We start from the raw sequence: 57,671 nt of genomic DNA on the forward strand, positions 1-57,671 counted from the left end.
CGACCCGCGCGGTTCACTATTTGGACTTTCAACTTCGCAAATCATTTCTCTGGTCTTTTTCATCCTGGGCATCGCTTTAATGATTTATCACTGGCGACGCGGCGATGATAAAAAAATCGCCACCCCGAAAAAAGTTGCGGCACAGATTTCATAGCAAAAGGATTCATGATGAACCACCGGGATAACGTTACTGAAAATAATTCATCAACCTCCAAAACCGATTTCGTCATGGAGCGTAAAGGCAAATTGGAAAATCTTGACCGCAGCTTTGACCTTGAGTTTTGGCAAGCTCAAGACTCGACAGCAAGGTTTTCTGCTGCTTGGGAACTTGTGCTTCATGCGCAAAGGAGAAAAAGCAAAGATGTCGGTGAACCCAGACTTCAAAGACATATTGAAAGTCTTCAACGACAATCAGGTTGAGTATTTAATTATCGACGGATATGCCGTTATTGAATATACAGAACCGCGATACACAAAAGATTTGGATATATGGGTGCGGGCGAGCAAGCAAAATGCCTCAGCGATATTTAATTGGCATTCCGCCTGTGCGCATTGACATCCTGATGTCTGTAAGCGGATTAAATTTTGATGAGGCTTGGGCGAATCGTATAGCAATAGATTTTGACGGCGTCAGCGTCAATTTAATCTCAAAAAAAGATTTGATTATCACCAAACTTGCAACCGGTCGCCCGCAAGACCTCATTGAGGCTCAACTTCTTTCCACGACCCTAAAAGACGACTCTCGGGAAAATTGAGCTATCTTGGAAACTCAAAGTATCACAATTGAGAATAACGCAGCGGGCAAACGCCTTGATGCCTTTCTCGCTTTGCAACTGGAAAACATCAGTCGCACGCGCATTCAACGCGCCATTGAAGACGGCGATGTTTTAATCAATCAACGAACCGTTAAGCCAAGTTATAAGCTGCGCGCGGGCGATCAAATCGAAATTGATTTGCCGGAACCGCCACCGGTTGAACTGCGCGCCGAACCGATTCCGCTCGAAATCATTTACGAAGACACCGACCTCATCGTCGTCGATAAACCCGCGAGGATGGTTGTGCATCCCGGCGCAGGCATTGAATCCGGCACCCTTGCCAATGCCCTTGCCTATCATTTCAACGAACTGTCGGGCGCGGCGGGACGCATTCGCCCAGGCATCGTGCATCGTATTGATAAGGAAACATCCGGGCTTCTGGTGGTCGCCAAAAATGACGCGGCGCATATCAAACTCTCCGAACAGTTCCAAGACCGCAAAGTTTTCAAGATGTACATTGCGCTCGTCTATGGTCGCGTGTCGCAAAGCATTGGCGATATTGAAGCCAACATCGGGCGCAGCCCGCATAATCGTTTGAAAATGGCGGTTCTGCGAGGCGGCGCAGGCCGTTATGCCCACACCATCTTTCAAGTGGTTGACCGCTTCAATGATTTCTCTTTGCTCAAAGTGCAAATCAAAACCGGGCGCACGCATCAGATTCGCGTTCATCTTTCACACATCGGACATCCCGTGGTTGGCGATGCGCTCTATTCGATGGGGCGCGAAAACAGCGTACGCGACCCGCTGATTAAACGCGAAATGCGCCTGTTGAATCGCCATTTTCTGCACGCCGCGCAACTCGAATTCCTGCATCCATCGACCGGTGAGTTGATGAAATTTGAATCGCCTTTGCCTGCGGAACTCACCAACTTTCTCGCTCTGCTGAGTCAGCTTTCTTGAGCGCGTCTGTGCGCCTTGTCGCCCTCGATAAAAAACAGATGAACCGCCAGGACGCCAAACAATATTGATAAAATCCTGGTGTTCTTGGCGTCCTGGCGGTTCACTTAGGTCGCGGTTCATTCTCAGTAATCCAACTTGTGCGATGCCCTTTGATGCGTAACAATAGAGTTTAATCGTTTGCGAGAGACATTATGGCTAAACCGAAACTCACGGGCGCAAGACCCGAATGGCTGAAAGTAAAAATCAACACCAACGACAGTTTTCAAATCATCGGACAGATGATGAACGACCTCAGTTTGCACACCGTCTGTCAGGAAGCTCATTGTCCGAATATTTTTGAATGCTGGAGCGAAGGCACAGCGACCTTCATGATTATGGGCGATGTCTGCACCCGCCATTGCGGATTTTGTGCGGTCACCAAAGGCAAACCGCAACCGCTCGATACGAATGAACCGCGTCACGTCGGCGAAGCGGTGCAACGAATGCGCGTGCGTCATGCTGTGGTTACCAGCGTCAACCGCGATGAATTGCCGGATGGCGGCGCAATGCATTTTGCCGAAACCATTCGCTGGATTCGCCGCTTGAATCCTGGGACGCGCATCGAAGTTTTGATACCGGATTTTTGCGGCAATGAAGACGCTTTGAATTTGATTTTAGAAGCGCGACCCGAAGTGTTAAATCACAACACCGAGACTGTGCCGCGTCTGTATAAACGGGTGCGACCCGATGCCAATTTCGCGCAATCAATGGAAGTTCTTTCGCGCGCCCACCTTCGTAAAAGCCAGTTTCCGTTGCTCACGAAAACCGGACTGATGGTCGGGCTGGGTGAAAGCGTTGATGAACTGCTTGAAACTTTTAGAGAAATCAGCAAGACGGGTTGCGATATTTTAACCGTCGGGCAATACCTCGCGCCGACGCCGAAATACATTCCCATTGAAAAATACTACGCCCCCGAAGAGTTCGATTTTCTGCGCGACGCGGCGTTGAAGATGGGCTTTCGCTATGTCGAGTCGGGACCGCTGGTGAGAAGTTCTTATCACGCCGGTCGCCACACCAGTGGCGCAAATGGCGAAGAAATTTTTAACTCGGCAGACTACAGCCACGACCCGATATTTCAAACTCCGATTGATATTCCGCAACACCCGACGCAACCGCTCGTGCAACTCAAAGGACGCGATGCCAGCTAATCTCAGCCAGTTATCCTGATATTTATGAGGGAGGGGTGAAGGTAACCTTCAACTCTCCTCCAGGATCATTGAGTATTCATCAAGAGAACGGCGGTTTCCTGCAAGAACAAATTTTATCCGCTCAATCCGAGGATAACCTGCCTGGGTTTGCAGCCCCGCCAACCTGATGGCAAAAACTGCCTGCCCCGGACTCTCCTTTGTTCTAAATAAAAAAAATCTTACGTTCAAGGTTGACAAATCTTTCTTAAATGATAATTATTCTCACGTGAGAATTATTCGCAACAAGAATTTCAATCGCCATCAATCAGAGGTCGAGAATTGGAGTTCGGCGTTTGTCGAGCGCTGTCGCGAGCGCGGCATCCGGCTCACGCCGCAGCGGCTTGCAGTTTATCGCGCGCTCGTAGAAGACCTGACCCACCCGACCGCCGAAACGTTGTTTGCGCGGCTCAGGGAGACGGTTCCGGGGATGTCACAGGCGACGGTTTATCGCACCCTGGAATCGCTCGAAAAACAAGGCTTGATTCGCCGCGTGAGCGCGCCGGAAGCCAAAGGGCGATTTGACGCCAATATCGAAAATCATCAACATCTGGTCTGTCGCGTCTGTGGCAGTCTCGCGGATGTCACTTTGCCGTCGCTTACCAAAAGCAAACTCCCGGAAGTTCAGGGGTTCACCATCGAAGAGGTAGATGTTCGCCTCGTCGGACTTTGCAAGGATTGCGCGAAGGCAAAGCCCAAAGCGCGATTGAAATCGCTTCGCAATTAATCTTTAAAAATTTCACAAAAGGAATGGAGAAAAAAATGGCTGACTTAAAAGGATCGAAAACTCATGATAATTTGAAAGCCGCCTTTGCCGGCGAATCAATGGCTAATCGTCGTTATCTGTATTTCGCCAAAGTTGCGGACATCGAAGGCTACCCGGAAGTTGCCGGAAATTTCCGCGATACCGCCGAAGGTGAAACCGGACATGCTCATGGTCATATGGATTATTTGAAATCCGTAGGCGACCCGGCGACCGATTTGCCGTTTGGCGATACAGTTGCCAATTTGCAATCGGCAGTGCACGGCGAAACCCACGAATACACGGATATGTATCCGGGAATGGCGAAGACCGCGCGCGAAGAAGGTTTTGCGGAAATCGCCGACTGGTTTGAAACGCTTGCCAAAGCCGAAAAATCGCACGCCGGTCGGTTCAGCAATTTGCTGCAATCGATCAGCTAATTCAGCGAAAGCCGCTTTACCGGAAAGACGCAAAGGCGCGAAGATTCCCTGATTTTTTGTGTTTCTTTGCGCCTTCGCGCCTTTGTGGCAAATGGTTGAAATCATCATTCTCAAAATTGTGCTACCGGTTGTTGAGAGACGGTCTGTGATTGCTTAACAACGGCATATAAAAATTGCTGAGATAACGAATCGTTAATTAAAAATCAAAATTAGAGTTAAACGCAATGGAAAAGAATATTGCTTACAAACCGAGCGAAGGGCTGAGTTATGACCCGACGGAAGCGAAATATTGGGACGCCAGTTTTCTCAATATGGAAGTCGAGCGCACTTTTGAAATCTGTCACGGCTGCCGTATGTGTTTTAAATATTGCGACAGTTTCCCGACTCTCTTCGCGCTGCTTGATGAAAAATATGACGGGGAGGTGCGCCGCGTCACCGCAAGCGATACCGAAGCGATTATGGATGCCTGTTTTCAATGCAAGCTTTGCGAAGTGCAGTGCCCGTACACGGAACGCGAAGGTCACGAATTCAAACTCAACTTTCCCAAACTGGTTCATCGTTATAAAGCGCAACGCACACGCCGCCAGGGTTTGAAGCTCAGAGAAAAAATACTGGGCGACCCGGATCAAGCGGGAAAACTTGCGCGCATCACCCCGGCGATTGCCAACGCCGCCAATCGCGTGCGCATTCATCGCATCTTTATGGAGAAGGTCATCGGCATTCACCGCGACAAACTGTTGCCGAATTTTGCTTCGAGCACCTTTGAAAAATGGGCGAAAGAGACCGGCAGAATAAAAGAAGTGGGCGGTGAGGCAGTGCTTTTTCAAACCTGTTATGTGCAAAACAACGAACCGCAAATCGGGCGCGATACCATTGCGGTGCTGGAAAAAAATCAGGTGGATATTCGTTGCACAGCCGGTTTGCATTGTTGTGGAATGCCTGCCTGGGAAAGCGGCGATATTGACCTGTTGAAAAAACAGGCGAAAGCCAACTTGAAAATCTTAACCCCGTTTGTTGAAAAAGGCGCAAAAGTCTTAGCCATCAATCCGACCTGTTCGATGATGCTCCGTCGCGAATACCCGACACTTGTGGACATTGAAGATCGTGAGGATGCGGAAAAAGTTGCCGAGGCGACAATGGACCCAAGCGAATACCTCTGGTCGATTCGCAACGAACCGCGCTTTAACACCGAGTTCAAGAGTTCGCCGGGCGCGAAAGTTTCTTATCACGCGCCCTGTCATTTGCGCGCGCAGTTTGTCGGCTTCAAGGGTCGCGATTTGCTCAGGAAAATTCCCGGCGTGGTTCCGTCAACTACGATGGAGTGTTGCGGACACGATGGCACTTACGCGATGAAGGTCGAAGGCTTTGAAACTTCGATTCGCGTCGGCAAAAAAGCTTTTGACGGAATGAAGGATGCAAACGCGGAAATCTGGGCAACCGATTGTCCGCTTGCGGCTTTGCAATTCGAGCAGCACGCGGGCGTGCGCCCCATGCACCCGATGAGCATATTGGCGCGCGCCTATCGTGAAGATGGATTTACGCAAACAGAAAATGAGAAGAAGGAGGAATCGTAAGCAGTGAAAGCAGTAGAACGCAGTGAAATCCTCGATTACGTCACTTATGAAGAGGGGCGCGATCAATTCAGAGAAAAAGTTTTAATGACCAAGCTTCCCAGACGTGTGCATGTCGGCGAACATTTCACGCTGTTATTTGAAAATCATTTGACCGTGCAGTATCAGATTCAAGAGATGGTGCGCACCGAACGCATCGTCAAGGAAGCCGACATTCGTCACGAAATCGATACCTACAATGAATTGCTCGGCACGGACGGCGAACTTGGTTGCACGTTGCTCATTGAAATTGATGACCCGCAGGTTCGCGCCGTGAAATTGCGCGAGTGGTGGCATCTGCCTGAAAAAATTTATGTCACTTTGGAAGACGGTTCGCGCGTCTGGGCGACATTTGATGAACGCCAACGCGGCAAAGAACAGGTGAGTTCCGTGCAGTTTTTAAAATTCAATACCAAGGGGCAGGTGCCAGTCGCGGTCGGCGTTGATTTGCCGGAACTGAGCGCAGAAACCCCATTGACTGATGAACAACGAAAGGCTTTGCAGGAAGATTTAGCGGCGTAAGACATAGCCGCATAACCCAAGTTGCTCGTTCAATGAACGAGCAACTTGGATTACTTAAAAATTAAAAGGGCTGGTGATAATCGCCAGCCCTTTTTGTTGAAAACTTTAAATGCCGAATTACTTCTTGCCGCGAGCAGCAGCTTTTGAAGCTTTGAGCGGGTTCTTGGTCCCGTCGGCGCTGCGTTGCGCGTCGAGATATTTCTGGTGTGCCGCGCAATCGTGTTCGGCGGCTCGCTCTTTCCAGTAAGCATCCACATCCAACCCCTGAGAAATGAATCCGACGAGGGTAAATGCCGCCGCGCATTTCGGGCAAGTCAAACGCACCGCGCGTCCGCCTCTTGATCTCTTTGACATTAGCCTTGCACTCCTTTCGCTAAATCTTCGTCATGAAGACGATTTTTCGTTAAATTGAATATGACAGATTGCCAGAAACTTTGCGGGTCTGTCAATAATTTCAAAAACAGCATTGATATGTCGCCTGAACTATCGGCACATAGATTACTGCGGTGGACGATTGCGACGCGGGAACGGGCGATTCTTTCTGATGTCCGGGCGGGCGGGTTCATCCGGGTCGGGTTGCATTCTGCCGGGTCGCATCGGCATGGCGCTCAGGGTTGCGTTGACGAGTTTGCCACCGGCGGGAACGACGCCGTTGTAAACCATGCCTGCGCCTTTAACCAGCACGGTCACGGTACTGCCAACCGGCAAATCACAAACTTTGCTGCCGCCGTTTGGTCCCGTGCGTTTCGGTTGCTGCCCTGCGGAAGTCGAAAAAACCACCGGCACACCGGCTACGGGTTCGCCGCTTGCGCCTTTAACCAAAACAAAAACACAGGCGGTGCCGCCAGTTTGTGAGCCGGTTGGCTCCGAAGGTTTTTCAGGCTCTTGTGGAGGCGGAGTTGGCGTGACCGCAGGTTTATCTTTTGTTTCCGGTTCCTCTTTGGCAGTTTTTTCAGTTTCCCGTTTGTCTTTTTCAGTCGCAGCTTTATCGGGTTCACTGGCGTCTTTGGCTTTTTCCGCGCTGTTTGTTTCGCCGGTTGGTGCAGGAGGTTCAGTTGTCGATGGGGTCGTCAGATTTTGCGCCTGCAAATTTTCGTTTGCATTGATGGGCGAGGTTTCGCGCCCAAGCCCGCTAAACACCGCGTAAGCGCCTGCGACCAAGGCAAGCAACAAAACCACAGCCGCTGCCATTGCGACCTTCTTTTTACTTTGCAAGCCTGCGGTCTGCGCTGTGTAAGCTCGGGGAACGTTTGCGACGCCAGCAACCATCGTGGCTGCGGCTTCGCCTTTTTCACTATTTGTGGCTTTTGCCTGTGAGCCGAAAGTTTGCGTCATTGGCACCGCCACCGTCATATTCGAGCCGGTGTCTTGATTGGTCAGGGTGATACGCTTTTTGCCAATCTCGCCGGATGGCGATTTCACTTCGACATCGTGGGTGCCGGGCGCAAGGCTCAAGGTTGCGCGCCCGTCCTCGCCCGCGAGCGCCAAAGCTTTTGCGCCGACGAAGACCTGACTGCCTGCCGGAACGCCTTCGAGCGTCAGCATCGCGGTTGCGACTTCATCGCCGGTATCCATTATCAAGGTCTTCAACTCCATCGGCGAAGTCTCTTCGCCCACTTGCGGCATGACCATCGTCGCATTAGCGGCAAGCGCCACCTGTAAATCTGTGCGGTTGCCATCTTCCAAAACCACACTGATGGTATATGGGTTATAGCTGGCTTTGAGCACGCGAACGCTATGCAGACCGGGATTGAGCGCATCAATCAATATTTTGCCCGTGGCATCGGAAGTGCCGCGCAATATTTCATCGACATAAACTTCGGCTTCGGGGGGATTGGTGGTTAAAGCGAGTTGCGCGGTCTGTCGGGTGTCAATTGCAAATTCACTATCACCGGTCGCCTGTCGCAAATCATTTAACATGTCATCGGCGGTGGCATAACGATAATCGGCAGTTTTGGCTGTAGCTTTTTTGACAATGCGTTCAATCGCTTGGGGAACTCCGAGCGCGTCGAGCGGCGGGAGTTCATAACTCTCATGCATTTTGCGCATTTCCGACCAGTAGATGAGCGGGTCGGTGGCTTGCGATTGAAACGGCACTTTGCCAGCGAGCATTTCATAAAGAATAATGCCGAGGCTGTAAATATCGGCGCGGGCATCAGGGTTTAGCGAACCCGAAATGCGTTCCGGCGACATATATACGGGCGTGCCGAAACCTTCGCCCGCCATAGTTAAATTTTCGCCGCCGACCATGCGCGCAATGCCGAAATCCAAAACCTTGACATGCGGCGACCCGGAGTCGCCAATCAACATAATGTTATCGGGTTTCAAATCGCGGTGAATGATGCCGTTTTTATGGGCGTAACTGAGCGCCTCGAGAACCTGTGAAATAATCGTGATGGCTTGATTGAGTGGCAATTGACCCTGGGCTTGAATTTCATCAGTGAGCAGTTTTCCCGAAAGAAATTCCATCACCAGATAGTAAGAGCCGTGGTCTTCGCCGAAAGTAAACAGCCGTGGCAGATTGGGATGGTCGAGTTTAGCCATAGCGATGGCTTCTTGAAAAAAGCGTTGTTTGATGACCGTGCTGCGCGTGTGTTTGCGGTGCAGTTCTTTAACGGCGACAATCCGCCCTGGCGTGCTGGTGTCTTCGGCTTTGAATACCGAACCGAAACCGCCGCCACCTAAATAATCCAAGACCAGATAATTTCCGATACGTCTTCCACTCATAATGCGCACTCCGTTATCAGAGAATTTCTTTAATTGTATGCGGATTTTGTCACGAGAAACCGACACGCGAATTATCACATAACATCCGCACCGCGTAAACACATCCTGCAAACATGGTTTTGGACGAAGGAGGCGTCCAAATAGCTTAGATAAATTTTCGCCTGCGCGGTGTGAGCGGCGAATGAATCATCCATCACGTTTATGATTTCTGCTGATTGACGCCGCGCAGTTTTGGAATCTTCAGTTCCGTATCCGGTCATTTTTCAATATCTCCTCGACCAGTGATTACTTTTGCAGGTTTCGCCTTGTCAAGAAGGCGCAGCGTGTGTAAGTTAATCACGATTACTTTGCTCCCAAATCGGCAGGTTATAAAAGTCCCTAAATCACCTGAAAGAAGTAGAGAACGATTTTGGCTCGAAAAGCAACAGCAACAGCAAAGAAAGCGGTTAAAAATGGTAAAAAGGCTGAGCCTCGTTCAGCGCAGCCTGAACGCCGCCGATTTGAACGGGCACCCATCAATGCACAAGTTGAATATGAACTGACAAACAGCAGCAGCGGCCCTTCCCGTGTCCGTAGAAACATGGCAAACATCAGCACCGGCGGCATGTTCATTACCACAGAAGAGCGCATACGCGCCGGCACCCGTATGGTTGTCCGTTTTGAATTACCCAATAGACATCGGGTGATTGCCGTGTCGCGGGTCAGCTATGCCAAAGAAGGCAGCGGGCTTGGCGTCGAATTCCTCAGTCTGGATGAAGAGGATTTGGAAGAGATTCAAAACTACATCACCAGCATGAAAGAGAACGCGGATAAGTCCGAATAATCTACCGCATCAAACATTTGAAATTCCGCAAGCGATTGCTTCATTCGGAAAAATTTCTTGTGTTATAATCGTGTCGGCATTTTTGCCCCCTCAATAACAACGTCGCTACAATTTAAGCCCTCACCCTTGCTGGATTCCCGCTACCTTCGGGAGTTGTTATTGTCTGTTTATGTTTTAAGGAGAAGTGAGTATGTTTGCTCAGACATCAACTGCAAGCTGTCCGCTATGCAAGCATCCATCGGATGCCAATGCCAAACTCAACGGTTATCCGACCAGACTTTGCGAAAAGTGTCGTTCATTGATTGAAACCATCTTTCCGCAAAATATCGCAAGAAATGGCGCAAGCCTGAACGCCCCGCTTTTGCCGGTTCAGGAACTCGTCGAAACTCCGGTATTAGAACCACCAACGTTTTCAAACCAGGATTTGCTCAAAGCCCCGGAAAGCCCTGTACTCATCGAGCCTTCTTTCAGCGAACCGGCGGAAAAGCCTGCGGTTGATGAACCAACTTTCGTAGAGGTGCAAAATGATTTCGCTATCAGCAGTTCGTTGCCTGATGGGGGATTCTATTTTCAGGATATGAATGCGCCACAGGAATTCACAGAAGCCCATAAACTTCCGCAGCAGGTGGATGCGACGCCTCAATTTCATGAACCGGAACCGGCGGCACAACCCTTGCCGATAAGCGATAGCGCACCTTTACCGGTCTATGAAACTGCGCCTGTCAACGGCAATAACGCTTACCAGAGTGCGCCGTCTACCATGCAGGAGTTCCCTGCCGAACAAAACGGCAAATTTGTCACCGGTTCCATCATTGATGACACGCCACGTTGGAATACGCAGATGGATGATTTTCCTTATCTTGTGCAAAACCCGCAAGGAAACCGTCTATCATCCAAACTGCTGCTGGCTTTAGGTGGCATCGGCTTGCTTGCCGTTTTAGCTGCGGGTTATCTTTTCGTTTATAAACCCTATTTTGCGGCTGCGAAAAATAGCGCGCAAAAACCTGCCGCGAATACTCCGCAGGTGACGCAAACTCCATCACCTGCGAGTGCTGCCGAAAATTCAACGGCGGCAAATGCTGCTGCTTTAACCGACACCAACCCTCAACAGGCGACTGCGTCAAAACCCGAAGAGCCGAAAAAAGCCGAAACCATGCCAACCCCTGAAGTTTCGGGGCAAGGGCAGTTCGCTTTGCAGGCTGGCGTTTTTTCCAGTGAAGCCAACGCCGGAGAGTTTGCTGAACGGTTAAAAAAAGCTGGCGTTCCGGCTTATACGGCGGCGGCAAAAGCCAATAAATTCCGGGTGCTGGTGGGCAAGTTTGTTTCCGCAAGTGATGCGCAAAAATTTATCGCGCAGGCGCAAGCCCGTGCAAATTCCGCAGGGATAAAGTTAGAATTACTGGTCTCCGAAATGAACCCATAACCTCAGGCGGTAAAAGCAGTGTTAAAGGATTTGCAGCAACCCGATAGCCATTACACCAAAATCGTTGACCGCTATGCGCGTTATATCGAATCGCCGGTTTTGCGTTTGAAATTCCTCAATTCCGTAATGAAATCGCAACCGCAAGGCAGTTTGTTGATGCGCTTACCGTGGGTTGGCTCGCTACCGGAACGCGCCCGTTTGATTACCGAACTGGCGAAAGTTTTGCCGCCAACTAAAGGCGTGCCTTTTTCACTTCGCTTAACTGCGTTTCTTTATCGCATACGGTTTCTCGTTTATGGATTGTGCGCGGTTGGCGTGCTTGCCGCAGGCTCAGGGTTGGTCTATTTAGGCTCAAAAGCGGTCACTAGTATAACCAGCGCCATTCAGGCAAAAACCACATCCGGTCAAACGGCAAATGATAATGTCAGTTCAGGTGAAGCGGTGGCAGCAATCGGCTCGGAAGCCCCTCTGCCGCTCGATAGAGTCTGGCTTGCGGAAAAAACCGCGACGGACGAGTTCTATAGCAACGGCGCAAGAATATTAACCGAATATGAAACCGCGGGGGCAAAGCGCGGTTTCTATGGTTTCGATTTGGAAAAACTCAGCAAAAATGCCGATGATTACGAAGTGCTTTCCAAACCTGTGGGCATCGTTTATCACTTAACCGAAAGCGACCTGCTGCCGTTTTCAGACCAATACAACAAATCGTTGATTCGCACCTCGGAAGAGTTGATGGATTATGCGCGACGGCACAAACTGTACAATTACATCATTGACCGCTTTGGCAGAATTTTTCGCATCGTGCGCGATGAAGAGGTCGCCTATCACGCGGGCAATTCCATCTGGAGCGATAGCCGCCACGCCTATGTCAATTTGAATGCCAGCTTCATCGGCATCAGTTTTGAGGGCAAATCGGGCACTGCCAAAGGCGCGGACGGCATTAACGAAGCGCAGATTTATGCGGCGCGGGTATTGACCGCCGTGTTGCGCTCGAAATATCAAATCAATGATGCCAATTGCACGACGCACGGTTTGGTTTCGACAAATCCGTCGTCGCGATTGCTCGGTCATCACACCGATTGGGTTGCCAATTTTCCTTTTGAAGCAGTGGGACTGACGAATAAATATAATGCGGAATTACTGGCGATTTCGCGTTTCGGTTTCGCTTACGATCAATCGTATTTAATCGCTGCCGGTGGCAAACGCTGGCAAGGATTGACGCAGGCGGAAGCGGCATTGTGGGATACCGCGAAGAAAAATGGCTTTGTCATCGAACAACAACGTCGCGCCTTGTGGGAACTGTTTGAACGCGCTTACGTGAAGCAACACGAGTTGGATAAACAGCGTGTGGATACGAATGTCGAGATGCCGGAATCGACAAGCGACCAGTAACAACTAGAGATTTTAGTTTTCAGTTTTCGGCGTTTGATTTTAATCTAACACCTGACCAATAACTGGAAACTATTCTAGTCATGAGAAAATCTGACCTCATCAAAGAAGTAATGTCACGCGCAAAACTCCGGGAGCGTGATGCGACGCGCGGCGTTGAAGCGATTTTGGAGGTCATCGCGCGTGAGGTCAGCAGCGGTAAAATCATTCGTATACGCGGTCTGGGTAGTTTGCAGTTAAAAGACAAACGTCGCGGTTTTACGCCCCCTTCGCCAAACCGGCGCGCATCCAAGCCCATACCTGAAGGCAAAGTTGTTATAATCAAACCGAGCAGGAAAGCCATTGAAAATTTAAACCCGGAGCTGTTCCTGTCGGAACCATCCGAACCCGTTAAGCTCAATACGTTCAAGAGTGAGAATCAGGACGAGCAAAAGCTTACAAATCCCGAAATCAAAATTGGAGGCAAGAAAGCAATGTCAAAAGAAAAAGAGAATGAACATGCCGGCACCGAAGAAGTAACCAGCGAAGGTGGGGCGCTGGGGCTGGATATTGGCACCAGCCGTTTGGTGCTGGCTGGTGGCGCAATTGATAAAATCAAAACGCAAACCCAGCTAAATGCTTTTATCACCGTCCCGCATTCAAAATTTACGGAAAATATTTTAAAGCAAAACAAAATCACTTATTACTTGAACGGCAGCAATTCGATTCAGGTTTACGGCAATGAAGCCGGACGTTTTGCCAACGTCTTTAACATCGAAGTCCGCCGTCCGATGATGTCCGGCACCCTCAATCCGAATGAAGAACAGGCAATGCCGGTTATTCAGGAAATCATCAAACAACTTTTAAAAGGCAAAGGCAAAGGTGAAACCCTGCGCTTTAGCGTGCCCGGCCCGGGGCGCGACGGCAGCGCGGCGGCAGACCTGGTCTATCACGAAGCCATGTTGAAAAAGGTGCTCGATGAAATGGGCTATGTGTCAAAAGGCGTAAACGAAGGCATGGCAGTGGTGTTTGCCGAACTTGAAAAAGAGAACTTCACGGGCATCGGCATCAGTTGCGGCGGCGGCATGTGCAACGTGGCGCTCGCGTTTATGTCGATTCCGGTGATGACTTTCAGCATCGGCAAAGCCGGAGATTACATCGACCGCAGCGCCTCATCTGTAACCGGCGATGTGGCAACGAGAATTCGCATGATTAAAGAAGAGGGTCTGGATTTATCGCGCCCTGCCGAAAACAAATACGAAAACGCCCTGCATATCTATTATGAAGACGTGGTGCTTTCCTTAGTTGAATCGGTGCGCAGCGCGCTTTCGGAAACCAAAAATATGCCGGCGATGGAAAAAGCCATTCCCATCGTGCTTGCGGGCGGCACGGCTGCGCCCAAAGGTTTTCTGGAAAGGTTCCAGAAGGCGGTCGAACAGGATAAATTCCCGCTGCCGATTTCAGAAATTCGCATGGCAAAAGACCCGCTGACAACCACCGCGCGCGGATGTCTGATTGCCGCGCTCTATGACGCTTAATCAGTAGCCGGTGGTCAGTAGCCGGTAGCCAGAACAGATTAACGACGCTCTCGCACTCTATTGCTGAAAAAAATTAAATCAGCGTTTAAAGAGAGCAAACCATATAACCGAATACCAGCTACCGGCTACCGACCACCGACCACCGGCTACCGGCTACTGCTTGCCTGCCAATTTGACACTGCCCGCTTCAATGATAGAATAAACTTGCCTCGGTAAATCGAACCACTGCCAATGATCTGGAGAGAGTTATGAAAATCTGTACCGCCTGCAATGAACTTTTTAATGAAGAATTCAATTTCTGCGAACTCTGTGGCGCGCAACTCGGTATCGCGCCGGCGTCCCCAGTGGTCGAAACCGCTATGGTTACGCCGCGCCGGAAAGTGGATTGGTCAATGCTCGGCATTGGACTGGTGGCGCTGGCGATTCTCATCACCGTCGCTTCGATTTTCTTTGCTCCGAAATCTCGCATCGCGCCGTCCAACAGCACGACACCTTCGGTTGCCGTAGTGCCTCCGGCTCCGCTTGTCGAAGAATCGACCGCTCAGCCTGCGGTTGCCGAAACACCCGCAGTAAGCGAAGAAGCAACCACTGAAGCGGAAGCCGAGGCTGCCAGGAAGAAAGAAGAAAAGGAAAAGGCAGAAAAAGAGAAAGCCGAAAAAGATAAGGAAAAGGGCGATAAATCCGACGCCAGTACGAACGATGGCGCTAATCCCAAAGCGCCTTCCGGCGACAATGAAGCCAACCCCAAAGCAGCAAAAGCCGCCGTTCAACCGGTGAATCCCAAACCGGCTCCAAAGGCTGAATCCGCAGCCGCCGAACCCAAAGAAAAACCTGAAGAAGAAAAGCCGCGCACCACCACTGCCCAACCGGAACCCAAAGAAGCGAAAAAACCTGTAGCTGAAAATAAAGACCCGCAGAAGGATGCGGATGCCAAGAAGAAAGAAGAGAAAAAGAAAAAGGGCGGATTCTTTGGCGTATTCAAGAAAATTTTCGGCAAAGGCAATTAATCTGCCGACAAGGCAGACTTGATGATTGACCTTGCGATTATAATGGCGTTGGACGGTAGCCGGAATTATGGACTTCAGATTATGGCTCAGGCGTAGAGAAAAGAAGATCGAGCAACCCTATGTTGCCGCTTTCGCCGAAGCTGTGGTGAAAGAAATGACCGCAGCGGATTTGAATGAGTGCTGGAAACTTGATCAGGAATGTTTCTATGACAGCGAGGCTTACGATAGAGAAACCCTGCGCTATCTGCTCTCTCATAACAAATCTTCGTGTTATAAAGTCACCCTTGCCGCCAATCACATGGTCGCCTTCATCATCGGCATGATTGAACCTGACAATACCGGTCATATTGTGGCGCTGGGCGTCAGTCCCGTTCATCGCCGTCGCGGTTATGCTGAACAACTGATGGATGCGGTTGAAAACAGTTTCACACATCAAGGCATCAATGCGGTTCGTCTGGAAGTGCGCACCTCAAATCAGGCGGCGCAACGACTGTATTTGAAACTCGGTTATAAAATCCTTCGTCATATGCCGAAATATTATTCCAGCGGCGATGATGGGTATTTAATGATTAAAAATTTCTAAAGCGATTTTTGCTGACTGAACTCCCCTCTGCTTTTATTAAACTTCGCCAGATTGATTCATGGAATTTTCAGAAATCAACGCTTCATCAACTCCCCTGGTCAGTGTGGTTATTCCGACCTATAACAGCGCCGCGTTTTTGAGCGAAGCCATCACCAGCGTGCTCAATCAAACCTATCGCCCGGTTGAAATCATCGTCATTGATGACGGGTCTACGGATAACACCGAAACCGTCGCGGCAACTTTCAAAGAAGCGATTCGCTATAGCAAAAAAGCCAACGGGGGTCCGTCGGCAGCGCGCAACGTCGGCATACGTCATTCAAGCGGCGAGTTTATCGCCTTTTTAGACGCAGATGATCTTTGGCTTCCCGATAAACTGGAACTGCAAATCGCGCATTTTAACGAGCATCCCGAATATGGGGTGGTGTTCACAGGCTCTCAGCGATTTAATGAATCAGGGGTTTTAGACAGCAATATCCGAGCGGGGCGTGACATACCAACCGGCATGATTTTTGACAAAATTCTGTTGGAACATTTCATCGCCATGCCGTCGGTGATGGTGCGTCGCCGCTGTCTGGACGAGGTCGGATTGTTTGATGAAGGATTAATCGGCAACGAAGATTTCAATTTCTATTTGCGGCTGGCGAAAAAATATCCCTTCGGGTTTGTCAATAAAATCCTCGTACACATTCGCTGTCACGATAAAAACCTTTCCGACAATCTGGAACAGATGTGCAACGATGAGATTAAAAATCTCGAAAAAATCGCCGCCCTGTTTCCCGACGAACCAATTCCCAAACGCAGGCTCGCGGGCAACATCTATGCGCGATTCGGGCGCTATTATTTCAGTCAACAGCGATTCGCAGAAGCCCGCCGGTGTTTCAGGCAAGCCTTTCGTCATTGGCCCTGGCAAGCGGGCAGCCTGCCGTTTTTCCTGATTGCCGCCTTGCCCGACCGCCTGCGCCACCGCGTGCTCTCGCTCAACAAATCGTTAAAAAAATCTGTCAGGTGAGGTCACGGGTTATTGAGAAACCCGATGAACCAATCAATGCTCGACCGCTACACCGACTGGTTTGCAATTTACTGAGTTGAACAGGCGGTCAAAGACTGCTCTCTCAACAGAGGCTGAGTAAGCTCTTTTGCAAACCGCTATAGCTGATGAGTTCCTTATTTCAATCAGGCAGAAAGGCGATGATTCTGAGTGGTCCGCCGCTGCCGCCTTTGATCTTTATTGGCAGGGCAATGATCTGAGCGCCAAGTGCAGGCACTTTGTCGAGGTTTGCCACATTTTCAAAAGCAGGGATATTGTGCCCCATCAACGTGACATGACTTGCGAAGGTTTGCGACTGCCCGTAATCAATACTCGCCGTATCTATGCCGATGGCGCTGATTTTTCGATTAGTGACCAGCCAGGTCGCGGCTTCCGGGTGCAACCCCGGAAAATGGAGTTGCGCTACGCCTTCGGCGCCTCTTGTGGCGGTTCCCAGATATTTCACGCGATCAGGCCAATACTGCCCATATCCGGTTTGCAACAGCACGATGCTGCCATCCGGGATTTTTCCGTTGCGGGCTTCCCAGGCAGTAAAATCTTCAACGCTGATTTGATAATCGCGATTGGCATTGGTTGGTTGCGAAACATCAATCTTGATGGCTGCGCCAATCAACTGGGTCAAGGGAAGTTGATCGACAGTTTTACGCCCCTCGGCAAAATGGATGGGCGCGTCAATGTGGGTGCCTCCATGTTCAGCGGCACAGAACTGATAGGCTGAGTAGTAATAGCCCTTTTCGGTTACGCCGGCTGCGACCGTATCCAGTTTGAACGGTTCGGCTGTCGGCCAGTAGATAGTTTCGGCAGATAAATCATAGGACAAATCAAGCCACTGACCTGTGGGAAAGGAATTGCGTTTGGCGCAACCGGTTATCAAACAACACAGCCCGACACACAGCAAGATTTTGGTTCGTTTCATTTCCGCTCCTCTCCTTTGCTGGTTAATCAGAGGTGAGCTTAACGGTCGCCGCTCGACCGAGCAAGCCAGATGGGTCTACGTCCGGTTTAAAATTATTCACCGCCGGATTGGCAGTCACGTCCAAACGAATTGTCGGCATACCTTACAATTTGCAATCGCTTGCAGCGGCACTGACGTTGTCATTATCTCTGCCTGTTGAGCGGGATTCATCAGTTGGCCAGTTGATCAAGCAAAAATTGCCCGACCAGATTTAGGCGGGCAAGTATTGCTTATCTGCTTAACTCTAATCACGGGTTTCGCCACCTAAATTTAAGGACAACTCATCAAAACCCTGTTATCAGGCTTAACGCAGGTATTTGTTGAAAAAATCAAGGGTGCGCGTCCACGCCAGTTTCGCCGACTCCGCGTCATAACGCGGCGTCGTGTCGTTATGGAAGCCGTGCTGTTTGCCTTCGTACATATAAACCGTGTACATCTTGTTATTGGCTTTGAGCGCCGTTTCATAAGCCGCGATGCCGGCGTTGACGCCCTGGTCATTGCCCGCGTAATGCAGCAGGAGCGGCGCAGAAATCTTGGGCACATCATCTGCGCCGGCTTGGCGACCATAGAACGCCGCCCCGGCATTCAAGTCAGCGCCGAGCCGCACTGCCAGTTGATTAACCATCCCGCCACCAAAACAGAAGCCGACCGCGCCGAGTTTACCCGTGGAATCGGGACGCCCTTTGAGCCATTTGGCAGCCGCTACGAAATCTTCGGTCATCTTCTTTCCATCCACAGTGCGAAAGGCAGCAGCGCCTTTCTCATCGCTGCCCGGATAGCCGCCAACCGACGTCAAGCCATCGGGCGCAAATGCGATGAAATTGGCGAGCGCCAGACGCCGCGCAACATCTTCGATATAAGGATTGAGTCCGCGGTTTTCATGAATAACCAGGACAACCGGCAATTTCCCATTTTTTACAGGACGCGCCAGATAGCCTCTAATCGCGCCGTTTCCGGCGGGCGAGGGTACATTTTCGTATGCCGTTTTGATGCGCTTGTCATCCAGTGGCACCTGCTGTGCCCAGGCGTAGTTCGGCTTCAGGCTCTCAAAAATCGCCATCGCGGTCAACCCGCCGGTCGCGAACTTGCCAAGCCGGTCAAGAAAGGCACGACGGTCAATGTCGCCGTGCTGGTATTCGTGAAACAGGTCTAATAATTCTTGTGAATAATCGGTTGCTTGCTTTCGTTTCATTTTTCTCTCCTTGGCGCGCATTTTATAATCGGAGAGAAATTCTATCCAGTAAAATGCTGTGAAAGCCTTCATCGAATGATGAGCAGGAATTACTTATGCAATGCTTCACCAACAAGTCACCCGAAGCCATAGAGATGAATTTTTAATCCCCCTACCATTCGCTGCGGTTGTCAGGTAAACTCGTCCGGTAATCGGCTCTGGTGATGGTAGTCAGGATTTCGCATTCCATACCGGAACGAAATATAAATGAGTTCTCAGATGAACAGGCAAGAATATCCGCCACTTCCCTTTTCTGTTCGTTGGGTTTGAAAGCTTATGGCATCACACTCGTCTCACAATGTCACGCAACTCCTGGTCGCCTGGAACGACGGAGACGAATCGGCGCTCGAACAATTAGTACCCAAAGTCCATGCTGAATTGCACAAACTCGCCAGACGATATATGGGACAAGAGCGCGCCGGTCATGTCTTGCAACCGACGGCGCTCGTCAATGAAGCTTACAAACGCCTGATCGACTGGAAAAATGTTGAGTGGCAAAACCGCGCCCATTTTTTCAGTGTTGCCGCCCAATTGATGCGTCGTATCCTGGTTGATTTTGCGCGCCAACGCCCGCGTTTTGCAGGGCGCACAGCGGCTCACGTTTCGCTCGATGAAGCCCTCACCGTAAGCGCCAACCGCAGCGCAGACCTGGTGGCGCTCGATGATGCGCTCAACGGTTTAGCCGAAATCGACGAGCGCAAAAGCCGCATTGTTGAAATGCGCTTTTTTGGCGGACTCAGCAACGAAGAGATTGCCGAAGTTCTCGACATCTCAACCATCACCGTCATCCGCGAATGGAACAAAGCCAAGGCTTGGCTGTATCGCGAATTGAGTAAATAGGAACCGGGAGTCAGGATTCAGGAGTCAGGACTTAGGATAACGATGAAGTAGGAACGCTGAACGATGAACACGGTGAAATTCTTTTTGTTCATACTTCATCGTTCCTACTTCATACTTTCTTCTTCCTGAATCCTAATTCCTAACCTCTCATCTTATGGACGCTGAACGCTGGGCAAAAATCGATCAACTGCTTGAGCAGGCGATGGAATGCGCGCCGGAAACCCGCGCAGACTTTCTTGCCGCTGCCTGCGCAGGTGATGAGGAATTGCAGCGCGAAGTTGAGTCGCTGCTTGACGCACACTCCCATTCCGCATCTTTCCTGAGCACCCCGGCGCTCAGTGTGGCGGCGCAATATTTGATTGATGAAAAACCGGAATCGCTGATTGGGCAACAACTCGGCGCGTATCACATCATTTCGGTGCTGGGCTTTGGCGGCATGGGCGAAGTTTATTTAGCTCGCGATGAACGCTTGAAACGCAAACTGGCGCTCAAATTATTGCCGCAACAATTCACCCGCGAACCGGAGCGCGTGCGCCGCTTTGAACGCGAAGCCCGCGCCGCCTCGGCTTTGAATCATCCCAACATCATCACCATTTATGAGATTGGCGAGATGGCTGGAACCTACTTCATCGCCGCCGAATATGTTGAAGGTCAGACGCTTCGCCAACTGATTGAACGTGGCGCGCTCAGAGTCAAAGACACTCTGGAGATTTGCTCACAGATTGCTGACGCGCTGGTTGCCGCGCACGAAGCCGGGCTGGTTCATCGCGACATCAAACCGGAAAATGTCATCGCGCGCCCGGATGGTTATGTCAAAGTTTTGGATTTCGGATTGGTGAAATTAACCGAGCGCGTTTCACTCGAACAAAAGCCCAATCCGAGTGACCCGCACAAAACCAATCCCGGCACCGTGCTTGGCACCGTGGCTTATATGTCGCCCGAACAGGCTGCCGGTCTTGATGTTGACCATCGCAGCGACCTCTTCAGCCTTGGCGTATTGATGTATGAATTGCTCGCTGGCGTGGTGCCTTTCAAAGGCGTTACGACTGCGTCCATTCTCGATGCCATTATCCATCATCAACCGCCCGCGCTTGCCAGTGTAAAAAAAGACATCAACAGCGAACTCGAACGCATCGTCAACCGCGCGCTCGAAAAAGACCGCGACCTGCGCTTTCAAACTGCCAATGATTTTTGCGCTGAGTTGAAACGTTTGCAGCGTGAACTTGATTCGGCGGCAATCAAGTCTACGGATGTCGCTACGAAATCAACAACCGTTCAATCATCAGGCGTGGTGTTGACCAGACCGATGCTTGCGTTGGCAGGGGTAATCTTTATTTTGGTGGCGCTGCTTTTCGTCTGGGTGTTTACCGGAGCGAAACCGAATGAACCTTCGCCGTGGCTGGCGGCGCGTTCGACGCAGGTAACCGACTTTCCCCATGAAGAATTTTTTCCGAGCCTTTCACCCGACGGCAACACCATCGTTTATGGGCGGCGCACGGCAAATGGTTGGGACATCTTCAGGCAACGGGTGGGCGGCTTCAATGTGCAGAACCTGACTGAAAATTTTTCAGGCGATGACACGCAACCGGCATTTTCGCCAAATGGCGAATACATCGCTTTTCGCTCGGAACGCGATGGTGGCGGCGTCTTTGTGATGGGGGCGTCGGGCGAATCGGTCAGACGATTATCCGATAGAGGTCCGGCTTTTCATCCCGCCTGGTCGCCTGACAGTCAGGAAGTAATTTTCACCGAGGAGCGATTCCGCGACCCGCGCGAACGCCAGGTTTCACCTCATCGTTTGTGGGCAGTTAATCTGAAATCCCTTGAAAAACGCCTGATTTCGACAAACGATGTCGTGCAACCCCAATGGTCGCCCAATGGTCACCGGTTGGCTTACTGGGCATCGGACGAAAGCAGCCAACGCGACATCTGGACGATGACGCCGAAAGGTGAAAGCGCCGTGCGGGTTACCAACGATGCGGCGACCGACTGGAATCCCATCTGGTCGCCCGATGGCAAACAGTTGTATTTCGTCAGCGACCGTTCGGGCGGCATGCAATTATGGCGGGTCGCGATTGATGAAGCGACAGGACGTGCGCTAGCTGAGCCGGAACTGGTGCCGACCCCTTCAGCCTTCAGCCAGCACATCAGCCTTTCACGCGACGGCAAACGCCTGGCTTTCGTCAATGTCAGTCTCAAACGCAATCTCTACCGCGTCGAAATCGACGCTCAGCGCGAAAAGATTAGCGGTCAACCCAGGGCATTGACTTTGGGGTCGCGACAAGGAATGGATTTGGATATTTCGCCGGATGGGACGCGCCTCGTCTACACCACCGTAGTCGATAATCACGAAGACCTGGTGTTACTAAACAGTGATGGCAACGGTGAACCGCAACTCCTGACCGATGATGAATACAAAGATCGCGGGCCGCGATGGTCGCCCGATGGCAAGCGACTGGCTTTTTATTCAACCCGCAGCGGCAACTTTGAAATCTGGCTCATCAACGCCGACGGCACCGGTCTTCGCCGCTTGACCGAATCAAATAATGAGAAAGCTTTCAACCCCCTGTGGTCGCCTGATGGTCGGCAGGTCAGTTTCACCAACCCCAAAGGCGAGACTCGCATCATCGAAGCGGACAAGACCTGGAGCGAACAGACGCCGCAACTCCTCAATCCGAAACGCGACCCGCCGTTGCAATTCTGGCCGGTTGTCTGGTCATCGGACGGCAGCAAATTGCTCGGCGGCAGTAACCTCGAAGGGCAATCTCTGGTTCCGGCTGTCTATTCCTTTGCAACCGGCGAGGTGGAAAAGCTCAGTGATGTGGGCGGCGTTTCCATGGCATGGTTACAGGATAACCGCCGGGCGCTGTTCATTATCGATGGTACAGTCTTCATCACCGACACCGTGACGAAAAAGCACCGTCCGTTATTTTCAAGCCCACCCGACAGGATCATCGGTTTCCGGCTCTCACGCGACAACCGTTGGCTTTACTATATTCTGGAATCGGTCGAAGCCGACATCTGGTTGCTGCTGCATCAATGATTCAACGTTTCACTACCCGTTCCGGCACATCCGAGACATTTTCTTTCAACTGCCGCAAGGGTTCAAAGATATATTCAATCAACGAGCGATTGCCGATGACGATTTCCGCTTTGCCGCTCATGCCTGCCGCAAGCGGTCGCGATTGACCCTGTACGAACACTTCACTCTCGGTGATTTCAACGTGCGCTTTGAATGACGCGCCGCCCTGGGCTTCAACGCTGGTTGGGCTAAGCCACGCCACACGCCCATACCGCACGCCGAAGCGTTGATAAGGAAACGCATCATATTTCAACTTCACGCCCTGACCGGTTTGCAATTTGCCGACTCCAGCTTCCGGGATTTTCAATTCCGCCTGCAAAGTTTCTCTGGCGTCAACCAGTTCAGCCACGATTTCGCCTTCGTGCAAAACCGCGCCGCCACCCTTTACGTGCAGTCGCACAATGGTTCCGGCACACGGGGCAGTCAAGCGGATTTCATTGCCGTCGCTTCCTGCAAGTCCCGCCCGCAAAGCCGCGACGCGAATTTCGCCGGTGGTTGTCGCTTCTTTATAGCTGCGCTCTACCTCTTTAAATTCAGCGCGACGAGCCGCGCTTTCGAGTTTCAACTTTTCAATTGCCGCGCGCGTCTCTTGCTGTTCAGCAATGAGCTTTTCAAGTTCGGCTTGAAGACTGGTGACTTCAAGTTGCCGCCCAGTCCATTGGGCGCGACTGGCGATGCCCTGTTTGTAAAGTTTCTCGAAACTTTCTGCCATCTGTTTCAACAATTCCAACTGCTGGCGTTTGAGGGCAATCAGTCCTTCGAGGTGTTCGATGCGACCAGTGAGTTTGCGTATCTCCTGTTCATCGGCAAGCTGCCCGGCAGTGAATCTGGACTTCGCGTTGGTGAAACTTTCGCCCGCTCCCGCAAGCTGAGTTTGCATGGTCATGAGTTCTGCCGCGCGGTCGCCTGCGGATTCCGATTTAAGCGTCGCAATCACCTCGCCTTGATTGACGGTTTGCCCTTCGCTCACGAACACCTGATTGACGATGCCCTGCCGCGTGGCTTTGATGGGGTCGGTTCCTCGCATCGGCACCAGCACGAAATCCGCGGTTACGGTTTCGGGCAGTTTGATAACTACCGAGGCGACAGCCGCAATCAAAACAATGGCGATGATTGCGTAACTCAGTCCCCGCGCTACCCAGTGCGGCGGCGCAAACGCGAGAAATGCTTGAGCCATGCGAGGTTGGTTATTTGCCGTAGCTAAATTTGCAGCCATAATAAATCCCCTTTCTCAATGAACCGGGCTGTGAAGTTTCTCCTCTGAAGAAATTTGCTGTCCAGGGAGTAGCCTGCCGCATTGCCAGCGTTTATTTAGCGACGGGGGTTGAACTAAAAAGGTTTCCCATCAAGGCACCTTCGTGCCTTGCCAGTTCTCCGGCTCTGGTCGCCTCGGCTTGTTCATCGGTCAACGGCAAATCGGTCAGTGATTCTTTCGCTTGGGTTTCACAATGGTTTTGTAAATTCATTATCGGTATCTCCTGGTGATTAAAAGTTGGTTGTAATTAAACGTTTACTGAAATTCACGGATTGAGCGTTTGCGTGGTAACTTGAAAGACCAGAAACCTATGAAGGCTGCTGATTACTTACCTGAACTTTGATATGCAACTCTCTGATTTCGAGTGGCCCGCCTTTCACGTCCATTGCCTGTGTGGGGTTGACGGTCATATCTTCAATCAAAGCTTGTTGATGATTGGCGTCACGATGGTCTTGATGGGTCATCAGACTGGTCTCCATTTCTGCATGGATTAAGGCGCGGCTTTAATCCGAGTATGAATGCAGCGCCAAGCCAATTTGCTTGAGATTATTTTGGCAAGTCGGGCCACCTTTGACATCGTCTCTGGTTTCCAGGTCGGTCAAAATATTTTCCTGTTCATTTGTGCGGTTTTCGGCAACCGGCAAACGGTTTAGATTTGTAATCGTTTGATTTTTCATGTTTCTCCTGTGGTTAATGAATTTTGTTTGTGGCGCAGGCTGCTTTGGTGAGTCGCTCTATCAGCAGCCCGCGCGGGTGAACCGGCTAGCGAATTTTTTGCACGGCAGGCAGGAGTTGTCCAATGAGCACTCCGCCCTTGACCTGCGCCGGAGTTTCGCCGTCAACCGTCAGGTCAACCAGAGTTTCAGCCTTTGAATGGTCTTCGCCCTCGAATTGTTCACGGCTTTCGGTTGTTTCAATCTGCTGTTTCATTTCACTCTCCTTTTACAATGGTTTGATTTTGCGCCAGACTTCGCGCTCTAAAATTGTCAGCGCAATGTTTAACTTCGCGGCGAGACGCCATCGACTCTTGCCCAGGCAAGCACGGTAACCCCGTGACCGCCTTTGATGTCGTCTGATTTCTCATCAGTCAGTTTCAAATCGTCGAGCGCAGTTGCGTCTTCGATTTCGATTAAATTTTGTGGTTGGTTGTTGGTTTTTATCATCGGTTCCTCCTATTGATAAGCTTGTTAAATAGAGTTGTAGCGTTGAATCGTCAGGCTGAGGCTTACTCAATCCATTTTTCATGACCGCTACTGGTTACAGAGCCATCAACGCCTTCAACTCTCAAATAGATGGGTCCGCCTTTCACGACTTCGGCGTCGGCTTGAGTGACGGTCAAATCTTCAACCAGAGTTTGTTGATTGTGCGCTTCACCTTTATTTTGCTGATTCATCTCGTTCGTCTCCTTGTTCATCAAAATTTTCTTTATCTCTTGAGCGCCTTAATCGCGCTCAACTGTTCAGGCGCAGCGCGCAGCCAAAAACTATCACCGTAAAATATTTTTTTTCGATGATAGTTTTTAAGCCTGCCTTTCGCCTGTACTCATGAAGGTATAGGGAAGTTGTATGACGCTATTCAGCATCGCAAATCGCAATTTCGGCTGGGATGAAATCCGTATCGCCGCAACGGTCTGGAATGAATGGCAATCATTTTTTGAACAGACGCGGCAAGCGCTTGCCTGTTTATGTCAAGCAGAAAAGCGTCATCAATTGCCACAGGCTTTTGATTTACGCGAAGCCGCTCAGGCATTCCGCTATGCGCATAATTTGATTAGCGCCGAAGAGACCAACATCTGGCTGCGCCGGTGGCACATGACCGTTGAAGACTGGATGAACTGTTTGCGTAGCGAGTGTTTGCGAAAGCGTTTTGCCGGACAACTTGATGAACTCGTCGCCGCGCATCCTGTCAGCGATGAAGCGGTAGCCGGGGTCATCAAACATTACGCGATTTGCACAGACAATTTGCGACACTGGGCTTTCAAACTGGCAGGGCGGGCAGCGGTGGCGGCAAGCGCCAATCAATTTTTTACCATCGAATCGCCGGACAATTTGATTGCCTACATCGAAACGGAATTTGCGCGACAGCAAAAACAAGCGGTCACTCCGAAATTGATTGAAAGCAAAATCGCCAATCACCGCCTGGACTGGGTGCGCTTCGATTGTCGTTATCTGTGGTTTGCCGAAGAACGGGTGGCGCGTGAAGCCGCCTGGTGCGTGAGCGAAGATGGCATGACCTTGGATGAGGTCGCACACGATGCCCACAATCAAATCAAACCATGGACGGTTTACGCGGATGAAATCGACCTGAAAGTTCGCCCTTACTTTCTTGCGGCGCGACAGGGCGATTTGCTGGGCCCGCTGAACATCTGGCAAGGCTTCCCGCTCTTTTCTCTTTTAAATAAGCAACTGCCCGCAGCCGATGACTCACAAGTCCACGCCCGCGCCGAACAGGCAATTATTGCCAACTTCACAGAACAGGCAATGCGTGAACGTGTGCAGTGGCTAGCCTGATGAACCGCAGAATCATTGCGGAAAGCAGCAGGAGATAACCGATTCATGAAATCCTGATGATTGGTTTTGGAGATCAACATGACCGACAAACAAACTGCGCTCGAAGAATTACCGATGATGAAGTCGCTGCCGCCGGAATTGAAAAAGCTGGTGATGGATTGTTTCGTGCCGGCGCATTTCACCTTTGGCGGCGACATCGTCACCGAAGGTGAAGCAACCGATGCCGTCTATGTTCTGGCAGAAGGACGGGCGCGAATGGTTAAGCGCGCCGCCAACGGCGAAGAGATTCCTTTGAACGTGTTGAAACCCGGCGAAACTTTTGGGGCAACCGGATTGCTCGACCCCGCCAGTATCGGCAAACGCACCACCACGGTGCGCGCCAGCAGCGATGTGCAGGCATACAAACTCGACCCGGCATTGTTTCAGGCGTTACTCGCCAATCATCCCGAAATCAAAAACTACATCGAACTGGAACAACGTCCGCGCCAGTTGGCGAATTTCATCAAGCTTTATACGGTGTTTGCGAAATTGCCTGCCGATGCCTTGAAACTCCTGGCGCTTGAAGCCGAAACCTGCACGCTGGCAGCAAACGAAATCATCGTTCGCCAGGGTGATGCGAGCGGGCCAATGTTCATCGTCGAAGAAGGTCGCTTGCGCGTCTGGGAACAAACCGACGCCCAACCGCGCAATATGGCGTTTCTGCGCAAAGGCGATCTCTTCGGCGAACTCTCCATTGCCCGAAATCAACCGCGCCGCGCCAGCGTCGAAGCCTTGACGCCCTGTCGTTTGCTCAAGATTAACGAAACCACCTTTGGCAAACTTTACGCCAGGTTTCCCGAATTCAGAAATCAGATTGAAGACCGCATCGCCCGTTACGCTTACAAGAAAACCGCGCGCTTGCCGCTCGATTTCGCCGACGAAATTCTGCCTGCCAATGCCGTCCCAACCGAACAAGTCAGCCCCCGTCAATTGGACGAGCGGCGAACGGCTGCGCAACTTGGACCCTTTGCCACCGAAGACGGTCATTTCGTCAAAGCTCGCAAACCCATCGCGCGTTTCCAGCATATCCGACAGATTGATGAAATGGATTGCGGCGCGGCAAGTCTGGCGATGATCTGCCGCCATTTTGGTCGAAAAGTTTCGCTGACGCGCATTCGTCAGGTGGTTCACACCTCGACCGATGGCACCAGTTTGCGCGGGCTTTGTCAGGGAGCCGAAGCCCTGGGTTTAGCGGCGCGTTCCGTCAAAGCCTCGAAAAACCATGTCGGGCAGATGCCGCTTCCGGCAATCATTCATTGGGAAAATTACCATTGGGTGGCGCTCTTTGACGTCAACGATAAACACGCCTGGATTGCCGACCCGGCAACCGACATCCGGCGCATCCCCCGTCAGGAACTCGATGAAAAATGGAATGGCTACGCGGCGCTCTTTGATTACACCGAAGCTTTTGAACAAGCGCCGGAAACCCGGACGAGTTTCGGTTGGTTGCTGCCGTTTTTAAAACCTTTCGCCAACCTCTTCGCCAAAGCCTTTGGCTTGGCAATCATCGTCAGCGCCTTGCAAATGCTCTTGCCGGTGTTTACGCAGGTCATTGTCGATAGCGTTCTGGTCGAGCGCGACGCATCGTTGCTGGCGATGATGATTGGCGCGATGCTCGTGGTGCTCGCCTTCATGATTATCGCGATGCTCGTGCAACGCTACCTGCTCAGTTTCGTAGCGGTGCGCGTCGATTCCCTGTCGCTGGATTTCATCACCCGGCGACTGCTCGCCCTGCCCATCAGCTTTTTCGCGGCGCGCAAGACCGGCGATATTCAGCGGCGCATTCTCGGCGTCCGACAGGTGCGCGAATTTCTCGTGCAGAACGGCGTCAATGGACTCACTGCCATCGCCCAGATTGGCGGCGCGGTGACCTTAATGTTTCTCTATAGCCCGGTGCTTGCCGTTGTCTTTCTCGCGGTTGCGCCGCTATACGCAGGCTTGATGAAATTTTCGAGCAAACGCTTGAAGCCGATGTTCGATGAACTGGAAGCGGCTTATGGCAAATACGCTTCGCACCAGATTGACGCCATTAAAGGCATCGAAACCGTGAAGGCTCTGGGCGCGGAAAGCGCCCTGCGCGAAAAGATGCTTGATCAGTTTCACGCTTTGGCAAATCAACAATTCAAATCGAATTTTCTGCTCATGAGTTACGAAGGCGCGGTGCAGACGGTCGGCTTTCTATCACTTGCCTTGTTTCTATTTGTCGGCGCGCATCAGGTGATGAACGGCGAGATGACCATTGGCGCGATGGTGGCGTTCAATTCACTGGTCGCGATGGCGAATGTGCCAATTTTGACCATGCTTTCGATGTGGGACAACTGGCAACTGGCGACGGTGCTGCTCAACCGCCTGAATGACATCTTCGAGTCAGAACCGGAGCAAGGTTACGACCACTCGCATCTGAAACCTGTGAGCACGCTCGAAGGGCGTGTGCAGTTGCAAAACGTCAGTTTTCAATATGGCGGCGCGGATTCGCCGAAAATTCTGGAAGATATTTCCATAGATATTCCGGCGGGTAAAACCGTTGCCATTGTCGGACGCAGCGGTTCAGGCAAAACCACTCTGGTCAAAGTTCTCGCCGGAATGCTCGAACCGAGCGCAGGCGCAATCTATTTTGATCGGGTCGAGCAAAAGAAACTGCATTATCGCGACCTGCGCCGCCACATCGGTTTTGTGTTGCAGGAAAATTATTTATTCGATGACACCATCGCCAGAAACATCGCGTTCGGTGAAGAAGAAGCAGACCCTGAGCGCATCACTTGGGCGGCGAAAGTCGCAAACGCCCACGAGTTCATCGAACGATTGCCGCTTGCCTATGATACGCGCATCGGTGAAACCGGCATCGCGCTTTCGGGCGGTCAACGTCAGCGCATCGCCATCGCGCGAGCCGTGTACAATAAACCGCCGATTCTGATTTTCGATGAAGCGACGAGCGCCCTCGATACGGAATCAGAAAAAGCTGTCAAAGAGAACATGGCGCAATTATTAAAGGGACGAACCTCATTCATCATCGCCCATCGGTTGAGTACGATTCGCGATGCCGACCTGATTCTGGTTATCGAAAAAGGCAGACTCGTTGAGCAGGGAACCCACGAAGCCTTAATCGAGCGCCAGGGGCTTTATTATTACCTCAGCAGCCAGCAACTCGACCTGTAAAAATTATTGACCGGTTTTTGAAAACCGGCAGTGAGGTATCAGTGGGGTTCAGCGAATCGAAAAAAATCTTTATGGTGTCGGATGCGCCGTCGCTTTGAAATCGAAAGGTGAAAGCCGTTAGAGCAAGCGGTGAGTGGATATTTGGCAAGTGGTGAGGCAGTCAATTTTTTCTAGCGATTACATCCCGAATCTCAATCAATAATTTGGAAGCGTTAAAAGGTTTTTGAATGAAATTCACACTCTCTTCAAGCACGCCGTGACGCGCAATCACATCATCGGTGTAGCCTGAAATATAGATGACTTTGAGAGCCGGCATAAATTGGGTCATTTGCAGGAACAGTTCTTTACCATTCATTTCAGGGATAATCACATCGGTTAATAAGAGGTCTAATTTCCCTTGAAGCGATTTAGCCATTTCAATGGCTGTTTGCGGGCTTGAGGTAGCGTAGACCTCATATCCGTGGTCTTTCAGCAGCATCTCGATCAATTCACGAACGGCGTTTTCATCTTCGACGACAAGAATAGTTCCCTTCCCGGATAAACTGGCAATCTCCGATTTCTTTTTCACAGGTTCTGCTTGCCCTTCCAAAAATCGCTCTCCCCGGAAATCCTGGGTGTAGCGACCATCCTCCACAGGTTCCGTTTGAGTCCAAGCCGGAAGATAAATATTAAAAACCGTTCCTACGCCGGGTTCGCTGTAAACCCGAATATCGCCATTATGTTGTTTCACAATTCCAAATACGGTTGATAGCCCAAGCCCTGTGCCTTTGCCGGATTCTTTCGTGGTATAGAAAGGCTCGAAAATTCGCTGTTGAGTCGCTTCATCCATGCCATGACCGGTATCACTGATGCTCAACAATACATAATCGCCGGGTTGCATGCCGACAGCCAGCGCCTGTTCGTTAAGCGCGACATTGGTGGTTTCGATCATCAGATTGCCGCCATCCGGCATGGCATCTCGCGCATTGACGGCGAGGTTCATCAACACCTGTTCGAGTTGCGTTTTGTCTGCCTTCACAGGGTATAAATGGGGCGACAATCGCGTTTGAAAAGCGATATCTTCTCCGATTAAGCGATTCAACATTTTTGCGAAATCGCTAATCACCTCATTGAGATTGAGGGTCTCCAACTGCATGATCTGTTTACGGCTGAACGCGAGAATTTGTCTGACCAGTTTGGCAGCGCGGTCTGCGGCGGTGAGAACGTGCCGCAGGTTCAAAAGTTGGTAACTATCCTTGGGTAATTCTTTGGCGAGCAATTCGGAATACCCGATAATCGGCACCAGCGCATTATTCAAATCATGGGCGATGCCTCCGGCAAGGCGACCGATGGATTCCAGTTTTTGCGCCTGATAGAGTTCGCTCTGTACTTGTTTCAAATTCACTTCAGTCTGTTTGCGTTGAGTAATGTCACGCGATGAACCGATGATTTCAATTTCTCCGTCATCGTTGCGGGTGATCGTACCGGTTACTTCGACCCAGACAATCGAACCATTCTTATGAATTTGTTGAACCTCATAGAGTTCAGAAGCATCATCTTTTCCGAATTGCAAAAACTGCTTGACCCTTGCCGATAAACTCGACTTCACATCCTCCCACGAAGCGGCTGCCAGGTAGTGATTAATCGGTTGAGCAATGATTTCGTTCACCGTATAGCCGATTAAGCGCTCTACGGATGGGCTGACATACTTGTATTTCATGTTTATCGGGTCGAGCACCCAGACCACATCCGCCATGTTTTCGGCAAGCAGACGATAGAGTTTTTCTCTTCTCTCCAAATCTTTCTCCACCCGCTTGCGCTCGGTAATGTCCTGTTTGATGGCGATGAAATGTTCGATTTCATGTTTGCCGTTTTGCACCGGCGTGATGGTCATCTCTTCATAGTAAAGCGCCCCGTCTTTGCGACGATTAACAATTTCGCCGCGCCAAGTCTTGCCATCGAGAATGCTGCGCCAGAGATTTTCATAGAATTCTTTTGGATGTTCGCCGGATTTCAAGACGCTGGGTTTATTGCCAATCACCTCTTCGGAGGCATAACCCGTGAGATTAGCAAACGCCGCATTGACCCACTCGACAACGCCATCGCGATTGGTAATAACTATCGCATTGGCTGCCGCCTCAAGCGCCGCGCTTTGTAGTTTGAGTTGATCGGAAGTCTTTTTTTGCTCGGTGATATCTGAAGCCATAACCAGAACCGCTTTTCGTTGATTGAATTCGAGTAGATGAGAGGTAACTTCAATGGTGATGACTGAACCATCCTTCAAACAATGTCGCCATTCTCCTGAGTGCCGCAATTCCCCGCGCGGTTTAGCTAAATAATTGAGAAATGCCGGAATATCTTCGCTCGGGCGAATATCTTTAATCGTCATTGCGAGAAATTCCTCCCGCGTGTAACCGTATTTTTCGATGGCAGCTTGATTGACCTCAAGAAAGGCGAGGGTTTCCAAATCATAGACCCACATACACAAGGGATTATTGAAAAATATTTGTTGAAACGAGGCTTCGGCTTGCTTTTTTTGTTCTTCCGCCAATTTGGATTGGGTTTTGTCAAACGATATTCCGATAATCTGTTGCACCCGTCCATCAGGGGTTCGCTGAAAAACACTTTCTTTAATCTGCAACCAGTGCCAGGTGCCGTCGGCATGGCGCAAGCGGAGTTCCTGCTCGAGCACTTGAGCGTCTGCGACATCGTCCCACCGTGAAATCATTTCATTGATGCGGACAATATCATCGGGATGCATTAACTTCTCTATGAAATGGTCGCCCAGGTCCCAAATTTCTTCCGGGCAATAGCCGAGGTCTGCATAAACCTGCCGGTTGACATAAATATTTCGTCGCTCGATGAGGTCTAATACATAAATCACCACGGGGGCGGTAGTGAGAATTTTCTCAAAGCATGCGGAAATGCGATTCATTGCCACTAAGAGTTCACTATCGGTCATATCTATCCTTTAGCGGGTAGGTCGATATTGGATTGATGACGCATAAACCTATTCAATAGGATGTTAAACTGGTCTTCAGGTCATAGGTTGAAGGCTTGTTTCCCGCATAACGAAACCTTTTCTTAACTGAAACCGAACAAAGCCGGACTGAGGATTATTCCCCAAAGGAAAAGTCAAAAGGGGGAAGAACCACAATGAGCAAGCCTGATGCCATAGCAAATTGCTATAGAAGAAGCAAATCCTGCCCATTCAGGCTTAAAATTACTGGATTTTTCCGGGATTTTAAAAATTCTCGGATGGCATATTTTTTGCCGGACAGTTAAACCGGCGAACCTCATTTCCGGGCAATCATCACAGGCAAAAAGGAAAGTTCTATGGCATCAGATAATTTGACGACGCTTTATGCTCCGGCAGAAAGAGCCTCTGCTGACACCATTCAAAAACAGAAAGATTATTTCATCAATCTGCCATTTTTAAGACGCTTTCTCGATACCATCCCAGAAGTCGTCGTCGTGCTCAATAAAGAACGCCAAATCGTTTACGCCAACAAAAACGTCGCCTGTTTGATGGATGAAGACCACAAAGACGCTTTGTTTGGCAAACGACCGGGTGAAGCCTTGAACTGCATACACGCTTTTGAATCCCAAGGCGGTTGCGGAACCACGGAATTTTGTCGCAATTGTGGCGCGGTCAATGCCATTTTAAAGAGTAAAAATCAAGAATATGTTACCGAAGAATGTCGGATTATTAATACCAGCGGTGAACCGCTAGACCTGCGTGTGGTGGCTTCGCCGCTCAAATTGGCAAACCAGGATTTTACGATTTTCTACGCCGAAGACATCAGCCATGAGAAAAGGCGGCAGGCGCTTGAACGAATCTTTTTCCATGACCTGATCAATACTGCCGGAGGCATTCTGGGACTAACCGATTTATTAAAAGACTCGCCTACTGAGGAAACCGAAGAACTGTGTTCAATGATTCAGATGGTAGCCAGAGATTTGGTTGAAGAGATTAAAACGCAAAGGGATTTGAAAGCTGCCGAAGACAATAATCTCACGGTTAATCTGACGACCTTTAGCACCCAGGAATTGTTACAGGATTTATTGAACACCTACAGTAACCATGTGGTTGCCCAAGATCGCGCCTTACGCATTGATGCCTACGCCGAAGAGATGCTCATGACTTCGGATAAGGTACTACTGCGGCGGGTGATTGGCAACCTGGTGAAAAATGCCTTAGAGGCTACCGAAAGCGGTGACTGTGTGACCATAGGGGTAGAGTGTAAAGGCGAAGAGTTGGAATTTTGGGTACATAATCCGAGCTTCATTCCGCGCAATGTGCAGTTGCAACTCTTTCAACGTTCATTTTCGACGAAAGGTGTGGGCAGGGGTCTGGGCACCTACAGCGTCAAGCTTTTAAGTGAACGTTACCTGCATGGCAATGTCGCTTTTGAAACCTCGGTTGAATCAGGAACCAGGTTTAAAGCCCGCTTCCCGGTTTCGCTGAGGGAATGAAATATTGCGTCCGGTTAAGATTGAGGACTTACACAAAGGATGTACAGCAGGCGATCTGGTCTGCTGTTGCAGGATCGACCTTAACGACTTTGAAGATAGTATTGACAGGATTTTGACCGAGTAAGATACTGGAATTCCCTTCTTCTACTGAACAGGTTAAACCCAAAAAGCCAATCCCCTCCTATGCCTGACCTCAGCTTGAAATTTTTCCATAGGTTTATTTCATTTACCGGAATGCCAATGGGAAAGGGATGTTGAAACAGTGTCGGTTTATCAAAAGATATTCAAATATGCGCCGATTGGCATTGCCTTTGTGGGTGCGGATTTCAAATTACTCAAAGTCAATCCCATGCTTTGCCAAATTCTCGGTTATGATGAAGCGGAACTTTTAGGTAAAACCTTTGTCGATATTACCCACCGCGAAGACATCGACAAGGATGTCAATTTAATTACCCAATTATTTCGCGGCGAGATTTCCAGTTATCGCATTGAAAAACGCTATATCACCAAAGACCAACGCATCATCTGGGGCAATCTGACCGCAACGCTTTTTCATAATCAAGACGGGACCATACAAGCGCTCAAATTAGTCGAAGACATCACGGAACGTAAACATACCGAAGAAGCTTTGAAAATCAGTGAGCAGCGCTTCCGTTTATTCATGGAGATGGCTGCCGATGGCATTATGATATTTGATCAAGCAGGCAATATTTTGATGGCGAACACCAAAGCCCGTGAGTTGCTCGGATACAATGAAGAAGAAGTTCTTCAATTAAATCTTCAAGCCATCGTGGCTCCCGAAGATTTGCAAAGGCAACCCATCCGTTATGCGCAGATGCAACGGGGCGAAACCATTCAGGATGAACGCCTGCTTATCAGAAAAGACGGCAGTCAGTTGACCGTTGATGTCAGCGCCAAATTCCTTCCCGATATGGGTTTTCAGGTCATCTTTCGCGACGTCAGTCAGCGAAAAGCCCACGAAGCCGACATGAAAGAATTAATCGAGAATTTGGAAAAGGCACTGGCAAACGTCAGAACCCTGGAGGATTTATTGCCCATTTGTTCAGTCTGTAAAAAAATCCGCAACGATGATGGCTACTGGCAACAAATAGAATCTTATATTACCGAACAAACGGGCACACATTTTAGCCATGCGATTTGTCGGGATTGCGCCAAAGAGTTGTATCCTGATTATTATGACCGGATGTTTGCACATGAAAAAATGACCGTCAGTGGTTAATGCCCCGGTTGTTGATTAGCTGATCGCTGGAATGCGCAAACAGCGACCCAGCCATAAAATTTATATCAATCGTCGGGTAGGGACGTTTGAAAGGAGTAGTTATGTTATTCAAAATATCCCTTCTTGAATCTAAAAACCTGCTTTACGTCGGGTTGACCGGCAACCTCACCGTCGCCGATTTAATGAACCTGCGCAAAATGGTGTTGAATTTTCCGGGCTATGTTCGCTCATTGAATACCTTATTGGATTTGCGGTTTATCGAGGGCTTGAGGTTAACCGCTTTCGAGATTCGCTATCTGGCGGATACGGCTATATCGAATCCGGGGACGCAATGCGCCATCGTCACCGATAACCAGTTAGCCTTCGCCAATGGGCGAATGTATAGCGCCTTTAGCGAATCGAAAAAGCGAGAGGTCAGAGTTTTCCGGTTGCTGGAAAGTGCCTGCCAATGGCTCCACCTATGTGAAAAAGATTTAGACCTGATCCATCCATTAACCGATCATTCGGCAGATGGAGAACGGCTCACTCAAAGCATTGAAACCGGCGGTGTCCATCGCTCCAATACGGTGCGGAGTTGTTCGATATTGACGGGTTTGGAAATATAGTCATCCATTCCGGCTGCTTTGCATTTTTCCCGGTCGCCTTCCAGGGCGCTTGCGGTCATCGCAATAATCGGAATATGCGCAAACCCGTCTTCGCGGCGGCGGATTTCTGCGGTTGCTTCGTAACCATCCATCTCCGGCATCTGGCAATCCATTAAAATCACATCGAAATTTTCTTCAACCGTTTCCAGAGTTTTGATGGCTGCCAAGCCATTGCCGACAACCACCGCGCTATATCCCAGACGTTTCAATTGTTGCAGGGTCACTTTCTGATTCACCAGATTATCTTCGGCTAAAAGAATGCGGGTATTTCTTGGCAATTGACCTTCTGCCAAGCTGTGACGGGTGATCAGCGCCGACGGCGTATTTTCCCGGACTGCCGGAACCAGCAGGGTGTTGGTCACGGTCATCAGGCAATCAAACAGTTGAGATTGGCGAATGGGTTTAGTGAGGTAAGCGGCGATTCCCGTGTGTCTCGCCCGTTGGGCATTGCCGCGCTCTCCCTGATTGGTCAGTAAGATGATTTGGGTTTTGGCGATGGTCTTATCCGCTTTGATTTGACGGGCGAGTTCAAAGGCGCGCTCTTCATGTAAATGAAAATTGATAATCATGATGTCGATAGGATGCCCTTCTCTCACGCGGGTTTTCAGTATCTTCATGCCCGTATCCTCATCAATGGCGGTTTCGATGATGGTTTTCCATCCTGCCATTTGCTCAAGGAGAATATGTTGACTGGTCTCTGAATCGTCAATTATCAAGATAGAGATGCCTTCCAGGTGTGATGATGGCACAACGAGTTCAAAGCCTTTTTCCGCCTGCTTATCCAGTGGCGCAGTGAACCAAAATGTTGACCCCGGTCGGGATTGATTTTCGACGCCGATTTCGCCACCCATCAATTCAACCAGTTGTTTCGATATTGCCAAGCCCAATCCCGTTCCCCCATAACGTCGTGTGGCTGAGCCATCGGCTTGCACAAAGGGTTGAAACAGTCTTTTGAGAGCAGTCTCGGAAATTCCGATTCCGGTATCGCTCACTAAAAATCGCAACACCACCTGCGCGGGGGTTTCGCTTTCCAGCCTGACCCGAATCGTCACTTCGCCTTTTTCGGTGAATTTAATCGCATTACCGATGAGATTGGTTAAGACCTGGCGCAGTCTTCCGGCATCTCCGTGCAGGCTGGTCGGAACCTCATTGTAAATCAGGGCAGCCAGTTCGAGACCTTTTTCCTGCGCGCGCCCGGCAAGTAAAGCGATAGTTGATTCCACCAGATGGCGTAAATCAAAATCAAATTTCTCGATTAATAGTTTGCCCGCTTCAATTTTTGAAAAATCGAGAATGTCATTAATAATCGTCAATAACGAGTCGGCGCTGGCTTGAATGGTTTCCGTAAAATCGCGTTGTTCGGCATTCAACGGGGTATCCAACAAGAGGTTCGTCATGCCGATTACGCCGTTCATGGGCGTGCGGATTTCGTGACTCATATTGGCTAAGAATTCTGATTTCAAGCGCGCCGACTCCATCGCCAGATCGCGCGCCTGATGTAACTCCGCCTCCAATTGTTTGCGCTCGGTGATGTCCTGGGCGGTGCCGATAATCAGTTTCGGTTTACCTGAAGCATTGCGTTTAAAGACGACTTCGCGCGCCCATACCCAACGCCACTCCCCCCAGCCGTTTTTGCTGCGCACTTCGTATTCCACGACTTCCCCATCGGCTTTTTCCAGAAAGTCTCGCCAATGCCGGATAAAGCCCGGCAAATCTTCCGGGTGAATCACTGTGGCAAACAGGTTCTTACTCATCGCTTCAATTTGCGCGAAGGTGAACCCCATGAAGTCGAAAAATTGTCGATTGGAATAGGTATAAACCAGGCGTTCAAGATCAAAAAGGTAGATGATGCTGGTCGAATGTTCCGTAATACTTTCAATGAAGCGTTTACTTTCGCGCAGTTCCTTTTCGATTTTTTTGAGCGCCGAAATATCGCGTGATGCGCCAACGATTCCGGTTACTTTTCCGTCTTCATCAAAGATTGGCGCTTTGGTGGTCATCACCCAGGCTTCGGTTTGATCAAAAAAAGTTTCCTTTTCAACTTTATCAATAATCGGAATGCCGGTTCTGACAATTTCCTGTTCGTCTTCGTAAGCTTCACAGGCATGTTCATTGGAAAAGAAATCGAAGTCGGTTTTGCCGATAGCTTCTTCAGGCGAAGTGATGCCTCGCAGGTGAACATGTTTACTCACCCGCGTAAAGCGACTCCGCGTGTCTTTGAAATAAATGGCATCCGGTAAATTATCCAGCAAGGATTGCAACATCCGGCTCTCTTGTTGAGCAAGGGCTTCGGCTTTGAGGCGTTCGGTCAAATCAATCGCCTTGCCGCCGACAAACAGCTTGCCGTTTCGATCTCTAAAGGGAAATTTGAAACTAAGCCAGCGATGCGGAGCGCCATCCGCCGTAGGCACATCCTCGATGACCTCAAGCATTTTACCTGTGGACAATACCTGAAGATCATTTTGCCGCAATTGCTCGGCGATTTTTGCAGGCCACAGTTGGTAATCGGTTTTTCCGTAGACATTCTCAGGGCGCAAATTAAAAAGGCGTTCAAAGGGCTTATTAATAAACACCATTCGACCTTCGCTATCCTTCATAAAGGCGACCGCCGGGCTGTTATTCATAAACGCTTTAAAGCGGTCTTCACCTTCCCATAAAAATTCCAAAGCCTGTTTTCGCCTGATTACCTCACGGCGAAAAAAATAGATGGCGAATATCAGCAGAACAAAAGCAATCACCGAGCCAACCAGTAGCGTCTTCAAGGTGTATTTACCGGCAGTTTGATAATCGATAATCCGCCGGGTCAGCAGGCTCGCTTCTTCGTCTTTTATTCCTGAAATCAAATCGTGAAGATCAGCAAGTGAAATATCGGCGCTCTCAGTTAGCGCCGGCTCGCTGCCGGTTTCACCTGGTGGAAAAGATTTTCTCTCGACTTCCTGTTGAAGCAGGTTAAAGATGCGCGACACCAGAGATTCAATCTCATCCAGATGCTCCTGCTGGATTGCGTTATTCCTCATCAGAGCCGATAGCGTTTGCAGTTTTTGTTTTGTGGAATCAATCGCCTGATGAAAATGCTCAAGGTCAGGCTTCCGGTTGCTTAACAGATAATTTCGTTGACCAGAGATTAGCATGGCGACTTCATTATCGAACGCATCAATGTCGTCGATGACCCGATAAGAATGGCTCATCCATTTTTCAGCTTCTCCTAAAGCCACAATCGCTCGATAAGCAATCCCTCCGATACTCATTAAGACCATCAATGTAACCGAACACAAGAGGGTAACTTTATGGGTTTGAATCCACCTCAAGGGAATCATCCTTCGTTGGTCTGTTGGCGGAGGGAAATGATAGCAAGGCTAACCGAACGGAAGTTTAAACAACCGTAGTATGAGGGTCATCCCGGTGAAATGCCAGAGTTTATTTTAAGCTGAATTCGCCAGCTTTTCAGGCTTACGAAGGACGGGCAGTACCGGATGCAGAGACCCGCTGCCCCAGGCTGCGCGCCTCGTCTTCATACGGCAGGCGATGCGCGAAAGCGGGCGCTACGGCGTTGCAGATAAAGGTCTGTGAAAAGGGTTCGTTAAATCGCCGTTCGATACTGAATCCTGCGGTCTCCAGAAGCGAGGTTATACAGGAGGGCGTCAATCCCCAGAACCAGTTCCCATAGCCTTGATGCGGTTCAAAGCCATCGCTTATGCCGACTTGTCGACCGACGCCAAGGCTTCGCAAATCCCAACCTTTTCTGTCCTGCGGTTTGAGCATCGGATAGAAGATGGCGGCGTTTGCCAGCCCCTTGATTTCGGGAATCGCAGAGGTTCTCAAAATCAAAGTCTTTTCACACATGCGGCGCAACGCCACCAGCAAATCGAAAGGGCTGGGATGATGGTAGAGCACCCCCGCACAGAAAACCACATCGACGACGCCAACGCGCGCGATAGTTTCCGGGTGACAGGCATCGCCGAGAATGAACTCAACCGCAGAATTCTGCGCCTGTTTTTTGGCTTCAAATTCCGGCGTCGGACCAAACACGTCAACTGCTTTCACTTCGGTTGCGCCACACGCTTCAGCCAGAAATGCGTAGTCACCATTGACGCCCCACATACAGCCGATGTCTGCGAAGCGATGACCCGGAGCATATTTGCGAATGTGGTCGGGCAAGTGTCCATAATCACCAACCGCATCGCCGCGCCACACCCGCCATCTGCGCCAAAGATGATTGCCGCGAGGGGTCTTTAAAAATTTCACTTTCCAGGAATAGAACATCAGTTCAAACACCTCCCAGGTTAATTTGTTCATTCTTGCTCAGGCTATATCCTTCACGCATTCGTACACCCACGAGGTTTATGGCTTGGCGACTGCTTCCGGGCTGAGTATGCGATAAACCACAAAGCCCGACTCGCTTTGTTGCAACTCACAGGTGCGCTCGAGATGTTCGACGAATAGAGGATGGCGCTTTATTAGTTCCTGCTTTTGGCTTCTGACCATCCCTAACCAACCTGCGCCCTCGGCTCTGAGTTCTTCAAAGAGTCGAATCGCTTCCGCGTCTTCGGGTATCACGCCCCATGATTTATCCGGGCGTGCCGGTGGAAATACCCAGCCGCGTCTGCCGCTATAATAAATCGCCACAGGGTCGCCGGGGTCATCGGCTATGGTGACGACCAGCGATTCCGGCGCAGTTATCCGGCGAAGCGCGAGTCCGAGTTGATAGCCATCTTCGGCGTAAGGCTTGTACATAAAACTTAGCCCTTGCTGACCGCGAAAAAAGATCAGCGCCAGAAGCAAGGTAATAATCAAAGGCTTTGCCAGCGGATGAATGAGGCGTTTTGCAAAAATCGCTATCCATAAAATCGCCTGTCCGGCGAGTGCCGCCGCTGCCGGATTGATGATGTGAAAGTTCCAGGGGTTATTGACCAGTTCCTTTGCGCCAATCAGGTAAAACACCACGCCTGCCAGCATCCACCAGTGAAACAGCCAGGCGGCTTTCATTGAATCAGTCGTTGATGCTGGGTTTTTCAAAGACGCTAAAGCATCCGTCCTCTGGTTTGCGCGTAAGAGTAGACCGAGCGCCACAAGAATAATGACCGGCAATGTCCATAGCCAATCGGTGAAGCGACGGATGAGGAGCGCAAGAAAAAACTTTTGCTCCCACCATCGGCTAATCCCATCATCCCATACCCAGTTCCCTGCTCCGGCAAAATGATAAGGCGGATAAGTAAGCGCCAGATGTCTCGCCCACAGGTAGTAAGCAATTACCGGAATCAGCGTGAGCACGCCGAATATCGCGATTGCAGTCAGTTTGGTTTTCGTGAACAACCGCCGCTTTCCGGTGATTGAAATTACCGCGTATGCCATTGGCAACCCGATAATCAAGCCGGAAATTTTCGTGCAAAAACCCCACGCGCCGATTACCCCCGCAAGCAACAGGTACAGGGTACGATTGGTTTTTAAATAGACAACCAGAAGCCAAAAACTGGTGGTCACCAATGCAACCATTGCCGCATCGGGAAGCAAAGACCGTTCGATAAAAATGCTTCCGGGAAGCAAAGCCATTATTGCGGCGCTACAGGTGGCGCGCTCTTCATCCCACACCAGACGGACGAGTTGGTAGAGGGCAAAGATGCCAAGCACACCAAACATCACTGCAACCGAACGCCCCAGCCAATCGTGCGCTCCCAGTATTTTGTAAAGCAGCGCCGCAAGGTAACTCACAGTTTGCAACTCGCGTCCCTGATAACTTGCTCCTGCCCCGCTCCAATTCACCTCCGGGTAAAAAATATTCCAGTTGTTGCGATAATAATTGTCGGCAATCATTGCCGTGCTCGATTGTCGCCAACTGAAGGCATCAACAAAAGGTTGACGCAGCAGATACAGTCGCAAGATAAGAGCGACCATCAACACAGCGATAATTTGCGGCGTAATCAGCGAGGCGGCATTTGTCGCAATCAAGCGCTGCTTGCGATGAAGGTCAGGCATAATGCTGATGCTGGCTTTTTTCATGGCGTTTTCAATCGGCTAATGGTGGCATAAACCAGCGGTGCGGCTTTTTCGATAACTTCAATCTTGTACAAGCCCGACAACGCCGCAATATCTTTTTCAGCCAAAATAATTTCTCTCGGCTGCTGAATAAATTGCGCCAGTTCATCTGCGCTATAAGCGACCTCCACTGGTCTGTCGCTATAAAATAACGGCGTCGGTTTAAAAAGGTTGGAGGTAACGATTACGGGCAACTGGTGATTAGCGTTTGCGCTGCCGGCAAGACGCGCAAGCTTGGCTACAGGCGTTTCGCTGCCTTGGTAAAGTGGCTTCAGGGTGTTCGCTCCAACGGTTATCAGAAAAGCGCACATCATCAAGGCAACGGGTCGATAAATCATCTTCTTGTTTGCAAACGCCAATAGCACAACTGCCATTCCTGTGATGCCAAATATCAAAACGATTTTTAAAGGAGCCAGCAAGGCGACGACAAACACTGCCATTAACAGACAACTAAAGGCGACGGACTGGTAAGCTTTCAAGGCTTGCACAAACAACGATGCGTTGAGAATCGCCAGCGCCGGATAGAGCGGCACGATGTACCATCTCAACTTGGTTTGCACCATCAAACAGATGCCAAAATTCAACATTGCAATGAGCAATAAAATTCGCGCGCCTATGCGCCCCTGCATCATTTCTTTGATCGTCAGGGCAATCGCAAACGGGGTGACATAGACCCAGGGGAAAAAATATTTCTGCAACCGGTCAATGTAGTAGTAGCGGTCGCCGGTATGCTGATCGAGCGCGCCGACTGAGCGATCTACGATGCTGTGACTAATATATTGCTCAATGAAAGCCTGCCCGTGTTGCGCGACCATGCTGATGTGCCAGGGAACGATGATGATAAACGCCATAAAAAGTCCGCGCCAGAATTGTGGTAACCGGATTGCCGTCTTAAAACGCCTGTCCAAAAACAACGCCAGGATGATGGCGAGGGGCGCAATGACTCCGGCAGCCGACTTGGTCATTAAAGCCAGCGCGCAGGAAATCCAAATCACATACCACCCGCGCGCATCACCTGATTGAACGCGCAGATAACCATAGACCGCCAGATAGATAAAAAAGGTGAGCATGATATCGGTCGTGCCAAAACGCGAAGAGGCGACAAATTGATAACTGGTCAGTAAGATGACAACTGCCGCGAATCCAACCCAGCGGTCATCAATCTGTTTGGCAATCAGGTAAGTCACGACAAGCAACGCGATACCGGAAAACGCCGAAGCCGCCCTTGCCCAAAATTCACTGACTCCGAAAACCTCATAAAAAATCGCCGTCGTCCACATGAACACGGGAGGCTTTCTGAGATAGGGCGCAAATCCCCAATGCAGCGTCCACCAGTGTCCGCCTTCAACTGCCTCTTTGGAAATTTGCGCATAGATGGCTTCGTCCCAATCATCGAGGCTGCCGCTGCCAAGTCGCCATAGCAGAACAAGCGCCCCGGCAAACCCGATAGCCGTCACTGTCCAGTACGATGTGATGCGCATAACGAATGTCTTCGTCCCGGCAGGTTGTGCGGTGGTGATGGTTTCGGTTGCTTCCATGAGTTCACCTATCACGCTTGCTGTTGAGAAATTTGAACTTTCTGTGCGAGTTCGGCAACGAACGCCTGGCGCACCTGTTCAACCATTCGTCTGGCACGTTCGCAGCATTTTACGGCATTCACCCGCGCCGCCTCAGTCAGGCAATAATCAAAGGCTTGTTGCAAGGCTTCAGCCGTAATCGTTTCGGGAGTAAAAACCACTTGCCAACCGATGGTTTCCGCCTGACGTTTGATTTTTGCGCCGCCCGCCACGGGGTCTACGACGAGCGCCGGAACGCCATTTTTCAACGCCAGCACCAGTCCATGCAGCCGCGTGGTTAAAACCACATCCATGCGCGCAATCAACGATTCCACTTCAACAGGGGTGCGAAGCCCTGTGCGGTTGGCATCTAATCGCGTGTCAATTGGCACGGCTGACATTTCCCGCGAAGCGATGAGTTGATGAATCGCATCATTAACCAGTTGATGTTTGCCCGCATCCTTGTACTCTGCCTGTGAGTCAACCAGAACCACGCCAACAACCGGAACCGGATTTTTAGAAGATAGGAAAGTGATGTCGGGGCGCGAAACTTTTGAACTATCGCGCTCGAATAACCGGTCGAAAGGATTCCACAGGTCGAGCGATTCAAGCATCGAGAGGTCAACGCCAATCAATCGGCAACCGGCAAAACGGCGCAATAATTTTTTAATCGTCGGGCTGTCGCCAAATGGCCCGCAAACAAAAACCAGTTGCGTATAATCTCGCGGATCAACCAACCGCCAATCGACACCACCAGTGAAAGGCGCAGCGTGGGCAACCTCGTAAAGGCAGCCTGCTTCGTCGAGCCAATCGCAAACCAAATCGCGCGCCATCAGGTCGCCTGCGGTCGCCCCCGCTCCTTGAAAACTAAACCACCCGGCGACTAAAGTTTTTTCTCCCGGTTCAGTTGCGAATCTACGCTGAGTCTTTTTCAACTCAACCGCTGACTCACTCAATTTGGTAATCGCACAAGTGACCCATTCGCCTTCTTCATAAGCGTCAAGGTCGGCTCTGTCGCCGAGCAACTCTGCAATGTCGTATTCGGCGGTTCGATCCCAGATCACAAAACGACCTTGCTTAATCGAAAAATTCCATTGTTGCGAGCCGCGATAATCGAATTGCTCCGCCTGGTTTATTTTATGTTTCAACAAGACGCAGCCGTTTTCTTTGACCACGGCGAACATATTCTGAATTGCCAATATCGGGTCGTAGCTCGAATCAAGCGCGTTTCTTGCAAAGGCAATATCAAAACTTTTCGCGTCAAACTGCGCGAGTATGGTTTCGGCTTCACCCGCAACGGTCTCAACCGGCGGCGCGATGCCTGCGTCTTTGAGGATTTGTCGGTAGACCTGCGCCAGAGGGTCAACTGCGGTAATATGCAAAATTTTTCCCGGATAGATTTTGCCTAACGTGGTGAGCGGGCCAGCGCCGACATCGAGAATCGCTATCGACTCGTGGTCGGTTTCCCGCAAATAATCAATGATGACCGCTTCCTGCAATACGGCTTGCGGGTCGGTTCTAAATTTAAAATCACTCTGCCATTGCAATCCGCCGGTGTTTACATACTGCCGCCAAAAATCTACTTCCCTCAGTTGGTTGTTTTTCCATTGAGTTTTCGCGTGAGGGCTGGCTTCACGCCTACTTTCATCCGCTTGAGTTTCGCAGGCAATCGTCGATGGTTGACGCAGTGCAGGTTCAATATAAACCGGGCTGCGACCCAACCGCTTAACGCGCCGCAGTGATGACCATAACGCCCAAAGACCAGCCAGATTGCCCGCAATCTCCAACAAAACCAGCGATAGCGGATAGGAACTGTGACCGAGAATACGGTCTTTGGCTCTTGATAAATAGGTCTGCGGCAAGCGAATCAACAAGCGCACCAGGGCGCGTTTATCGCGGTCTTTCAACAGGGTGATTAAGTGATAAGCCACATGACCTTTGCTGTAATTATAAATCTGGCGGCGCAATCCTTTTCTATCGCGACGATGGTTGTGCCACACATAAGCCACAGGTTCATAGACCAAGGTGTAGTCGGCTTTCAATGCTCTGTAAAAAAGGTAAGTATCTTCGCTGCATCCCGTGGGCGTTCCCGCGCCAAGCGCTTCATGCAGTAATCCGACTTCGGGGTTGCAAAAGAGCGTCGAACGAAAAGCGGCATTGGCGGTTGCGCCGAGTTCCCAGGTCGGCACCGCAGTTCTGAATTGCTTGAACCAGTTTTTATTGACAACACGGCGTTCAAACCCGCGACTCAGTCCGCCATAGGCTTCAAATAAAATTTGCGAAGCGGTTTCCAGTTCCGCCGGAAAAATGTTTCCGGTGACGATGCCAACCTTTGGGTCAGCAAACGGCGCAAGTAATTTTTCAAGCCAGCCGGGTGGCATGGCGACATCATCATCCGTACAGACAATAATCTCGCCGTTGCTTTGATTGATGCCTTGATTGCGCGCATACGACAAGCCTTTGCGCGGTTCGCTGACTAAGCGCGCGCCGGCAAATTCTGCAACCACCGGAGCGGTCAATCCTGACGACGGGTGGTTATCGACGACGATGATTTCAACCGGGCGAGAAGTGGTTTGCGCCGTAAGACAGGTTAAACATTTGCGCAAGGCTTCGGGTCTATCAAAGGTTGCGACGACTACAGAAACCGAGACCTCATCGGGCAAAGGCATGGTTGAGTGTTCTGTCGAGTCGGCAAACCGGTAATGCCCTGCGAGTAGGGGTTTGAGAAGCGCGGAGCCGAATTTTTCCACGATGGCATCGCGCAAACGTGTGGCGCTGACGGGTTGATGGTTATTGCTGATTTCAACTGTGCCCAAAGGAATATCGCCCTGCATCACCAATAATTTTGTGCGCGCATAACCGGATACCTCCAACAACTCAGGGATGGGTTGATCCAGATGAATGGTGCGAATGGCGATTGGGGTTTCTCGCATCGTACTCCTCAACCATCGCTTCACAAGCGATGACACACAATTATGCGGGACGAAACGATTGAGCAATTTTCCTGGCGTTGCGTTTGGATTTGCGGTAGCGCAACAGCCCTGAAAATGAGCCTCGCAGTTCAGCCAGAATGAGCGCCCGAGGGAATCGTTCAGGGTCTTTAAATGAAATCAGCAGGCGGCGAAGGTTCCACCACCACAACCACCAGATAGCAAATTTTAAAAACGCCAGACGTTCTTCGGGATAAGCCAGGGCGCTACGCAGCAGAAAAGCATAGAGACCGATTCCGTTATTGGTTATTTGGGTTCGCAATTGCGCATAGTCGCGCCGGTGGCGATGGTAAACAATGGCGCTCGGTTCATAAACCAGCGTGTGACCGGCTTTCAAAATGCGAAAGAACATTTCAAGGTCGCCGCCGCCATTGGTAACGGTGCCGACATCGAGCGCCGGGTCAAAGTTGCCGATTTGCTTAAACACATTGCGGCGATATGCCATATTTGCGCCGGTGCCAAACATCCCTGCGCCCGCGTAAAGGCTGGCGACGCGCGTATTACTTTGCGGGTCTATGCCATACCACTGGCGTTTGAAGCCGCGCCCGAAGCCGCCATATTTTTCAAATAAAACCTGCGCTTCGGTTTCGAGTTCAAAAGGCGCGACCAGTCCGGTCACCGCCATCACTTCACGATTTTCCGAGAAGATGCGGGCAAGGGCATTGATCCATTTTGCATCGACGACGACATCATCATCGGTGTAAGCGATGATGTCGCCGCGCGCTTCTTCGATGGCGCGATTGCGCGCCCAGTTGAGTCCCGGTCGCAATTCACAAACGTAGCGCACATCGGGATAAGTTGAACGAACCAATTGTTCAGTCGCATCACTGCTTGGCGCATTGTCCACGACCAGAACCTCGAGAACCGGATAATCAAGCGCCCTGATGGAATCCAGGCAGCGGGCAAGGTCAACCGCGCGGTCTCGCGTACAGATAGCGACCGTGACCGAAATAATTGATTTATTTTGTATCGCGATTTGTGAATCAACTAAGTTGTGAACCGCTGACCAAGCCGCCGCCATAGATGAACGGTCGCCGCCGATGAGTCGATGGGCGATGACCGCGCTGTACCGCGCTAAAATCGCTTCGTTCATCAGCGCATCCGCGTTTTGCAGATGCTGCGCCGGTAAGGTCGCATAACCAAGCGGCTCACCATCTGAGCGCACCAGCGCCTGCGCGGTTTCATAATCCGCCAGCGGTTCCAGGTCGGTGAGCCGGTTTTTTAAATCAATGGCGATGACTTTAATCGGGCTAAACGGTGAATGCATTTCAGGATTGAATTAGACTTTGTCTTCGAGACTGCTTGAGCAGATTGAGGATTTGACTATTAGGGAAGTCAGCCGCCGTTGCGGCGCAGTTATTCTATACCATAACCGGCGGAATCGTCTCCATCGGAATGAAGATAATGCGATTCGGATAATTTCACTTGAGGTACTACAGGTCTAAACCATTTTACCGTGTGAGCGGTTGTCATTTTCTTGGCTACAAAGTCTGTATGCAGCCAATGCTATTGCTCCTGAAAGAATCAGTAGGAGGATGCCAAGCCAATCCCAGAATGTCATCTCCGGTGATACATCAGACACGAGCGAATACGCTTCTGTCACTTGTTGGCTGCTCACATAAAAACTTGCGCAAGAGCCAAGTGTCAGCAGGCAAGTTATCGCAACAAGTACCTTAACGGGTCTGTCCATAATCTCAATTGGCTTTCAAATTTTGTACATTCTCGATCAATAAACTTAGACACTGGGCGAGCAATATTGTTCCGTCTAACGACCGAATTGACCGGACACGCGATGAACGAAGCAATGCGCTGCCTGCGCCCCGCTCGAACACATTGTTATGGAGCCACTGGAAAGGGGCAATTCTATTTAACACTAATATCAAGTTTGTATCGCTCCGAGCGCCCAGCACAAAAGCATTGAATCCATAGCAGGTAGTCGCCCGTTTCCTTTGCGATCTCAGTTACCCCCTTCATCTTAGTCTGAGTTTCTAGCTTTATAAGTGTGCTTTCGCTTGGAGCAATTAGGCGTAGGTGGATCTGTTTACCATTCAGTTTGATGCCTAATACTTGCCCTTCCTTCACGGGTATTAAATACCTATGCGGGTTCATCAGATCAATCTTTCTTTCAAACCGAGCAGATGTTTTACCCTTCTCGAAATCAACGTGTGTGGTCATTACGCCATCCTGAGCAAAGATTGTTGATGCTGTCAGGAAGAAGCAGGTGAGCATACAAAGAGTTTTTGATGACATATCTATATTCCCTACCCGCCCATACGAATCAATTTTAATCCTTAATATCTCGAAGCGGCATAACGACCGAATTGACCGGACGCGCCGAACACTCAAAGAAACCATACGAAACTGTCTTCGCGCACTCCGGTCGAATCGGTTATTAGACGGCATTAAAGATACCGCAACTCGTGCAAGCGGTATCTTTCACCCGCCAATTCTACTACACATTCCTCAACTCCTATGATCGCTGTATCTGACTTCTGTTGCTGCTCTGCCACCCATTTTCTTAGCCTCGGTAGAATTTCCTCAATGAATTGTTTCTCGGCTTCTTCAGAGTATTTTTCGCGTTTGACTGAGAATAACCGTAATGAAGTTACTCTGTCACGATTGAAAGTTACTGATGCGATGACTGTCCCTGTGACATTGGGCTGATTGAAGCATCGGCTATCGAAGGTGTATTTTTTGGATGGCCAGCCAAAAGTTGCGCTACTGACGCCGTCAGAATCAAACATATCTTTAATGCTCCGCCTGGAACAGGGATAGCGTTCGGTCTTGGGCAGATTAGATTGAGTTATCTTCATTCCTTTCTCATCCTGTGAAGAGATACTCGCAGCCGCCGAACGCTGGAAATCAGCGGGCGCGGCGAGAACTCGGATTATATAGGAACCCATGTTTCACGCTCTGAAGAAACCACGAGTAAAAGTCACGCTATAAATGTTGAAAGCACGTTCCAATCATCGAGTGTGGCACAAACCCATCCGTCCTGCTGGCTGCTGGCCAACACTCCTTGAGGGGATTTTCTTTTCTTCTTCACCCTCTTTGGAGGGCGACATCAGCGGGCGCACAGGTACTAAAGATAAAGTAATCTCTGAAACGGGATCAACAACACCAATTGATTGTGCGCTGTCACCAATGATCTTGTCACAGACCTGTGAGACCAAACTCCGCTGCGGGCATCAAGCACCAATGCGCTACCGGTCTTCACGACCCGCTATGTCCTTGTGATTATACTCCCGGAGAGCGAAGCACACACTAGGTTTCATTCCGATATTTGCCTGCAAAGCAGGCAGAGGAACTCCGCTGCATTGATTGGTTAGACGCCGTTGCCTCGCGGCCTCATTTCTCGACCTGTCGGATCGGTATGCAGAACACTTTCATGCAGTCCATCAATAGCTTCCCCGATTCTTCCATCCTCATCGAGTTGAAATAGACCAAAGTGAATATCTTGTAGCTCTGGCTCTATGATTTGAGGGTCACTCAGCAGGTAACAAATACGAAATAACAGGTCAGATTGCATTCCGCGCACGACATCCGTCAAATCTTGCGGGTCTGCTCCATTTTGTAGGAGTCGTTCAAGGGCTGGGCCGCTCCCAGAATAGGGGGCGCCTGGATTCCGTTTTGATTCTTCAATTGTACTTTGTATCCACGTGTGATCGCTCTCATCTAAGATTTGACGCCATGCCTGCCGAAGAAAGAGAAAACGCCCAAGTTGATTGATGCCTTCCTGAATTTGCGAGGCGGCCCACAGTTCTGGGTCAGGGGCACCGAGCTTTTGGAAGAGTTCTGTTAATTCTTGTTGAGTGTACATAAGCCTCCAGGGAATAATTTCATAGGCGTCTAACAACTGAGTTAACCCGGCATTGAAAGCAGTGCTGAGTGAGGCGTAGCCAAACGAAAGCAACTGCTTTGCAAGGATCGGGTTCAACGTGATGTTAGGCGGCGTCACTGACTGAGTACCACATCTCAATATTATTCTGAACATAAAAGATCGCCAAAAATCTCTCGCAGCAGAGAAGCCGAAAGGAAAGGAATATAGTCCCCCGATGGATCCTTCGGAGTAAGGTGCGGGTAGATGACTGCGAAATCTGCAAAGTAGGCTGCTCGCTCCAGCAATTCGCGGGGTGAAACATCCGCGATCTCCTCAATAGGATGGATCATCGCACTGAGTTCATCGCGAGGTATCGCTTGGACTTCCTCAATCCATTTCTCGATGGCATTGGGATCACAATTATAGTCGATATTGAATGCCGCACCTTCAACATGCCAGTCCGCTTTGTTGAGTTCCTCATCAGTCGCAAGCCCATCGACATATCGCTCTGCAACTTCAATTCCCCTTCGGCTCTCCTCCTGTGGAAGTAACCTCCAGATCGCTCGGCAGCAGGCGAGATAATAACGGTGCAATTTGCGCTCTAGTTGTGCTTCACTGCCCCGCCAGTTCACTCGAAGTGTCTTCAGCATTATTGGAACGTCGTTTGTCATATTAACGCTTTAGCCGCATAACGCCAGGCGTCAGCGGGCGCGCGACGTAGCCTTCGGATCACGGTGAACACCGATACGCGCGCTCCGCTGGACGTCCGAGTTCGGCTTGCCATCGAGGCACCGCGTTAGTCAGCATCTTCGACAAGCCGAAAATGCGCATTGAAGTAGGCTGTCTTCACGGACAGCGCGTAGTTCGTGTAGAGAGGCTCTCTTAAAACGTCTGCTGGTACCAGACCTCCCTGCAACTCACCATATCGAAGCGGTAGGAAGCTGACTGCGATGGGTTTCGGATCGGTGGTGCCCTCGCTGATTCTAACCCTCTCACCAGCAGCGAGCCGACCTGTGCCGCAATCACTCGCGGGCGCGGCAAAGATATAGTGAACCAAGACGTCGCACTCGTGGAGGGACTCCCATATCTGCTTGCCGCGCGGAAACACGATGCCGGATGGCAACAGTGATCGCTCATAATCCCGCGCCCACTCGAGCTCGTCACCTGTACTGAAAAGCCGTTTTCCCTGCTTGATCTCCTCGAAGAGATCTTCAATTGTCTTATTCCATCCGGGTGGTGCTGGCTTGCTCATAGCGTTTTGTTGATGCCGAACATGAATTCGGCGAATTAATGTCATATAACTGCCTTCATCTACGTTGATAAAATTCCAACTACAAAAATTTTCGCGACCGAAATGCTTTTGTATGTCCGCGAGCACATCGCTTACCGGTGATGCGCCGCGATGTTTGATTAAACAAAGCATCATTGAGTTGAAGCTGATTGACCAACCAACTGTGGGACTTTCGTTGTGCCGAACGCCACATTATGTTCGCCATCAATCACCAGTTGTTCACCGTCAAAGCGGAATTTCATGGTTGAATAAAATGGCGTCTCATAGAGCGCCAGTTTAACCGTAAAGAGATTATCACCTGTCCAACCCCCGCTTGCGGCAATCAATGGATTTTCTGGCACGCTTAAAACCCGTTCGAGGCCGTTGGCAAAACTGCCGCGACTTTTTGCCCAGGAACCAATGCCGATTGGCAGGCGCGTTTCTCCTGCGCGTGTGCGCACCTGTAGCGTTGGCGAAGCGGAACTGAAATCAAGCGCCAACGCTTGAATGCCGCGTTCGTTTTCACCAAATTCATACCATCTTCCCGATACTTTCGCGGCAATCGGCGCAGTCGGTTGTCCAACTGCAAGCCGCATGCTTAAACCCGCGAGCCTCGTTTGCAATTGCCTGTGGGCTGTAACATTTTCCGGCAAACGCTCGGCTTTCATCGCCGGCAACAATTTATCCCAGACCAGATTCATGACCTGTTGCATATCGCGCACCCCGCTGGTAATTGCAATCACCGCATCCAGTTCAGGAATGACAAAACAATATTGCCCGAACGCGCCGTCGCCTCTGTAGGTGTTGTGCCGCGAACGCCAGAACTGATAGCCGTAACCCTGATCCCAATCGCTTTTCGGCGAAGAACCGTTGGCGGTCTGCCTGGCGGTTGCTTCTTCAACCCATGCGGCAGGAATGAGTTGTCGCCCGTTCCACTTGCCTTTCTGCAAATACAACTGCCCGAAGCTGGCAATATCTTCGGTGCGAATGCGCAACCCATAAGCGCCCACGATGATGCCCTGTGGGTCTGCTACCCATTGGGGATTTTCAATTCCCAATGGCTCAAATAATCTCGGCATCAGGTAATCGCGCACGGTCATCCCTGTGACCTTCTGCACGATAGCCGAAAGCATGTAGGTTGCGGGCGAGTTGTACAAAAAATGCGTTCCCGGTTTGAACGGCACAGGATGCGCAAAAAATTTTTTCGCCCACGTCCCCGTCCCTTGAAAAAGTTGTGGTTCGCTTTGATGCCCGGTTGCCATGCGTAGCAAATCGCGCACCCGCATGGCGCGCAGATTATTTGCAGGCTCCGCCGGAGCATCTTCCGGGAAGAATTTCAGCACCTCGTCATCAACGCTCAGTTTGCCTTCGGCAATCGCCAACCCGATTGCCGTCGAGGTGAAACTTTTGCTCAGTGAATAAAGCATATGCGGAGTCTTCGCATCATAAGGATGCCACCACGCTTCAGCGACTACATAACCATGACGCACCATCATAAAACTGTGCAGGGCATCAATCTCTTTGTCGGCAGCTTCGATGAAGGCAAGAATCGCGGATGAGGCGATGCCTTGTCGTTCAGGCGTGCTGCGCGGCAGTCGCTTTGCCGAAGTCTCTGTCTTTTTTGCCAAGTTGCGCGCTTGCTGACGAGCAAGCGCCGGCGTGAGAGCGAGTACAAGAAGCAAATAAATGAGCAGGAATTTTCGCATGCTATGCCTTTCCGTAAATGGTGAAGTGTCTGTCGGAATCGTTTGCCGGTTGATGTATAAAAGCGTAATTAAAGCGCCGTGAAATTATTCACGGCGGTCTATTCCAGCACACCCACATTCTCTCAAATCGCTTTTGTCGATGGATGACGAACCTTGAAATACCTTCAGGCTTTGTATTTCATCGGCTCAGGGTGAATCCAGGGGGCGCGGTACTTTCGCGCCAGGCGTTTATTCGCCTCTTCATCGCCGATGACGCGCTGTTTCTGCGCGTCCCAATTCAACGTCCGCCCAAGATCAAAGGAGATATTGGCGAGAATACAACTCGCCGTTGAAATATGCCCTTCTTCGATGCTCGCCACCGGCTTGCTGCGCTTTTCGATAGCCCGTAAAAAATCCTTCATATGTCCGCGAATCGCCGGAGCGACGTGCTGTTCCAAATCCTTTTCGGTTTTGTCCTCAGGGTATTGTTCCAATTCATAAGCCACATCGCGGTGAATCGGCTGACCTTGTCCGATGGGAATAAAATCATAACCGTAAACGCTTGCCTTGAGCGTCCCTTTGTCACCATAAAGGGTCGCGCCCCAGGGGTATTTCGGATCGTTCGGGTGTCCCCAACTGCGATGTTGCCAGATGACTCGCAGGTCATCGAATTCAAAGGTAGCGGTTTGGGTGTCGGGAATATTGGCTTTGCTGCTTTTATCAACCAGTATGCCGCCGCTCGAAGAAATCCGTTTCGGCCAGCCGAGTCCCATCATCCAGCGCACCGTATCCAGCATGTGTATGCACATATCGCCGAGAATGCCGTTGCAGTATTCGTTAAACACGCGCCAGCCACGCGGATGAACCAACCGATTGTAAGGTCGCATCGGCGCAGGTCCTGTCCACATTTCATAATCGAGATAATCGGGCGGCGCGGAATCGGGCGGATTTTCGGTCGAACGCATATGGTAATAGCAATAAATTTCCACCAAGCCGATTTTGCCCAGTTTGCCTTCGCGCAGAATGCGGTCGCGGGCTTCGATTAAATGCGGCGTGCTGCGGCGCTGGGTGCCGACCTGCACGACGCGTTTATATTTATTCGCCGCCGCCACCATCGCCTGCCCTTCGATGACATCAACGCTGATGGGCTTTTGCAGGTAGACATCGGCGCCCGCTTCGACCGCGGCAATCATCGGCAGCGCGTGCCAGTGGTCGGGCGTGGCTAGGAGCACAATGTCCAAATCTTTTTCGCGAAGCAGGGCGCGATAATCGCTATAAGTTCGCGGCGTTTTCTTTGATGCCTGTCGTTCGGCAATCATTGAGGCAGCCTCGCCAAGCATGCGTTTATCGACATCACAAATGGATACGACTTCGACCGGCGCGACTTGAATCAAGCGAAAGAGGTCTAATTTGCCATACCAACCGCTGCCGATCAGTCCGACGCGCAGTTTGCGGTCTTGAAATTCTTCGCCGTAGAGTTGGCGGGCTAATAAAAATCCGGCGGCGCTGGTTTGTAAAAATTGTCTGCGATTCATCACGGTTGCTCCACTCGAAAGATTTCTTAATCCATTTGATTGCTGCGCCATCATACGGCTACGCCAATCAACTCGCAACGTCAAAAGCGCGACCATCGCGTATCAGAAAAAATTCCCTTAAACATTAAGCAACCCCGTATGCGCGACTACATCTAAGGCGCGCGATGAAATGCAAAACCGTTCGGCTCGCGATGAGGTAATCCCGCCTGTGGCTTGCGACATTAAGCTCTCGGCGAAGGAAGAAACACACATCAACATCATCGTAAGCCAGTCAATATGACAAAAGAGGCTTTTGCCTTGTTTAACCACCTGACAACTCGGTTGTCTAAGGAGACGTGTATGATGAAATACAAAATTTGCACCGTCTGTTTGATGTTGCTCACCATTCCCTTACTCGCTTTTTCTGCCGCTGCGCAGACCCAGAAAGATAAAACCCTCTCCCCCTATTTCTTTGTGCAGGGCGACCCTGCCGTCGATCACTTGCCGCTTAAAGAGACCCGCGTTGATATAAACGTTTCCGGCATCATCGCCGATGTGACGGTCAGACAAACCTATCGCAATGAAGGGACGCGACCGATCAATGCCCGATATGTTTTCCCTGCCTCCACACGCGCAGCGGTTTACGCGATGCGCATGCAAATCGGCAATCAGGTCATCGTCGCCAGAATCAAAGAACGCGAAAAAGCCAGAAAAGAATTTGACGAAGCCAAACAGGCAGGTAAGAGCGCATCGCTACTTGAGCAAGATAGACCCAATGTATTTTCCATGAATCTTGCCAACCTCAACCCCAATGAACAGGTTGACATTGAACTGCGCTACACGGAACTTCTGGCGCCGACCGATGGTGTCTATGAAGTGGTTTTCCCTACGGTTGTGGGCCCGCGTTATTCTTCGCAACCGGAATCGACGGCAACCGCTCAAGACCAATGGATTAAAAATCCCTATCTGCGTCAAGGCAATAAACCGACAAGCACACTCCATATTTCAGCCAAAATTTCCGCCGGGGTTCCGATTCATGATTTAGCCTGCACCTCACACAAAATTGCTGCCGAGTGGCAAAGTCCGAGTGTCGCGCAGTTGATCTTAAATGAAGCGGATGCCTTGCAAGGGAATCGTGATTTTATCCTGCGCTATCGTCTGGCGGGCGAGCAAATCACTTCGGGCTTGCTGCTCTATCAGGGCAAGGATGAAAACTTTTTCTTGTATATGGCTGAACCACCCGCGCGCATTAACAACGCCGACATTCCGACTCGCGAATATATTTTTGTGGTTGACGTTTCCGGTTCAATGGAAGGTTTCCCGTTGAATACCGCCAAGCAACTGTTGCGTGATTTAATCGGACAACTCCGACCCACGGATATGTTCAACATCGTGTTGTTTGCAGGCGATGCGACGGTGCTTTCTGCGAAATCGCTTCCCGCAGACCAACAAAATCTCGCGAATGCTCTGCGCTTGCTTGACGAACAACGCGGCAGCGGTGGCACTGAACTCCTTCCGGCAATGCAAAACGCCATGAACATCCCGCAACCGGAAGGCGTGTCACGCAGCATCGTGCTCGTCACCGATGGCTATATTTCCGGCGAAAAAGGGGTATTTGATTACATCCGCGCAAATTTGAATCAAGCCAACGTGTTTTCCTTTGGCATCGGCACATCGGTGAATCGTTACCTCATCGAAGGCGTTGCCAAAGCCGGAATGGGTGAAGCGTTCGTGGTCACGCAGCCGGACGAAGCGCCGGCGATTGCCGCGAAATTCCGCGAGTATATTCAAAATCCCGTGCTCACAGACATTCAGGTGCGCGCGCAGGGTTTCGACATTTATGATGTTCAACCAACTTCATTCCCTGACCTGTTTGCCAATCGTCCGGTAATCCTGTTTGGCAAATGGCGGGGTTCAATTAGCGGCACGTTTGAACTCACAGGGAAAAACGGACAGGGAGATTACACATCTCGCCTCTACATCACAGGCATGTTACCCGATGGAGCCAACAGCGCCTTGCGTTATCTGTGGGCGCGTTCGCGCATTGCCGAACTTTCCGATTACGGCTCAGGCGACATCGACACAGACCGCGTTGCCAGCATCACGGCTCTGGGCTTGAAATACAATCTGCTTACGCAATACACCTCATTCATTGCGGTTCGCGAAATCGTCACCAATCCCGATGGTTCTGCAAAAGATGTTGAGCAACCGTTGCCGCTGCCGCTTGGCGTCACCGATTTGGCAATCGGCGATGGCATCGAAACCGGCGATGAACCGGAACTCATCTGGTTGATAGCGACCATTTCACTCATCACCCTGATTATGATTTATCGCGGACGGCGGCGTTTGGTATGAACAAGAAATTGCATTGGACACGCATTGCGCAATGGGCAGTCGTTCTGCTTGTTGCTTTCACCCTCAAACTGTTTTACTCAAAGGCGAGCGCCAACGAGTTGCAATGGATACTCGCGCCGACGACTTCGCTGGTTGAACTCACCAGCGGCACCCGGTTTGAGTTTGAATCCTACACCGGCTATGTCAGCCAGGATCGCCGTTTCGTCATTGCTCCAGCCTGCGCAGGGGTGAATTTCTTAATCGCCGCTTTCCTGATGCTCTCGACGAGAAAG

The 57,671-nt window shown here is 50.6% G+C and carries 50 protein-coding genes (2 of these 50 cut by a window edge); 25 read left to right on the forward strand and 25 right to left on the reverse strand.

The window, feature by feature from the left end; translation table 11 throughout:
* The 9 genes from lgt to AB1757_07230 form a co-directional block, all read left to right on the forward strand.
* Positions 1-154 carry the final stretch of a prolipoprotein diacylglyceryl transferase gene (gene lgt / locus AB1757_07190; protein ID MEW6126807.1) on the forward strand. It extends 668 nt beyond the left edge of the window, so only the last 154 of its 822 coding nucleotides appear in the window; the start codon falls outside the window, past its left edge; the stop codon is at positions 152-154.
* Positions 155-165: 11 nt separating this feature from the next.
* Positions 166-420 carry a hypothetical protein gene (locus AB1757_07195; protein ID MEW6126808.1) on the forward strand — a complete coding sequence of 85 codons (255 nt, stop codon included), beginning with the start codon at positions 166-168 and terminating at the stop codon, positions 418-420.
* A gap of 92 nt (positions 421-512) precedes the next feature.
* A complete protein-coding gene (locus tag AB1757_07200) occupies positions 513-755 on the forward strand; it encodes a DUF6036 family nucleotidyltransferase (GenBank protein ID MEW6126809.1) in 243 nt (80 codons plus the stop codon).
* A 6-nt stretch (positions 756-761) separates the two neighbouring features.
* Positions 762-1,715 carry an RluA family pseudouridine synthase gene (locus AB1757_07205; protein ID MEW6126810.1) on the forward strand — a complete coding sequence of 318 codons (954 nt, stop codon included), beginning with the start codon at positions 762-764 and terminating at the stop codon, positions 1,713-1,715.
* Between the two features lie 191 nt (positions 1,716-1,906).
* Entirely contained in the window at positions 1,907-2,902 is a 996-nt protein-coding gene (gene lipA / locus AB1757_07210; GenBank protein ID MEW6126811.1) for a lipoyl synthase, read from the forward strand.
* A 265-nt stretch (positions 2,903-3,167) separates the two neighbouring features.
* Complete coding sequence (locus tag AB1757_07215) at positions 3,168-3,665, forward strand: Fur family transcriptional regulator (protein MEW6126812.1); 498 nt, start codon at positions 3,168-3,170, stop codon at positions 3,663-3,665.
* Between the two features lie 35 nt (positions 3,666-3,700).
* Entirely contained in the window at positions 3,701-4,120 is a 420-nt protein-coding gene (locus AB1757_07220) for a rubrerythrin family protein (GenBank protein ID MEW6126813.1), read from the forward strand.
* 224 nt (positions 4,121-4,344) lie between these two features.
* Positions 4,345-5,694, forward strand: a complete 1,350-nt coding sequence (locus tag AB1757_07225; GenBank protein MEW6126814.1) for a heterodisulfide reductase-related iron-sulfur binding cluster — start codon at positions 4,345-4,347, stop codon at positions 5,692-5,694.
* A 3-nt stretch (positions 5,695-5,697) separates the two neighbouring features.
* Positions 5,698-6,252: a DUF3501 family protein gene (locus AB1757_07230; protein MEW6126815.1), complete on the forward strand. Its 555-nt coding sequence runs from the start codon at positions 5,698-5,700 to the stop codon at positions 6,250-6,252.
* A 117-nt stretch (positions 6,253-6,369) separates the two neighbouring features.
* Here the strand turns inward: AB1757_07230 and AB1757_07235 are convergent, their stop codons facing one another.
* Both AB1757_07235 and AB1757_07240 read right to left on the reverse strand, forming a co-directional pair.
* The gene (locus AB1757_07235) at positions 6,370-6,606 is read right to left on the reverse strand and encodes a hypothetical protein (protein MEW6126816.1); all 237 of its coding nucleotides are present in this window, start codon (positions 6,604-6,606) and stop codon (positions 6,370-6,372) included.
* 144 nt (positions 6,607-6,750) lie between these two features.
* Positions 6,751-8,979, reverse strand: coding sequence for a serine/threonine-protein kinase (locus AB1757_07240; GenBank protein MEW6126817.1), 2,229 nt, complete (start codon positions 8,977-8,979; stop codon positions 6,751-6,753).
* Between the two features lie 409 nt (positions 8,980-9,388).
* Here AB1757_07240 and AB1757_07245 point away from each other — a divergent pair, with 409 nt between their 5' ends.
* From AB1757_07245 to AB1757_07275, 7 genes are all read left to right on the forward strand, one after another.
* Positions 9,389-9,802 carry a PilZ domain-containing protein gene (locus AB1757_07245; protein ID MEW6126818.1) on the forward strand — a complete coding sequence of 138 codons (414 nt, stop codon included), beginning with the start codon at positions 9,389-9,391 and terminating at the stop codon, positions 9,800-9,802.
* Positions 9,803-9,992: 190 nt separating this feature from the next.
* Positions 9,993-11,225 carry an SPOR domain-containing protein gene (locus AB1757_07250; GenBank protein MEW6126819.1) on the forward strand — a complete coding sequence of 411 codons (1,233 nt, stop codon included), beginning with the start codon at positions 9,993-9,995 and terminating at the stop codon, positions 11,223-11,225.
* 18 nt (positions 11,226-11,243) lie between these two features.
* Entirely contained in the window at positions 11,244-12,617 is a 1,374-nt protein-coding gene (locus tag AB1757_07255) for a peptidoglycan recognition family protein (GenBank protein MEW6126820.1), read from the forward strand.
* 80 nt (positions 12,618-12,697) lie between these two features.
* The gene (locus AB1757_07260; GenBank protein MEW6126821.1) at positions 12,698-14,131 is read left to right on the forward strand and encodes an HU family DNA-binding protein; all 1,434 of its coding nucleotides are present in this window, start codon (positions 12,698-12,700) and stop codon (positions 14,129-14,131) included.
* A 248-nt stretch (positions 14,132-14,379) separates the two neighbouring features.
* Positions 14,380-15,138, forward strand: a complete 759-nt coding sequence (locus AB1757_07265; protein ID MEW6126822.1) for a hypothetical protein — start codon at positions 14,380-14,382, stop codon at positions 15,136-15,138.
* Positions 15,139-15,205: 67 nt separating this feature from the next.
* Positions 15,206-15,721 carry a ribosomal protein S18-alanine N-acetyltransferase gene (gene rimI / locus AB1757_07270; GenBank protein MEW6126823.1) on the forward strand — a complete coding sequence of 172 codons (516 nt, stop codon included), beginning with the start codon at positions 15,206-15,208 and terminating at the stop codon, positions 15,719-15,721.
* Between the two features lie 58 nt (positions 15,722-15,779).
* Entirely contained in the window at positions 15,780-16,730 is a 951-nt protein-coding gene (locus AB1757_07275) for a glycosyltransferase (protein MEW6126824.1), read from the forward strand.
* A 160-nt stretch (positions 16,731-16,890) separates the two neighbouring features.
* On the opposite strand, the gene AB1757_07280 is transcribed toward AB1757_07275, so the two are convergent.
* Positions 16,891-17,685 (reverse strand): cyclase family protein, encoded by a 795-nt coding sequence (locus tag AB1757_07280; GenBank protein MEW6126825.1) that lies wholly within the window; start codon positions 17,683-17,685, stop codon positions 16,891-16,893.
* 343 nt (positions 17,686-18,028) lie between these two features.
* Positions 18,029-18,916, reverse strand: coding sequence for a dienelactone hydrolase family protein (locus tag AB1757_07285; GenBank protein ID MEW6126826.1), 888 nt, complete (start codon positions 18,914-18,916; stop codon positions 18,029-18,031).
* A 315-nt stretch (positions 18,917-19,231) separates the two neighbouring features.
* Between AB1757_07285 and AB1757_07290 the strand changes: the two genes are divergently transcribed.
* Together AB1757_07290 and AB1757_07295 are read left to right on the forward strand one after the other, a co-directional pair.
* The gene (locus AB1757_07290; GenBank protein MEW6126827.1) at positions 19,232-19,795 is read left to right on the forward strand and encodes a sigma-70 family RNA polymerase sigma factor; all 564 of its coding nucleotides are present in this window, start codon (positions 19,232-19,234) and stop codon (positions 19,793-19,795) included.
* 154 nt (positions 19,796-19,949) lie between these two features.
* On the forward strand, positions 19,950-22,838 hold the full coding sequence (locus tag AB1757_07295) for a protein kinase (GenBank protein MEW6126828.1): 2,889 nt from the start codon (positions 19,950-19,952) through the stop codon (positions 22,836-22,838).
* 1 nt (position 22,839) lies between these two features.
* Here the strand turns inward: AB1757_07295 and AB1757_07300 are convergent, their stop codons facing one another.
* From AB1757_07300 to AB1757_07330, 7 genes are all read right to left on the reverse strand, one after another.
* Complete coding sequence (locus AB1757_07300) at positions 22,840-24,093, reverse strand: HlyD family efflux transporter periplasmic adaptor subunit (GenBank protein ID MEW6126829.1); 1,254 nt, start codon at positions 24,091-24,093, stop codon at positions 22,840-22,842.
* A gap of 91 nt (positions 24,094-24,184) precedes the next feature.
* Entirely contained in the window at positions 24,185-24,343 is a 159-nt protein-coding gene (locus AB1757_07305) for a hypothetical protein (GenBank protein ID MEW6126830.1), read from the reverse strand.
* 97 nt (positions 24,344-24,440) lie between these two features.
* On the reverse strand, positions 24,441-24,596 hold the full coding sequence (locus AB1757_07310; protein ID MEW6126831.1) for a hypothetical protein: 156 nt from the start codon (positions 24,594-24,596) through the stop codon (positions 24,441-24,443).
* A gap of 39 nt (positions 24,597-24,635) precedes the next feature.
* Complete coding sequence (locus AB1757_07315) at positions 24,636-24,809, reverse strand: DUF1559 domain-containing protein (protein ID MEW6126832.1); 174 nt, start codon at positions 24,807-24,809, stop codon at positions 24,636-24,638.
* 85 nt (positions 24,810-24,894) lie between these two features.
* Entirely contained in the window at positions 24,895-25,062 is a 168-nt protein-coding gene (locus tag AB1757_07320; protein MEW6126833.1) for a hypothetical protein, read from the reverse strand.
* A 68-nt stretch (positions 25,063-25,130) separates the two neighbouring features.
* Positions 25,131-25,295, reverse strand: coding sequence for a hypothetical protein (locus AB1757_07325; protein ID MEW6126834.1), 165 nt, complete (start codon positions 25,293-25,295; stop codon positions 25,131-25,133).
* Positions 25,296-25,357: 62 nt separating this feature from the next.
* The gene (locus AB1757_07330; GenBank protein MEW6126835.1) at positions 25,358-25,525 is read right to left on the reverse strand and encodes a hypothetical protein; all 168 of its coding nucleotides are present in this window, start codon (positions 25,523-25,525) and stop codon (positions 25,358-25,360) included.
* 172 nt (positions 25,526-25,697) lie between these two features.
* Between AB1757_07330 and AB1757_07335 the strand changes: the two genes are divergently transcribed.
* Positions 25,698-26,642: a hypothetical protein gene (locus tag AB1757_07335; protein MEW6126836.1), complete on the forward strand. Its 945-nt coding sequence runs from the start codon at positions 25,698-25,700 to the stop codon at positions 26,640-26,642.
* Positions 26,643-26,720: 78 nt separating this feature from the next.
* Complete coding sequence (locus tag AB1757_07340) at positions 26,721-29,837, forward strand: peptidase domain-containing ABC transporter (protein MEW6126837.1); 3,117 nt, start codon at positions 26,721-26,723, stop codon at positions 29,835-29,837.
* Between the two features lie 160 nt (positions 29,838-29,997).
* Here AB1757_07340 and AB1757_07345 read toward each other — a convergent pair whose 3' ends face one another.
* Complete coding sequence (locus AB1757_07345; GenBank protein MEW6126838.1) at positions 29,998-32,778, reverse strand: PAS domain S-box protein; 2,781 nt, start codon at positions 32,776-32,778, stop codon at positions 29,998-30,000.
* Between the two features lie 374 nt (positions 32,779-33,152).
* Here AB1757_07345 and AB1757_07350 point away from each other — a divergent pair, with 374 nt between their 5' ends.
* The 3 genes from AB1757_07350 (at position 33,153) to AB1757_07360 (ending at position 36,137) form a co-directional block, all read left to right on the forward strand.
* On the forward strand, positions 33,153-34,292 hold the full coding sequence (locus tag AB1757_07350) for a HAMP domain-containing sensor histidine kinase (GenBank protein MEW6126839.1): 1,140 nt from the start codon (positions 33,153-33,155) through the stop codon (positions 34,290-34,292).
* Between the two features lie 262 nt (positions 34,293-34,554).
* On the forward strand, positions 34,555-35,532 hold the full coding sequence (locus AB1757_07355; protein MEW6126840.1) for a PAS domain S-box protein: 978 nt from the start codon (positions 34,555-34,557) through the stop codon (positions 35,530-35,532).
* Between the two features lie 101 nt (positions 35,533-35,633).
* Positions 35,634-36,137, forward strand: a complete 504-nt coding sequence (locus AB1757_07360; GenBank protein MEW6126841.1) for an STAS/SEC14 domain-containing protein — start codon at positions 35,634-35,636, stop codon at positions 36,135-36,137.
* Here AB1757_07360 and AB1757_07365 read toward each other — a convergent pair.
* The 13 genes from AB1757_07365 to AB1757_07425 form a co-directional block, all read right to left on the reverse strand.
* Positions 36,059-39,424 carry a PAS domain-containing protein gene (locus AB1757_07365; GenBank protein MEW6126842.1) on the reverse strand — a complete coding sequence of 1,122 codons (3,366 nt, stop codon included), beginning with the start codon at positions 39,422-39,424 and terminating at the stop codon, positions 36,059-36,061. The two genes, AB1757_07360 and AB1757_07365, sit on opposite strands and share 79 nt — an antisense overlap.
* Before the next feature lie 202 nt (positions 39,425-39,626).
* Positions 39,627-40,472, reverse strand: a complete 846-nt coding sequence (locus AB1757_07370) for a class I SAM-dependent methyltransferase (protein MEW6126843.1) — start codon at positions 40,470-40,472, stop codon at positions 39,627-39,629.
* Between the two features lie 45 nt (positions 40,473-40,517).
* A complete protein-coding gene (locus AB1757_07375) occupies positions 40,518-42,173 on the reverse strand; it encodes a glycosyltransferase family 39 protein (GenBank protein ID MEW6126844.1) in 1,656 nt (551 codons plus the stop codon).
* Positions 42,170-43,747 (reverse strand): glycosyltransferase family 39 protein, encoded by a 1,578-nt coding sequence (locus tag AB1757_07380; GenBank protein MEW6126845.1) that lies wholly within the window; start codon positions 43,745-43,747, stop codon positions 42,170-42,172. The genes AB1757_07375 and AB1757_07380 overlap by 4 nt, the downstream gene beginning before the upstream one ends.
* Positions 43,748-43,758: 11 nt before the next feature.
* Complete coding sequence (locus tag AB1757_07385) at positions 43,759-46,698, reverse strand: glycosyltransferase (protein ID MEW6126846.1); 2,940 nt, start codon at positions 46,696-46,698, stop codon at positions 43,759-43,761.
* A gap of 40 nt (positions 46,699-46,738) precedes the next feature.
* On the reverse strand, positions 46,739-48,022 hold the full coding sequence (locus AB1757_07390; GenBank protein MEW6126847.1) for a glycosyltransferase: 1,284 nt from the start codon (positions 48,020-48,022) through the stop codon (positions 46,739-46,741).
* Positions 48,023-48,618: 596 nt separating this feature from the next.
* Complete coding sequence (locus AB1757_07395; GenBank protein MEW6126848.1) at positions 48,619-49,005, reverse strand: hypothetical protein; 387 nt, start codon at positions 49,003-49,005, stop codon at positions 48,619-48,621.
* Between the two features lie 152 nt (positions 49,006-49,157).
* Complete coding sequence (locus tag AB1757_07400; protein MEW6126849.1) at positions 49,158-49,568, reverse strand: hypothetical protein; 411 nt, start codon at positions 49,566-49,568, stop codon at positions 49,158-49,160.
* A gap of 512 nt (positions 49,569-50,080) precedes the next feature.
* Positions 50,081-50,749 (reverse strand): hypothetical protein, encoded by a 669-nt coding sequence (locus tag AB1757_07405; protein ID MEW6126850.1) that lies wholly within the window; start codon positions 50,747-50,749, stop codon positions 50,081-50,083.
* The gene (locus AB1757_07410) at positions 50,737-51,225 is read right to left on the reverse strand and encodes a hypothetical protein (protein ID MEW6126851.1); all 489 of its coding nucleotides are present in this window, start codon (positions 51,223-51,225) and stop codon (positions 50,737-50,739) included. The genes AB1757_07405 and AB1757_07410 overlap by 13 nt, the downstream gene beginning before the upstream one ends.
* A 146-nt stretch (positions 51,226-51,371) precedes the next feature.
* Positions 51,372-52,001, reverse strand: coding sequence for a hypothetical protein (locus AB1757_07415; GenBank protein ID MEW6126852.1), 630 nt, complete (start codon positions 51,999-52,001; stop codon positions 51,372-51,374).
* On the reverse strand, positions 51,998-53,551 hold the full coding sequence (locus AB1757_07420; protein ID MEW6126853.1) for a serine hydrolase: 1,554 nt from the start codon (positions 53,549-53,551) through the stop codon (positions 51,998-52,000). The genes AB1757_07415 and AB1757_07420 overlap by 4 nt, the downstream gene beginning before the upstream one ends.
* A 164-nt stretch (positions 53,552-53,715) precedes the next feature.
* The gene (locus AB1757_07425) at positions 53,716-55,065 is read right to left on the reverse strand and encodes a Gfo/Idh/MocA family oxidoreductase (GenBank protein ID MEW6126854.1); all 1,350 of its coding nucleotides are present in this window, start codon (positions 55,063-55,065) and stop codon (positions 53,716-53,718) included.
* 339 nt (positions 55,066-55,404) lie between these two features.
* Between AB1757_07425 and AB1757_07430 the strand changes: the two genes are divergently transcribed.
* Positions 55,405-57,399 (forward strand): VIT domain-containing protein, encoded by a 1,995-nt coding sequence (locus AB1757_07430; protein MEW6126855.1) that lies wholly within the window; start codon positions 55,405-55,407, stop codon positions 57,397-57,399.
* Positions 57,396-57,671, forward strand: partial view of an exosortase K gene (xrtK, locus tag AB1757_07435; protein ID MEW6126856.1) — the 5' portion only. Its footprint extends 486 nt past the window's final position; the window shows 276 of its 762 coding nt (coding positions 1-276); its start codon is at positions 57,396-57,398; its stop codon lies beyond the right edge, outside the window. Before AB1757_07430 ends, xrtK begins: the two co-directional genes overlap by 4 nt.

This window comes from Acidobacteriota bacterium (genome assembly GCA_040754075.1).
Classification (GTDB): Bacteria; Acidobacteriota; Blastocatellia; order UBA7656; family UBA7656; genus JBFMDH01.

Coding starts and splice junctions, on each gene's coding strand:
- AB1757_07195 (MEW6126808.1), top strand. CDS start 166: ATGATGAACCACCGGGATAACGTTACTGAAAATAATTCATCAACCTCC.
- AB1757_07335 (MEW6126836.1), top strand. CDS start 25,698: ATGACGCTATTCAGCATCGCAAATCGCAATTTCGGCTGGGATGAAATC.
- AB1757_07350 (MEW6126839.1), top strand. CDS start 33,153: ATGGCATCAGATAATTTGACGACGCTTTATGCTCCGGCAGAAAGAGCC.
- AB1757_07360 (MEW6126841.1), top strand. CDS start 35,634: ATGTTATTCAAAATATCCCTTCTTGAATCTAAAAACCTGCTTTACGTC.
- AB1757_07225 (MEW6126814.1), top strand. CDS start 4,345: ATGGAAAAGAATATTGCTTACAAACCGAGCGAAGGGCTGAGTTATGAC.
- AB1757_07410 (MEW6126851.1), bottom strand. CDS start 51,225: ATGCTGAAGACACTTCGAGTGAACTGGCGGGGCAGTGAAGCACAACTA.
- AB1757_07430 (MEW6126855.1), top strand. CDS start 55,405: ATGATGAAATACAAAATTTGCACCGTCTGTTTGATGTTGCTCACCATT.
- AB1757_07415 (MEW6126852.1), bottom strand. CDS start 52,001: ATGATGCTTTGTTTAATCAAACATCGCGGCGCATCACCGGTAAGCGAT.
- AB1757_07365 (MEW6126842.1), bottom strand. CDS start 39,424: ATGAGTATCGGAGGGATTGCTTATCGAGCGATTGTGGCTTTAGGAGAA.
- AB1757_07240 (MEW6126817.1), bottom strand. CDS start 8,979: ATGAGTGGAAGACGTATCGGAAATTATCTGGTCTTGGATTATTTAGGT.
- AB1757_07375 (MEW6126844.1), bottom strand. CDS start 42,173: ATGAAAAAAGCCAGCATCAGCATTATGCCTGACCTTCATCGCAAGCAG.
- AB1757_07325 (MEW6126834.1), bottom strand. CDS start 25,295: ATGATAAAAACCAACAACCAACCACAAAATTTAATCGAAATCGAAGAC.
- lipA (MEW6126811.1), top strand. CDS start 1,907: ATGGCTAAACCGAAACTCACGGGCGCAAGACCCGAATGGCTGAAAGTA.
- AB1757_07285 (MEW6126826.1), bottom strand. CDS start 18,916: ATGAAACGAAAGCAAGCAACCGATTATTCACAAGAATTATTAGACCTG.
- AB1757_07320 (MEW6126833.1), bottom strand. CDS start 25,062: ATGAAACAGCAGATTGAAACAACCGAAAGCCGTGAACAATTCGAGGGC.
- AB1757_07220 (MEW6126813.1), top strand. CDS start 3,701: ATGGCTGACTTAAAAGGATCGAAAACTCATGATAATTTGAAAGCCGCC.
- AB1757_07405 (MEW6126850.1), bottom strand. CDS start 50,749: ATGTTCAGAATAATATTGAGATGTGGTACTCAGTCAGTGACGCCGCCT.
- AB1757_07265 (MEW6126822.1), top strand. CDS start 14,380: ATGAAAATCTGTACCGCCTGCAATGAACTTTTTAATGAAGAATTCAAT.
- AB1757_07260 (MEW6126821.1), top strand. CDS start 12,698: ATGAGAAAATCTGACCTCATCAAAGAAGTAATGTCACGCGCAAAACTC.
- AB1757_07370 (MEW6126843.1), bottom strand. CDS start 40,472: ATGAACAAATTAACCTGGGAGGTGTTTGAACTGATGTTCTATTCCTGG.
- AB1757_07330 (MEW6126835.1), bottom strand. CDS start 25,525: ATGAATCAGCAAAATAAAGGTGAAGCGCACAATCAACAAACTCTGGTT.
- AB1757_07280 (MEW6126825.1), bottom strand. CDS start 17,685: ATGAAACGAACCAAAATCTTGCTGTGTGTCGGGCTGTGTTGTTTGATA.
- AB1757_07385 (MEW6126846.1), bottom strand. CDS start 46,698: ATGCGAGAAACCCCAATCGCCATTCGCACCATTCATCTGGATCAACCC.
- AB1757_07345 (MEW6126838.1), bottom strand. CDS start 32,778: ATGACCGATAGTGAACTCTTAGTGGCAATGAATCGCATTTCCGCATGC.
- rimI (MEW6126823.1), top strand. CDS start 15,206: ATGGACTTCAGATTATGGCTCAGGCGTAGAGAAAAGAAGATCGAGCAA.
- AB1757_07290 (MEW6126827.1), top strand. CDS start 19,232: ATGGCATCACACTCGTCTCACAATGTCACGCAACTCCTGGTCGCCTGG.
- AB1757_07395 (MEW6126848.1), bottom strand. CDS start 49,005: ATGTCATCAAAAACTCTTTGTATGCTCACCTGCTTCTTCCTGACAGCA.
- AB1757_07400 (MEW6126849.1), bottom strand. CDS start 49,568: ATGAAGATAACTCAATCTAATCTGCCCAAGACCGAACGCTATCCCTGT.
- AB1757_07235 (MEW6126816.1), bottom strand. CDS start 6,606: ATGTCAAAGAGATCAAGAGGCGGACGCGCGGTGCGTTTGACTTGCCCG.
- AB1757_07305 (MEW6126830.1), bottom strand. CDS start 24,343: ATGAATTTACAAAACCATTGTGAAACCCAAGCGAAAGAATCACTGACC.
- AB1757_07380 (MEW6126845.1), bottom strand. CDS start 43,747: ATGGAAGCAACCGAAACCATCACCACCGCACAACCTGCCGGGACGAAG.
- AB1757_07275 (MEW6126824.1), top strand. CDS start 15,780: ATGGAATTTTCAGAAATCAACGCTTCATCAACTCCCCTGGTCAGTGTG.
- AB1757_07420 (MEW6126853.1), bottom strand. CDS start 53,551: ATGCGAAAATTCCTGCTCATTTATTTGCTTCTTGTACTCGCTCTCACG.
- AB1757_07310 (MEW6126831.1), bottom strand. CDS start 24,596: ATGACCCATCAAGACCATCGTGACGCCAATCATCAACAAGCTTTGATT.
- AB1757_07315 (MEW6126832.1), bottom strand. CDS start 24,809: ATGAAAAATCAAACGATTACAAATCTAAACCGTTTGCCGGTTGCCGAA.
- AB1757_07250 (MEW6126819.1), top strand. CDS start 9,993: ATGTTTGCTCAGACATCAACTGCAAGCTGTCCGCTATGCAAGCATCCA.
- AB1757_07200 (MEW6126809.1), top strand. CDS start 513: ATGCCTCAGCGATATTTAATTGGCATTCCGCCTGTGCGCATTGACATC.
- AB1757_07295 (MEW6126828.1), top strand. CDS start 19,950: ATGGACGCTGAACGCTGGGCAAAAATCGATCAACTGCTTGAGCAGGCG.
- AB1757_07390 (MEW6126847.1), bottom strand. CDS start 48,022: ATGCATTCACCGTTTAGCCCGATTAAAGTCATCGCCATTGATTTAAAA.
- AB1757_07425 (MEW6126854.1), bottom strand. CDS start 55,065: ATGAATCGCAGACAATTTTTACAAACCAGCGCCGCCGGATTTTTATTA.
- AB1757_07300 (MEW6126829.1), bottom strand. CDS start 24,093: ATGGCTGCAAATTTAGCTACGGCAAATAACCAACCTCGCATGGCTCAA.
- AB1757_07340 (MEW6126837.1), top strand. CDS start 26,721: ATGACCGACAAACAAACTGCGCTCGAAGAATTACCGATGATGAAGTCG.